Raw genomic sequence first — 57,671 nt, forward strand, 5'->3', positions numbered from 1 at the left:
GGGATCCAGTAGTGAACTGCTCTTCACGATGTTGCGAAATACTCCCTCAACCCGTCGGACATGCGCCCAGTCCTGAAGCCGTCGCCCGCGAGTGGGTCGTTTCCGAATATCACGTCGCCGATTTGTTCTGCGTTGACGAGCACAGCTCCCCGTCGATAGTTTCCATCCGTGTCGGCAAGCTGTCCAATGACTGCGCTGTCTATTTTTTGGTTCATGCAGACAGTTCACACTCGACATGAGAATCAAAACAATGCGATTCGCATGGCATGAGAAAATCGTGTTTCTCAGACCACTTTCACGTCACCCCATCCATCAATAACTAGTCATCGATGAACACGCATTCGAAGTCAGCATTTCCTCAGTACTTCACCGTGCCGATTCGCTGTGACCGTACCGTCGAATACCGCAAACTCGCCCCCGATGAGTACTGTCGAAACTCCGCTTGCAAGTTGCCAAGGATCGTCATACGTCGAGTTTTCACGGACTGTGTCAGGATCGAATATTGCCAGGTCAGCAATGTTTCCCTGCGCGACTAGACCGCGATCGACCAACCTCATCCGTTCGGCTGGTTGACTGGTCATCTTGCGGACAGCCTCTTCCAGGGTGATCAGGCCCTCGTCGCGCACATACTTGCCCAGTACCCTGGCGAATGTTCCGAACGAACGGGGGTGCGGCATACCTTCCCCTTCGGGCTTCAGTGTCCAACCGTCGCTCGCGACCGAGACGAGCGGATGAGAAAGCACCTTCGAGACATCGGCAGGATCCATCGCGTGGTTGACAATCCCGACAGAGGCCCCGTGAGCTGCGAGGACACGCATTGCAGCTTCTTCTGCGTTGCAACCCTCTGCTCTACCGATCTGCGCGATGGAGCTCCCGATCGCCCATGTGTTGTCGTCATCACTGTCCCCGTTTCCGAGAGCAGAGATAACGACTCCCTCAGGATCGATGTCTCTTCCAAATCGAGCTGCCATATCGCTTGCAATCCTCGACCGCGTCATCGGATCAGCGAGTCGTTCCAACAGTGCCTCTTGCCCACCGTCCATCGCGTATCCGGGCAGTCTCGAGGTGAGTCTTGTACTTGAGGCTGTGTATGGATAGACATCGGCTTTGACATCGAGTCCGTCCTCTCGTGCTCGTTCAATCCGTTTCAACGCGAGAGCCGGCGAGCCGTAGTTCTCCGGCCCCATCGCTTTGAGATGGGAGATCTCCAACCTGGCTCCGGCCGCAGTGGCCGCTTCGATGGCTTCGTCGACCGCGGAGAGAAGACTGTGGGACTCGTTCCTCATATGCGTCGAGTAGAGCAGGTCGGCCCCTGCAGCTTCCGCTACAAGTGCAGCTACTTCGTTCGGCTGAGAATACATTCCTGGAGCGTAGATGAGTCCGCTAGAGAACCCATATACTCCCGCTGAGGCCGCCTCCGCGACCTGTGCCTTCATCTCTGCCAATTGGGCCGTGTCCGGAACGGCGTCGATCGGTCCCATCACGTACGAGCGGATACTCGACAATCCGACTTGCAGGGCAATGTTGATGCCTGGTCCGATTGTTTGCACTGCCTCTGCGAATCCCTCAGCTCCAGTCCATTCGGCGGTGAATTCTGCGTCGAGGTGGGCATTGTCGCGCTGGATCTGAGCAACTGACCGTGCTGGGAATGGCGAGGACCCGCAGTTTCCGACAAGTGCGGTGGTCACTCCTTGAAGAAGCTGTGTCTCCGCTGCCGGATCTGCCATGACTGAGAAGTCAGAGTGCGAGTGCAGATCGATGAAGCCAGGGGCAAGCACTTGGTTGTGAGCATTGATTGTTCGACGCGCCCGTGACTCGTCCAGCGAATCGATATGGCTTTGCGGCCTTTCGCACTCCGCCTCGCCAGAAGCAGCCTCGAAGGTGTCGGCGACATGGACGATTCTTCCGTCGCGGATTCCGACTTCCCCATGGAATCCCGGACGTCCGCTGCCATCGATGATGTGTGCGTTGGTAATGAGAAGATCAAACATTGTTTACCTCGTTTCGACGAAGAGGATGAGGAAGTACATGATGCAAGCGGGGACAAGGAGCATCCATCCTGTGAACAGCATGTTGCGGAGGTTCGTTGACCGGGCGAGTCCCATGACTCCCACCATGTTTCCGTTGGGGAATGGCCCGTAAGTGTCAGCTTTCGATGCGAAGAGAAGCACAATGACCCACGAGCCGGCGCTCACGCCGAGCGTAGTTCCGAGGTCGCCGAATACCTTGTCGAGCAGAACCACCTGCGCCGCAGTAGCTCCAGGTACGCCGACCCAGCCCAGTAGAGCGATGATGATCGTGAAGACGAACGGGGACGCAGATTCGAGCTGTGCGCCGAATAGGTCCATGACGACGTCGAACGGAGCCAACTTGTCGATAATGATGAAGAGGGCCGCTAGCAACCAGAAAAGGATGAAGATGCTGATGACCTGCGAGCATCCTCGATAGATGGTGGAGACGATGTCCGCTACTCTCATCCGACTTGCGATGGCAGTGGCGACACCGAGGATAGGCAAAGCGAGAAGGGGGAAAGTGGTTCCGGCCGACGTGACAGCGGCGAAGACAACAGATACTGCTAAGAGTGCGAGAAAGACGAACGTCGGCAACCGCGATCCGGGGGTCTCACCAGATTTCGCTTCTCCTACTTCCTCGGCCGAATAGAAGTCATTCTCTTTGGCCGTCCAACGCTGCATCAGCGCTACCACTGGCACTCCGACTACCAGGGAGAGCAGGGCAATCGGTCCGCCACCGTAAAGGACGTACTGTCCGTAGTTCACCTCGGCCGCTTCCATGATCGCGACATTCGAGCCTGCGAACGGCGCGAGGGCAAGCCCTGCACAACCGCCGATGAAAAGCATCGACGCCGTAGCCGACTTTGTGTACCCAAGCCGAGCAGTAATCGGGAGGAGAATCGGTGCGGCGATCGCAATGGCACCGGCCAGCGTACCGAGAGCCGCCACCAGGATCAGGCAGGAGGCCATGACGCCGAAGACCATCATGTTTTTGCCGCTTCGTCCGAACACGTGCATCACGGTCGAGACGATGCTTTGAGCAACACCGGTAACTTTGAGAACCTCGCCGACACCTGCACCGAGCATGATGATGAGGCCGATGATCGTGATCTGGTCTGCCAACGATTCACCGAGCATCTCTCCGATCTCGATGGCTCCCATCTTGGAGATGATGATGCCTGCGACCACCGCGACGACAGTCGCCACGACGATGTCCATCCCAAGGATCGCCAATACAGCGTAGAGGACAATTGGGAGAAGCCCCCACAGCGTCGGACCATCGGATATGAAGGCTGCGACAACGGCGAGGACAACGCCAATCGAAGATATGACCCAGATCAACCTCGATCTGCCCGGCGTTAGCGCCGTCTCATATGCGTTGGATGACGTCTTCGAAGTTGGTGTATCGGGAAGAGCTTCGTTGCTCACTTAGTTCTCCTAAATCAAGGGTTATGACGTATCAATCAGTGTCCGTTAGATGGAGGCCTCAGCAAGAACCTCCTCAGTGGTCTGTCCTCGCCTGAGAAGTACGTATTGTTGGTCCCGATCGCCGTTGTAGCCGTAAATTGGGATCCGAGGCAATAGGTTGTACGAGAAGTGGTTGCTGAAGTAGTACGCCCCAGTTTCTGGCACAGCCACAATGTCTCCAGACTCAAGAGCCGGCAACATTGTGTCTCGTGCTAGAAGGTCACCAGCGAAACAGGCGGGTCCTGCAATATCGTGAGCGACCAGTTCTCCCTGTTCTTTCGGCGAACCGTCGGCATCAAAGGGCAGAATTCGCAATGGCCAATCTTTCGGCGCATAGGCAGTTCGAGTCGCCACCTGAACGCCCGCATGAGCAACTGCGATTTTGCGATCACCAGCCGACTTCACGTACTCAACGCGTGTCACCATCGTTCCGGTTTTGGCGAGGAGAGCTCGCCCGAACTCTGTCACGAGGTCGAAGCCGAACAGTTCAGGAACAGCGTCTACGAGGGCCTTACGATAGTCTGCGAAAGTAGGAGTAATTTCTTCGCCGGCGAAGTTGACTGCAAGTCCTCCCCCAATGTCAATGCGCTTGATCTGCTTCTCACTGCCGCCACGGCGCGCAGATCGATCGTTGATTTCTTGAGCGAGTGCGACGACTTGCGAAATCCCTTGCGCAGCGTGTTGGAGGCTGACCCCTTGAGAACCCGAATGTATGTGGATCTGTGTCAACCAAGGACGGTTCAAATAGGTCCGAATGACTTCAGCTCGGGTACCTGGATCAGATAGTCCAAATCCGAACTTCGAAGTTGTCGAGGCCGTGCTCAGTGCTTCGATTTCTCCAGAGCCCGTCTGAGGATTGATTCTCAGACCGATCGGTGGCATAGCCTCACGGGCCGACAAATGATCCAGATCAGACAGTATTTGATCTACCCGGCAAAGTTCTTCGAAGTTGTCGATGTTCATCGATACTCCGAGCTCAAGCGCTTGCCTCAGCTCAGTCCAGGTCTTTGCAGGTGAGTCGAAGACGATCTTGTCCGGAGCGAACCCAGATGCCAAGGCCAGTGCAAGTTCGCCCTTGCTCGCAACCTCACAGCCAGCCCCCTTGTCAGCGTATCTCTGAAGTAGCTCCTTGACCGGTACAGCTTTACAAGCAACCGCGTGGAGAGCTGTACCCGGAATATTAAAAGCTGCGTCAAGTTCTTGGAAGAGGACGTCCAGAAGGTCTAGATCGATCAAGCCCACTAGTGGAGTTACGTCGTCTAGATGCGGGAGGCCGGAGCCCGGGAACTGTTGCGCCAGCGAGAATATCGCCTGCATCCGCCTTGAAACGTGGTTGGGATCGATAGGTCGGCACGGCGTTGTGCTAAAGCTTGTTGGCATGATCCCAATCATAAGCACCTGTTGAATGATAGAAGCGACAATGAATGCACACTTTTGGATAGATCTCATTGTGCGTAAGTCACAACCAAAGCACCAAAGTCGCTATCTTGGCCGATGCGGCAAACTGGCCGAATACCAGATGTACTCGCATTCGAGGCGGAAGGAGTATTCAACTCTCTTCGGCGGCTGGAAGCGTGGACAACCATTCTCCATAAAGACGGTCTGACCTCTTCACAGCTAGCGCTACAGTGCAACTTGCGGGACTGAGCCAGTCGGCGTCATGAGATGCGGGAAAGAGCCAAGACAAACTATTCGATCTGTATGCCTCAAAGAGCCACAGGAGCACATCGAGTTTCTCTTGGGCGAGGCCCACGAGGCGCAATGCCTCAGCGGCCCGGCCGCTCAAGCCCACACACAGGATCAGCGTGAGCAGTTGAAACTTGTCGTTGGGGCCCATAATCGTCCTGCGCTGCCTCGACAGAACCACTTTCGAATGTCGTACCTGCTGAGAGAACTACAGGATTGACGTCACGTCGATCCTGTCTTCGTGCGCGCCGGCATCCTAACACCCGTCAGACCAGAGCATCGATGACCGTCATGCCACCAAACTGCCATGGGAGCCCCTAGAAACATTTTCGAATACGTGTTCTAATAAAGGAATGGACCTCCACTTCTGGAACACTGATCGACTGTCCGCCTATGACGCGAAGGCACGTCGCCGCTTCGTTCGCGTCATGGTCTTCGGCGCATCGGGATACCCGGATGCCATCGGACTCAGCGAGGTGTCGAATACTGCGCTAAAGCATCTGGACCGCTTTGCCGACGACCACGGCTATCGGTTGATCCGTCGCAGTCGCGATGATTTCAGATTCCACGTCGTACTGATGATCTCCAACGAAGATCGGATCATCTCGCGGAACGTCTACACGTCGGTCGACGCGGTTGACGGCGCTGTAGACAGCGAGGCTGCCATTGCGACGGTCGAGGACGACACCGGATCGATCTTCAGCATCGCGGCCGTCTACAACTACTCCCCTTGGCCTAACGTTCTGACCGATGTCCAGGCATTCGCCGATCGGAATTCTGAAGGTCGTCTAATCGTTGGGGGCGACTTCAACATGGCCAGGATGCTCGATGACGATAAGGAGCTGCGGCACTTGGGCACCATCGCTTTCGAACGCATTAATCGCGACTTGGGGTGGACTGAAGTCCTGCCAGGCTCGTCCGGCGATGAAGTTCCCACGTGGCCAGTCGGCCCCTCGGCCGGAAATCGGCCGCGCCAGCTCGATCACGTCTTCGTCAAGGGGCTGTATGACTTCTCCGCGGAATGTTCAGTGACCATCCCACCAGAGGAGGACGTCCGCCTCTCTGATCACGCGCTTCTTCAGGCCCGTCTCCGCCCTGCTCAGGCGGAGTTCACCCGAGATATTTCGCGATCGGTCCTTGCGGCACGCTGATCCACACATTATCCCCGGCCGCAATCGAGCGAGCTCTACGATCGAAATCCCCTGGCGAGAATTGAACATTGAAATAGAGTTCCTACCGGACGTGGCCACTGCAATCTAATCTGGGCCACTCTCTATCAGTACCACCCTCAACGCTTAATAGAGCAAAACAGGCACACTGGAAGTATCGATCGACATCTTGCCCCGGATCTCCGGCCCGGGCGGAGATCGAGCCAGCAGCGAAAGTCGCCGGCTCGATCTCCCCGCTTGTGGTCAGGCCACCGCAGTGGCATCAACCTCTTGGTCAGAGGTCATCCGACGAGGCGTGAATGCTCCGACGATCAGCATGGCTGCGGCAGAGACGACAAGACCCACCATCGCATAGGGAACCACCGAGCCGACTGCCTGAGCAATTGCAGCTCCCGCGACTCCGCCTAGAACTCCAGCAATGGCACTACCCGGCCCGAGCAAGCTAGTACGTCGAAGCATGAAGCCGAGGAAAATGGGACAGAATAGTCCAGCTGCAGAATATGCGTAAGAGGCAACGATCCAATCGAGCGCACCGGGAAATGCTAATGAGAGTACAAGCGAGAGAGCAAGGACAACCACACTGAACACTCGTGAAAGCGACAGTTCTCGGCCAGGTGAAACCTCCGTCTTTGAGTATGACTTCACGAGGTCTTGGGTCACGTTGACGACAACCGACTGAACAGCACTGGTCACGGTCGACAACAGTGTCGCACAGATAAAGGTCGAATAGAGGACGGCGAGGATCAGCGGCATTTGAGAGATGACGGTGCCGGCGGCGTCTTCGGGGTTGGCGAGATCCGGATTCATTGAGTATGCCGACATGCCAAGTATGGCTGCATAGAACTTGGTGCCAAGGAGCAGAATGCCAGTGCCGATGAGCGACCATATTACGGCTTTGAGCGTGCTTGCAGCGTAGATTCGCTGGAAGTACATCTGGTTTGTCATCGTCCCTGGCAACACGGACATGAACCACAGCGCGATGGTGAGCAGGCCAGGTGCAATGAAGCCGTACCAGCTGGAGCGTTCCGGGGTGGCCGTTGCCATAACCTCTGTCCATCCGCCGGAACTGTTCAGGGCGAAAAACACCGTCGTGACACCCATGATCACCATGAGCCCTCCGAACAGGGCATCTGTCCAAGCCACCGAGGTCATGCCTCCTGGCAGCACGAAGATAAGTCCGACGATCGCAAATCCGATGGCGAGGAGAGTCGGACTGATGCCAGTGAAAGTACTGAAGAGATTTGCGAAAGCAACGAGCTGCGTGCACAGCCAGCCGAAAGGGACGACCATGGTCATCAGTGTGATGATCGTGGTCAAGAACTTGTGATTTCCATAGAGCTTCTTGATGATGTCTGGCAGGCTGACGAACTCGTGAGCGCGAAGCCATTTTGCTAAGAAGATAAGCCCCATTACCCCGCCGGCAGAGAAGAGCCCGTACGTGATTACTCCCCACCCGAACTGATAGCCCAGGCCCACTTGAGCGACGAGCATTCCTCCGCCCGAGGCGGTCGCAAACTGAGTCAAGAGAACTACGATGAACGGGAGACTGCGCCCACCGACGGACCACCCCTCGGCGCTTCGTGACTTCCGACTTATCCAAATTGCAAAAAGTACTGTCGCGACGAGGACCAGGGCGTTGGTCGCTAAATAGAGTACGGGTTCAGACATGGGGGCTCCCTAATACAGACTGGTTTGTTCGTAGATCGATGCCTACCAGTCAGCACTGTGGAGCGAACTAGGTGCGGCGGTTCCACCGCCGCCACCCGAATATCAGGTTCTCACTGTTCGGGTAGCAGTCAGCGGCCGCCTCCCTCCGAGCGGAATATCGCTCGGCTCGTGTCTCCACGGAAGAGGCTTTGACTGTAGACCACCGGCCACCCATCGCTCGTTGAACCCAAACGTGTAATCAGCAGGGCTGCTGTCGGCGAAGTCGGGCAGGAGAGCAGATGCTCTTCGTCCTCAGTGAGGATCACCGGTTCGATCGCGGTGCTGTCGTAGTTGATCTGAGTATCAAAATCGTTCTGCAGGATGTCCCACAGAGGCAGAGACATATTTGAATTCAACAAGTTGGGGAAACGACGGGTAACAAGCCAGGAAGTCTCCAACGCGGCGGGCTCACCGTCGATATAGCGAACACGCTGCAACAGCGTGAGGGCCTCGTCAGCCGCCACCGACAGACGGCGTGCCATGGTCGGATTGACCTGGTCCGCAGCGACTTTCAGGAGCTGATGGTCCGTGTCGGAAGGAATCGAGAACTTCAGGTCCAGGACCGAAAGGTCTCGCTTCTCCGGGTTCACGAATGTACCTCTTCCGCGTTTTCGAGAGAGATATCCTTCGTTGACCAACGCCAGCACAGCTTGGCGAATGGTTGAGCGACTCACTTTGTACTTTTCGCTCAATTCCAGTTCTGCGGTGATTCGTTCCCCGGATTCCCAGCTGCCAGTGCGAATCTTCTCGATGAAGATCTTCCGCAACTGCGCATGTAGAGGTTCCGCGCTCGTTTCATCCAATCGTTGCTCTGTCACTTCGCTGTCTACCTTCCGTTGGTATCAGCTTACGGTGCTTTATCATGGCTTGCCCCTCCTTCCTCTGTTTGATCAGTCGAGCTACCGAAGCCCGATCTCGAGCAAGTACGTCCTTTTCGACACGTCGTTGACGTTCGGTCTCTTTAGTCGCAGGTCCACCGCGAGTCACACGAGCTTGCGCGTTCTGGTCCGGGTCGAGGGCTTTGACGACCATGTCCTCGGAGACCTGGAGGCGGTAGCCGACGACGTCTTCAGATGCAGCGGCAATGTCTTCGGCGGTGATGGATTCGGAATTCCTTCCCGCTGCCAGCGTGTCCTTCACCAGCGTCCCAATGATGTGATGGGCCGTTCGGAAGGACAGATCGTGCTCTCGGACGATGCCGTTCGCAAGTTCGGTCACGCAGCTGAAGTTCATCGATGCACGACGTCGCATGAGTTCGGTATCGAAAGACATGTGCTCGAGAGTGTGAGTGAAGAGTTCGATCGAAGCCTTCGCCTCGGCAATGCCATTCCAGACCCAGCTGAGTGATTCGACACTGGATTCGCGAGAATGAGAGTAAGGAGCGGATTTGAGTGCCGTGAGGCTCGAAATCCAAGCAGCCTCGACATGCGCGGCTTTCGACTTGATGTGCTCGAGCGTCACAGGGTTCTTCTTCTGCGGCATGATGCTACTCGTCACGGCGATGTCGGCATCGACCTCAAGGTAACCGAACTCAGCGGTCGCCCAAACTTGCAGTTCAGCCCCGAAGCGACTGAGATTGTTCGTGAGGATCGCCAATGCGCCAAGCGCCTCGACCGCGTAATCGCGTGAAGCGACCCCGTCGAGTGAATTATCCATCGGCCCGTCGAACCCAAGCGCCTCTGCCGTAAACTCTCTGTCGAGGGGAAACGTCGTCGACGCCATGGCCCCACTGCCCAGAGGGCACTGGTTGGCTCTCTCTGCAGTCGCAAGGATCCTTTGATGATCCCGCTGAATGGCCTCGAACAGTGCAGCAAAATAGTGAGCCAGCGTAATCGGCTCAGCTGCTTGGAGATGGGTATACCCGCTGACCACATCTCGCTCGTGCCGGTCAGCGAGACACAGCGCGGTGTCTCGAAGTCGGTTAACGAGTTCGAGAACCTCAATCAGTTCTTCTCGCATCCGCATTCGAGCAATAGTCGCGAGAATGTCGTTGCGGCTTCGACCGGTATGCATTGAGCCACCGATCTCTGGACCCACCTTGGCAATGACTGCCGCTTCGATGGTGAAGTAGAGGTCTTCGTGCCTCGGGTCAAAGGGCAACGCCTGCGCGCCCTCGCCGAGAATGGCGTCGTTTGCAGTGTTCAAGGCCGATGCTGTCCGCGCATCGAGCTCGCCAACCAGTTGCAACATGGCGATGTGGACTTTGTTGACTTCGATGAAGTATTCGAAGCTCGCGGCCAGATCGCGCTTCATGGCGGGATCAATCAGAAGGCGATGCACCACACCATCGGGAGTGCGGTCGAGTCTACTCACAGATAAAGTCCTAACATCCGAATGTCCGTACAACGTGATACACACTACACTATTGCGCGAACTCCGCAATGGCTCAGCTTGGGTGCTTTCAAATGACCGCCGATTCGCTATTTGCATATAAGCCGATCAGACACTTAGAGAATTGCCTCACAGCCCGAGACCAGGCACGGCTCGACCAAGCGGCACGATGGAACCGCCCCCTTCCAAGAAGCTGCAGAGACGCCGCAACATTTCGCAGTCCCATTCGCATGAGCGGGAAGCCTGGGCACTTCCCCACCCCTCGATCGCACAGCATCGAGTCCCGCCGCCGACGAACATCCAAGACCAACTGCGCGCGGCCGGCCGGCAGGAAAAAGTAATTACTTATAATCTATTGCCATTACGTTTGAACGTGTCTAGCATCACAGTATGGCGACAGCGAAGCACCTAGAGATCCGCGAGAGCATCGAAGCAGACATCCACAGAGGGCTCTTCGACGTGGGACAGAAACTCCCCACGGAGAAGGAACTCATGGAGCGATTCGGCGTCAGTCGCAACCCCGTGCAGAAGGCAATGAACGCATTGGTCGAAGCAGGCCTCGTCTCTCGCAAACGCGGATCCGGAACGGTAGTCGCCTCCACGGGGCTGCGCACCAATCTGCTCCGGATGATGGACCCTTCACTGACCAGCCCTGAAGTCGACGGCGACCACAAAGTAGTCAGCGTCGAAGTCTCCTCAGCCGAATCATTTCCACTCAGCCGAAACGTATTCCCAACAGGGCAACCGACAGCTGCGCTGGCAAGGATGAAATACAGCGCCGATGGTCGACCACTGGCTCTCGAACGGTGCTGCATCAATCTCAGCCGTACACCAGAAGTCCTCTCGCAGAACCTGGAACAGTTGACCACCATCGCGTACTACAACTCTCTCGGCCTTGGGATCAGACGGGCAAACACCGTCCTCAGGGCAGCTCTCCTGGAGACGTTCGACGCCAGCCACCTCGAGATTTCTCCCTCGGAACCAGTCGTCTGCCAACAGCGCACCACCCATCTCGTCGACGACACCATCATCGAGGTCGCCGAGTTCTACATCCACCCCCGAAATATGACTCTGGAGGTCAGTCAGATTGATAACAGCTAACCGCGAGAAGATCGCCGTCATAGGTGCTGGCATCATCGGAACAATGACCGCGTGGCAATTGGCCACACGCGGATACGACGTCACTGTTTTCGATCAGTGGAACTCTCCCAACGACCGGGGCGCATCGGCTGGCGAATCCCGTATTTTTCGAACCATCTACAAAGAAGGTCCGGAATACGTGCCCATCCTGAGGAAGTCCTTCGACAAATGGCAAGAGCTGCAGACGAACCAGAACACCTCCGTGCTCACCATGTGCGGAGGACTCATGATCGGCCATCCCGACATTGAAGACGTTGCCGCCGTGATCGACTGTGCTCAGGCCGCGGACCTCGACCATGAAGTGCTCTCACAATCAGAGATGGCGAAGCGGTACCCTCAGTTCGGGCTCGACAGCGACGAAGTCGGCGTCTTCGACCCGGTTGCCGGAGTGTTCCGGCCAGAAGCAGCTGTCCTCGCCGCCCGCAAGGAAGCCGAGCGGCTCGGGGCAAACTTCAAGACCTATTCTCGAGTGCTCAATATCCGTTCCCTGAGCCACTCAGTCATGGTCGACACCGCCGATGGAGCTCATGCGTTCGACAAGATCGTCGTCTCCACCGGCCCATGGGTGAACGAACTGACCGAGTTCGACTCCAGCACCGTCGAGGCATTGCGCTTGGTCGCCATGTGGTTCCCGGCCAAAGACGTCCCAATGCACACGCCAGAACACATGCCGATCTCCATCCGTCGGCATCCAGAAGGCGGTTTCTCCTGCTTCCCTGCTCTCGACGAACTCGGAATCAAGATTCTGCCCCACCATCTCGCGTGGAAGACACTTGACTCAGTGGATGACCTTCCTCGTTTCATCGAAAACGAGGTCGTGCAGTCGACCGAGCACGCAGTTGCCCGCCTCATGCCCGGGATCGACCCCATTCCTTACCGCGTGTCCACGTGGACTGAAGGCTTCACTGTCGACGGTGCCCCGATCGTCGGACCCTCAAGCGCCGACTCACGCATCGTGTTGGCCGTGGGCATGTCCGGTCAAGGTTTCAAATTCTCACCGATGATGGGCTCGATCGTCAGCGACTTCGTCGAAACGGGCACCTCATCAGATGCGATCGCCATCATGGACTCTCAGCGTTTTGATCGGAGCTCGTCATGAACATCGGCACCACAGTACTCATCTCAGTCACTGCTGCCATCGTTATCGGGATCGGCGCACTGATCTCGTTCTATGTTGGCAAACGAGCCAAGTCCAATGACTCCTGGGTCGTCGGCGGACGTAACCTCCCTCTCTACGTCATCGCCTTCACCCAATACGCCACCGCAGTCGGCGGCGGCGTGCTCGTCGCCCACGTCGGCATCGCCTACGCCTGGGGCCTATCGGTGTTCTGGTACGAAATCTTCGTCATCGTCGGCCTCCTCGTCATTGCGATCTTCGCAGGATGGCTGCGCCGCCGAACCTTCTCCACCATTCCCGAAGTCTTCACGAAGCTCTACGGCGAACATCGTCTGATGCTCTCGATGGTCGCGCTGGCCGTCATCGTCGTCCCGTTCGGCTGGTTGGCCACCCAGTTCATCGCCTTCGCCAACCTCTTCAACGCAGTGACCGGCATCGGGATCACACCCCTGATCATCATCATGGCTGTTGTCTCCATCGCCTTCGTCCTTCCCGGCGGGCTGACATCAGTCGCGTGGTCGGACTTCTTCTTCGGCGTATTCATGGTCATCGCATCCATCGTCGTCGGCGCATACGCGATCATCAACGCAGGCGGACCGTCGACGATCGTGAAGAACCTCCCCACCGAATTGACCACGATGCCCACCGGGCTCACGGCCGCTGGCGGACTGACGATCCTGCTGTGGCTGTTCTCCATCCTCCCAGGAACGCTGACCAACCAGCTCTACTACCAGCGAATCTTCGCCGCCAGCAACGTCAAACAAGCCCGCCAGGGCCTCTATCTCAGTAGCATCCTCATTGGAATCTCCGGAATCTATGCACTCATCGTCGGAGTCTCGGTGCGCAGCATGACCGACCAGTTCGGCGTCGACGGACGTGAACAGGCAGCAGGATGGTTCCTCGCCCAGCTACCCGTTTGGCTCATCGCGATCTACGGTGCGTTCCTCATGGCCACGATCGTCTCGACGACCGGGTCGGCACTGCACTCGGTCGTGGTCAACCTGGTCAATGACCTCAGGCCAGCATTCGTCAAGAACAAGGACACGTCGTCAGACCTCGTCGCGATGTCTCGCTGGTGCACCGTCGCAGTCTCCGCGATCGCTGCAGTCCTTGCCATTGTCTTCCCGACCGCGCTCAACTGGCTCGTCGCAACGTACGCATACTCCGCCTCAATGCTGGCGGTACCGTTCCTCCTCGGCATGATCCTGACCAACAAATGGATACTCGACGTTTCAATCGGATACGTCTCGATGGCTGCCGGCCTCGTCGTGTGCGCAATCGCCCACATCTCAGGAACCACCATTCCCTACGCAGTCTTCGGCATCATCGCGAGCCTCGTCGCCTACCTGATCATGCTGGCCGTGAAGAAACCACAATCCCGAACACTCTCCGAAGAAGAAGGAGCCCTTTCATGAAGATACTCGTCGTCGGTGCCGGAGTCCTTGGACTCACCACCGCATTCAACCTCGTCGAAGACGGTCATGACGTCACGATCGTCGACAAGACAGGACCCTACGCACAAGCAAGCAGTCGCTCATTCGCCTGGATCAACGCCAACCACAAACTCCCCACCGAATACCACCGGCTCAACCGTGCCGGTATCGCAGCTCACGAGGAGTTCCAGAAACGATTCGCCAGCCACGGAACCTGGTTCCACCAGCACGGCTGCATCATGTTCGACAGCGCACCCGATAAGACGACTGGATTGGACGAGCGATTCACTGAATCGGCGGAGCTTGACTACCCGGTCGAACGAATCGACTCTGGCCGCCTTGGCGAGCTCGAACCCACCGTTAACTGGCCGACAGATTCAGGGCTGTTCTTCCCCCTAGAAGCTCACCTGGACAACGAAACCTTCGGCAATCTCGTCAAAGACTTCCTCGAAAACGCCAACGTCGCACCGGAAGTTGCAGAAGTTGCCCGCGTGGAAACCAACGCTGACGGGGCGACAGTGGAATTCGCAGACGGAGGCACCCGGAGCTTCGACCAAGTGATCATCGCAGCCGGCGCAGACTCCGGAGCAGTCGCAGACCGTTCCGGCCTCCTGCTACCTGTGGCAGATCTATCGCAGCCCGGACCACGGACGCACAGTCTGCTGGGTGTCACTGCTCCCACAGACGTGAGTCTCAACCGAATCATCATTTCCGACAAGATCAACGTACGACCCCGTCGAGACGGCAGCATGTTCGTCCAGATTCCTTCAGTGGAAGCTCGAACCGAAGAAGGAGAGAGCCCGGAGCTGCTCGACGAGGTCCGGGTCGTTATGGAAGCCGAGCTTCAGACACTCTTCGGAAAGCGTATTCCGGTGGGTCGCGTCATCTTCAGCGGAAGAAGCTTCCCCGAAGATGGGCTGAGCATCGTCGGATACCTCGACGAACACCACCGGGCTTATTCGTTAGTCACCCACAGCGGGATGACAATGGCTCCTCTGCTGGGACGGCTCGTCGCTGATGAAGTTCGAGGCGACAGTTCGCACCTCCTCAGTACGTTTCGTCCGTCACGCTTCACAAAGGGAATCACCCAGGAGTCGCCGACGAACTTTATTGGCCGACAGTAGTAGCCGCTGGTGTGGAGTGGCCGAACAAGTTCTTCTCCCCAGGCACCGCTAAATTCAAACATCAGCCGTATCTCAAAGCAGTAGAATCAGATGCGATTTTAGCTCGTAGGAGAAGGTGCTGAGCTGGCCTGGACGCGGTTCGACCACGCCCGGTCTCATATCAGTGCATTGTCTGGAGAGTAAAGACACCTCAAACCTGTTGGCCACACACTCAGCATATTGGGCGTCGAATACTTGCGCGTACTAGTCGAAATCGTGAGTATTGACCCATTTGGCGACCGACTCCGACCGTCGTCTGCTGCTGGAATGCTCACGCCCTCTCAAGTTACTGACCGGCAGCGACCGTCCTTCACCTTTCGCTGCACAGCGCACCGCTGCAACGAGGCGATTTGCCACGAACGGTGACGGATTCCTTGGCAGCAGTGTGTTTTGCCACGAACGGTGACGGAAGCCGAACTGCGTGGAGGACGTGACGCGAACGGCGAGGGATGCTCGATCAACGGCACCGTCACACGCGCCCGGGCACGACGAAGGCCGGTGGGAACAAATCCCACCGGCCTTCGATCAGCTCCGGCTCAGCGCCTCAGCGCGAACCGACTGCCGCGAGTCGCAGACTCACAGCGCAGCCTGGTGCGGCGAAGTCGCCGCTCAGGCCTCGTCTTCTGCGATCAGGCTTCTGCGAGCTGACGCAGAACGTACTGCAGGATGCCGCCGTTGCGGTAGTAGTCGGCTTCACCCGGGGTGTCGATGCGGACGACGGCGTCGAATTCGACCTTTGTGCCGTCTTCCTTTTCGGCGGTGACCTTGACGGTCGCCGGGGTCTTGCCCTCGTTGAGCTCCGTGACGCCTTCGATGGAGAAGGTCTCGGTGCCGTCGAGTCCGAGCGAATCAGCGGATTCGCCGGCGGGGAACTGCAGCGGCAGAACGCCCATGCCGATGAGGTTCGAGCGGTGGATGCGCTCGAAGCTTTCGGTGATGACGGCCTCGACGCCGAGCAGCTTCGTGCCCTTGGCTGCCCAGTCACGCGAGGATCCCGAGCCGTACTCCTTGCCACCGAGGACGACCAGCGGGGTGCCGGCGGCCTGGTAGTTCACGGAGGCGTCGTAGATCGTGGTCTGCGGTCCGCCCTCCTGCGAGAAGTCTCGGGTGAAGCCACCCTGGACTCCGTCGAGGAGCTGGTTCTGCAGACGGATGTTCGCGAATGTTCCGCGGATCATGACTTCGTGGTTGCCGCGACGCGAGCCGTAGGAGTTGAAGTCCTTGCGCTCGACGCCGTGCTCGACGAGGTACTTGCCGGCCGGGGTGTCGGCCTTGAAGGAACCTGCGGGCGAGATGTGGTCGGTGGTCACCGAGTCGCCGAGCTTCGCGAGCACGCGGGCGCCCTTGATGTCCTTGACGGCTTCGGGCTTGAGTCCCATGCCGTCGAAGAAGGTGGGCTTGCGCACGTAGGTCGACTCGTCGTCCCACTCGAAGACCTTGCCTTCGGGGGTGTCGAGCTGCTGCCAGCGCTCGTCACCGTCGAAGATGCGACCGTATTCGTTGTCGAACATATCGGTCGAGATCGAATCGGCGATGACCGACTCAACCTCTTCAGGCGAAGGCCACAGGTCGGCCAGGTAGACGTCGACGCCGTCGGAGTCCTTGCCCAGGGGCTGGTTCTCGAAGTCGAAGTCCATGGTGCCGGCCAGTGCGTAGGCGATGACCAGCGGAGGCGAAGCGAGGTAGTTCATCTTCACGTCCGGGCTGATGCGGCCCTCGAAGTTGCGGTTGCCCGACAGGACTGCGGTGACCGAGAGGTCGTTGTCCTGGATGCTGTTCGAGATCTCCGAGTCCAGCGGACCGGAGTTGCCGATGCAGGTGGTGCAGCCGTAGCCGACGATGTAGAAGTTCAGGGCCTCGAGGTCCTCGATGAGGCCGGCCTTGTTGTAGTACTCGGTGACGACCTTCGAGCCCGGTGCGATCGAGGTCTTGACCCACGGCTTCGAGTTGAGTCCGCGCTTGCGGGCATTGCGTGCCAGCAGGCCGGCGGCCATCATCACCGAGGGGTTCGAGGTGTTGGTGCACGACGTGATCGAGGCGATCGCCACGGCACCGTTGGCCAGCTCGAAGTTGCGTCCGTCGGCGGTGCTGACGTCCACGGACTTCGATTCCTCGCCGGGAGCGGCGTAGTTGTGGATGTCCTTGGCGAACTGGCTCTTGGCATCGGAGAGTTCGATGCGGTCCTGCGGGCGCTTCGGCCCGGAGATCGAGGGCACCACGGTGGACAGGTCGAGTTCGAGGTACTCGGAGTACTCGACTTCGTTCTCCGGATCGTGCCAGAGGCCCTGCGTCTTGGCGTAGTCCTCGACGAGCTGGATCTGCTCTTCCGAGCGGCCGGTGAGCTTGAGGTAGTCGATGGTGACTTCGTCGATCGGGAAGATCGCGGCGGTCGAACCGAACTCGGGGCTCATGTTTCCGATGGTGGCGCGGTTGGCCAGCGGCACCTCGGCGACGCCCTTGCCGTAGAACTCGACGAACTTGCCGACGGCGCCGTGCTGGCGGAGCATATCGGTGATCGTGAGCACAACGTCCGTGGCCGTGACGCCGGAGGGGATCTCACCGGTGAGCTTGAAGCCGACGACGCGCGGGATGAGCATCGACACGGGCTGGCCGAGCATGGCGGCCTCTGCCTCGATGCCGCCGACGCCCCATCCGAGCACACCGAGGCCGTTGACCATCGTGGTGTGAGAGTCGGTGCCGACCAGTGTATCCGGGTAGGCACGGAGGACTCCGTCGACCTCGCGCGGCATGACCACGCGAGCCAGGTGCTCGATGTTGACCTGGTGGACGATGCCCATGCCCGGAGGAACGACCTTGAAGTCTTCGAATGCGGTCTGGCCCCAGCGCAGGAACTGGTAGCGCTCACCGTTGCGCTGGTATTCGATGTCCATGTTGAGTTCGACGGCGTCGGCGGTGCCGAAGCGGTCGATCTGCACCGAGTGGTCGATGACCAGCTCGGCCGGAGCCAGCGGGTTGACCTGGTCCGGGCTGCCGCCGAGTTCGACGACCTTCTCGCGCATGGTGGCGAGGTCGACGATGCAGGGCACGCCGGTGAAGTCCTGCATCACCACGCGGGCGGGGGTGAACTGGATCTCCGTATCGGGTTCGGCATTGGGGTCCCAGCTGCCGAGGGCTTCAATATGTTCCGAAGTGATGTTTGCGCCGTCTTCAGTGCGCAGCAGGTTCTCCAACAGCACCTTGAGGCTGAAGGGAAGCTTCTCCGACCCTTTGACCTGGTCCAGGCGATAGATCTCATAATCCTTATCGCCTACGGTCAGGGTGCTCTTCGATTTGAACGTATCGACGTTGCTCATCGTGATTCTCCTGTTTCATCCGACACTCATCCACGAAACCGGGCCCGTCCGACTCGGCGGTCGGACCCTTGCATCACGCACCGATTTACGCGACACATATGTTTCCAAAAGTATCTTGACGTCAAGATAAATTCTATCGCATTTGAGGGGCTTTGACCACCATGGCACACGGAGGTGCGAAACCCTGCGATCGGGTTTTCCGCAGGCCCTTGTGCGGTCATCACCAGGGCCGCGGCCGGGTCTCGCGGCCTAGGGTGGACAGCACACTCAAAGCAGCAGCGCACTCGCCTGCCACCCCCGAGGAGATCCCATGGACCCGTTCACACTAGGCGCCGGATTCGGCTTCGGCGCACTGCTCGTCGGCATCATCTTCGCCGTCGTCTGCAGCTCATTCGCGAAGGAGAAGGGCCGGTCGGGCGGCTGGTGGGGACTGTGGGGCTTCCTCACGACGTTCATCGCCCTCATCGCGCTCGTCCTCCTCCCCCGCCGCTCGGTCACCGCCTGAGTACTGTGACGGTCTCCAGGTGCGAGGTCAGCGGGAAGAGGTCGAAGCCGGTGAGGCTCTCGATCGCGAATCCTCCGCCTGTGAGAGCCGTGAGGTCCCGGGCCAGCGTGGCCGGGTCGCAGGATACGTAGACCAGGGTGCGTGCCGTTGATTCTATGATCGCCGAGGTGGCTTTCCTCCCGGCGCCCGCCCGTGGCGGGTCGAGGATGATGACGTCCGATTCGGGCAGTCGGGCTCGATCCACGCTGAGAGCGAGGAATCGGGACTCGAGATCGGCGGCATTGTCTCGAGCATGAGCAATGGCTGTCTCCACCCCTTCGACCCCGAACAGGGGCGCTCCGGTGGCCCGGGCGGCAGTGATGCCGAGGAGTCCGACCCCGCAGTAGAGGTCGGTGATCGCCCCGACGTCGGCAGGCAGGGCTCTGACGACCTCCGAGCTGAGCAGTGCGGCCGCATCCCAGTGGACCTGCCAGAAGCCGTCGGCGCCGACGGTGAAGTCACGACCGTCGACCGTTTCGGTCAGGGTGCGGTCTCCACGGATCACGCGCAGGGCGGGAGCGGGCGCATGGGAACGGCCGCGACCGCGGGGACGACCCCCGCGACCACGACCATGCCTCTGCTCCGGTCCGGTCGCCTCGGCGAGGAGGGAGAACGACGTCGGCAGCCAGGACTCGATCTCGTCGAGGACCTGCGCAGTGGGCCGACCACGAACGATGAGCGCACCGTGGTCGCCGGCCCACGCGATTTCGAGTCGGCGGACTCCCGGCACATGCAGCGTCGTCATGTCGAAGTCGTGCACGGGCCCGGCGGCCAGAGGGGGCGTGGTCACGGGGATGACCTCGTGTGATCTGGGGGCGAGCATTCCGGCGCGGCCCTCTTCGTCGACGGCCAGCTGCACGCGGGTGCGCCAGTCCGTGCCGTCCGTCTCGCCCGGCGCGGGAAGCACCTCCGCGGCGCGGTCGATATGTCCGATGCGCTGAAGCTGGTCGTTCAGCACCTCGGCCTTGAGCCGACGGGAGTGGTCGAGGTCGACGTGGGCGAATTCCATTCCGCCGAACCCGGCCGAATCCGGCACGGCCCCAGCACCGGGGCCCGCAGCGAACCCCGCATCGGAACCGTCGGTCGAACCACCGGGGACATAGTCGAGGCGACGATCGGGGACGCGGTGAGCCGAGGCCTCGATCACCTCGGTGACGCCGGCGCGGAGGAACCGGGCGGGCGGTCCTGCCTCGGTGCGGACTCGGACCTTCTCACCGGGCAGGGCCCCGGAGACGAAGACGACCTGACCGTCGTGTCGGGCGATGGAGGTGCCGCCGGCCGCCGGTGCCTCGATGTCGAGGGTGAGTTCCTGGGCGGGAACCGAAGTGTCGCTCATGCGTGTTCTAGGCCTGTCTGTACAGCGAGGTGTCGGAATCGGGTCCGTCTCCGCCGTACTGTCGAGAGAAGGATTTCAGTCGCCAGGGTACGGAGACCACGACGACGTTGGGCACCAGCAGCAGTCGGGTGCGCAGTTTGAGAGCCACCTGGTTGTGCAGGATGTGCTCCCACCAGCGACCGACGACGAACTGCGGGATGTAGACGATGACGAGGTCCCTGGGCGACCTGCGGCGGATGGCGAGGATATGGGCGAGCATCGGGCGGACGAGTTCGCGGTACGGCGAGCCGAGCACGGTCAGCGGCACCGGCAGCTCCATCTCGTTCCATCGTTTCTGCAGACCGGCCGCGGCCTCTTCGTCCACGGCCACGGTGACGGCTTCGAGCTGACTCGACCGGGTCACTCGGGCGTAGGAGAGGGCCCGCATCGTCGGTTTGTCGATTTCGCTGACGACGACGATGGCGTGGGTGTTCGACGGGATGGTCCGTGAGTTCACGTCCGCGTCGGGGGCGAGCTCGCGGGCCACCCGCGAATAGTGTCGGTGGATGGCGCCCATGACGAGGTAGAGTCCGGCCATGGCGGCGACCGCCAGCCAGGCGCCGGCGAGGAACTTCGAGACGATGACGACGATGAGGACGCCGGCGGCGAGCACGCAGCCGACGGCGTTGACGACCTGGTTGAAGTGCATCCGCATTCGGGCCTTCGAATCGATGACCAGGCGCAGCCGTTTGCGCCAGTGCAGGACCATTCCCGCTTGGCCGAGGACGAAGCTGGCGAAGACCCCGACGAGGTAGAGCTGAATGAGCACCGTCGCCGAGGCGGACGTGGCGACGACGAGGACGATCGCCGCTGCGGCCAGCAGCAGGATGCCGTTGGAGAAGGTGAGTCGGTCGCCCTTCGTCGCCAGCTGCCTTGGCAGGAATTCGTCGCGGGCCAGCCGAGAGGCCAGTCCGGGGAACCCCTCGACCGCAGTGTTCGCAGCGGCGATGAGCACGAGCGCGGTGATGAGGACGACGATGAAGAACATCGCCGGCGCATTGTCGAAGATCGCGTGCGCCAGCTGCGCGAGGACGGGCTCCTGTTCGTATTCGGCGCTGACCGGGCTGCCGTCGCCGCGGACGAGATAGAGATGCGGGTCGTCGACGTATTTGATTCCGGTGACCGACGCCAGATAGGTCAGCCCCGTGAGCATGAGGGCGGCGAGCAGTCCCGACAGCAGCAGGGTGTTGCCGGCGTTCTTGCCGCGCGGCTTCTTGAACGCCGGAACCGCCGTGGCCACGGTCTGCACACCGGCCAGTGCGACGGCTCCGGACGAGAACGCGCGCAGGACGATGAGGACGGTGGCCAGGCCGAGCGTCGCCTGATCGCCGATGTTGCTGTGCACGACCGTGTAGTCGGCGGTCTGGGCGTGCGGGGTGTCACCGAGCCCGACGCGGATGAGACCGACCGACATTGTCAGGAACACGGCACCGAGGAACAGGTAGGTCGGCACGGCCAGCAGCATCGGAGTGGCCCGGGAACCGCGCAGACCGGCGAAGCAGATGAGCAGGATGCCGACGATGGCCACGGGCACACGGTAGGGCGCGAGCATCGGGAATGCCGTGGTGATGTAGGCGGCGAAGACCGTCATCGACACGGCCAGGGTGAGCACATAGTCGACGAGGAGGGCCGCGGCGACGATGAGCCCGGCACCGGAGCCGAGGTTCTTCGAGGCCACCTCGTAGTCACCGCCGCCGGAGGGGTACGCCTTGACGTTGATGCGGTAGCAGGCGACGATCACGAGGATGACGATGCCGACGGCCACACCGATCCAGGGGGCGACGGTCAGGGCCACAAGTGAGGTCAGCGACAGTGCCAGCAGGATCTCATCGGGGGCGTAGGCCACCGAGGAGAGCATGTCGGAGGCGAAGACGGGCATCGCGATGCGCTTCTTCAGCGCAGGCGCACGCCTGTCCTCACTGCGGAAGGGCCGTCCAACGAGTAGTCTTTTGACGGCATCAGAAAAACTGCTGGCCACGGCAACCAATGGTAGATCACTGCGGGAAGGATTACCCATGCACTTCGTGATTATGGGCTGCGGTCGAGTCGGGGCCTCCCTGGCCAAAGCCCTTGATGCGAATGGGCACTCCGTCGCAGTCGTCGACCGGGACCCCGACGCGTTCCTCAAGCTCGGTCGGGATTTCAGCGGTTCGACGATCACCGGCGTCGGTTTCGACCGCGAGACTCTGTCCCAGGCGAAGACCGCCGAGGCCTTCGCCTTCGCCGCCGTCTCCAGTGGTGACAATTCGAATATCCTCGCCGCGCGTGTCGCTCGTGAGACCTTCGGGGTGAGCAATGTCGCCGCCCGCATCTACGATCCCGACCGTGCGCAGGTCTTCGAACGTCTCGGCATCCCCACGGTGCCCACCGTGCGGTGGACGGCCGAGCAGGTGATGCGCAAGCTCGTCCCGCAGGGGTCGATCACCGAATACCGTGAGCCCTCCGGCAACCTCGTCCTGGCGGAGGTGCATCTGGATCCTGGCTGGGTGGCCCGTCCGATCAAGGAGATCGAAACGCGGACCAAGGCTCGGGTCTCCTATGTCACCCGCCTGTCCGAGGGCATCGTCGCCCACGATGATCTGCTGCTCCAGGACGGCGACCTCGTCCATCTCATGGCTCCGGTCGACCGCCTCGGCGAGATCGAACGGATCCTCGATCAGCCCGTGCGAACCGTGGAGGAAGAAGAATGAGGGTCATCATCGCCGGAGCCGGCTCCGTCGGACGTTCGGTGGCCAGGGAGCTGCTGGACAAGGACCATTCGGTCCTGCTCATCGACCAGAGCAAGGAGGCGCTGGGCCATGAGCGCATTCCGGGCGCCGAATGGCTGCTCTCCGATGCCTGTGAGCTCGCCGGTCTCGCCGAGGCGGGGCTGGAGGAGGCCGATGTCGTCGTGGCCGCGACCGGAGATGACAAGACCAATCTGGTGCTCTCCCTGTTGGCTAAGACCGAGTTCGGGGTGCCCAGGACGGTCTCGCGCGTGAACAATCCGAAGAACGAATGGCTCTTCGACGACAACTGGGGCGTCGATGTCGCCGTCTCCACTCCGCGCCTGATGACCGCGCTCGTCGAGGAGGCCGTGGAGGTCGGCGGCCTGGTCCACCTCATGAGCTTCGAACGCGGGCAGGCGGGCCTGCTCGAGTTCACCGTGCACGAGAACGCCGAGCTCGTGGCCGAGCGCGTCGGTGGGATCAGCTTCCCGCTGGATACGGTGCTGGTGGCGATCATCCGCAATTCGCGGGCGTTCGCTCCGAGTGCCGATGATGTCATCGAGTCCGGAGACGAACTGTTCTTCCTCTCCTCCCCCGATCAGGAGCCCGCGCTGCTTGCGCTGCTGCAGGAGACCGCGAAAGCCGACGAGAACGCCGAGGGGTGACGGCTGGTCGTCTGCGGCCGAGATCGTCAGTTCCGAGGCCGACGGCTGCCCGGCCCTCGGGACGGTCAGTCGTCGGAGTCGTCGCGGGTCTGCAGGAGTTCGTAGACGGGATTGTGCGCGGTGAGCACTCCGTCCTTGCCGCAGAACCGTCCTTCTAAGACGATGAGGGACCCGGGACGGATGCCGCTGATCTCCCGGCGTCCGAGGAATTGGGCGCGGGCTTCGCCGGTGCCGTCGGCGACGGTGATGTCGAGCCTGGGGCTGTCGGCGCTGCACGACTGAGTGGTCGCTGAGACGACTCCGGCGATGCGTGAGGTCTTTCGCGCCTCCAGCTCTTCGACCGGAATGACCCCGGGGATCTGACTGACCAGTCGCAGATCGGCCCGGGCCTCGGCCTCACGGGATCCGAAGTCGCGCACGAGGCGAGGGATGAGGTTCCGCATCAGCGCTCAGCGGACCTCTGTGATCTCGGGGCCGCGTTCGAAGGGGTTGAGCTCGTCCTCGTCCTTCTTCTCCTCCGCCTCGTCCTGGTCGACCTGCGGGGCGGTCAGTGCGATGAGCTCGCGGGGAGCCATCGCTTCCTCACCACGATCGACGACGACACCGCGGAAGAGCGCGGAGAGTTCGGCACGCACCTCGTCATCGGTCACGGCCTTGCCGGAGAACACGGCGCGGACGAACCAGCGTGGTCCGTCGATGCCCGCGAAGCGCATGGCGCGTTTGCCGGGACGACCGGATTCCGTCTTCGCCGGAACTTCGATGGCCAGTTCCTTGCCGAGAGAGGTGTGCAGCTCGGTCGATTCCCCACCTTGCTTGGTCACGGATTCGGCGAGCTGACCGCGCACCGTGTTCCACAGGCCTTCGGAGCGTGGTGTCGCGAACGCCTGCAGCTGGATGCCTCCACCGTCGTGGATGAGGGTGACGGCCAGCACGCGCTGAGAATCGTCGTCCGTGTCCAGGCGCACCTGCATGCCGTCGACGACGGGCACCTTGAGTGCGCCGAGGTCGAGGCGGTCATGCTCCGGGTACTCCTCGGAGATGTCGAAGGGGCCCTTCTCGGATCGGTCGAAGGGTGCGGACTTCTCCAGCAGCGCTTCTTCCTCGTCGATATCGTCGTCGGACTCGGCAACCTCGTCGTCGGACTCGGTCTCGTCGTCATCGGCGTCGTCGTCGGCACGATCGGCCGCCTCGGTGTCGGTGTCCTGAGCGTCGAGCTCATCGTCGTCGGTGAGTTCGTCGTCGGCGCGAACGTCGTCATCGGTCGGTGTGGATTTCTTGAACCGGGAGAACAGTCCCATGAGTCCTCACTTCTCCTTTTCGCTGAGGCCGGCGACGATTCCGCCGGTGGATCCGAAGCCCCCGGCGCCGCGGGCGCTGTCTTCGAGGGATTCGACGATGTCGAAGTCGGCGTGAGCGATCTTCTGGATCACGAGTTGGGCGATGCGGTCGCCGCGCACGACGCGCAGCGGGGTCTTCGCGTCGAGGTTGATCAGCGGCACCTTGATCTCGCCGCGGTAGCCGGCGTCGATGGTGCCCGGCGCGTTGACGACGGTGACTCCGTGCTTGCTCGACAGGCCCGAACGCGGATGCACGAAGGCCGCGTAGCCCTCGGGCAGGGCGATCGCGATTCCGGTCGGAACGACGCGGCGCTCGAACGGTTCGAGCACGAAGTCGATCGCCGAATGCAGGTCTGCACCGGCGTCGCTCGCATGCGCGTAGCCGGGCGCGCTCATGCCCGCGTCGAGGAGCTGGAGGTTGATCTTCACGGTTTCCGTCACAAAGATGCACTCTAACGCTCCAGCCTGAGCGTGGCCAAACTTCTCGCTATGGGACAATGGCCGCATGGCAACAACTCAATCCGGAACCCATGTGGTCTATCAGGAGAAGGTCCGCCCCTCGGTCGGCATGTGGGTCCTCGTCGTGGTGGCCGCCCTGTCGACGGCGCTCATGGTCATGCCCGTCTGGCAGCTCGGCACCATCATCCTTCCCGTCGTCAGCTTCGTCCTCTTCGCCTGGTGGCTGAATTCGCTGACGCTGACGATCATCGTCACCGAACGGCAGCTGTTCGTCGGCGAAGCTCATATCGACCGCACGTTCGTTCCGAGTGCGGTCGCCTTCGACGGCGAGGAGGCCCGGCAGGCCCGCGGAGTCGATCTCGACGCCCGCGCCTTCCTCAAGATCCGCCCGTGGGCGAAATCCGTCGTCCGCATCGATCTCGACGATGAGACGGATCCGACCCCCTACTGGCTGGTCTCGAGCCGCAACCCCCACAAACTAGCCGCCGCCCTCACCCCCTGATTGCTACCTGACGGCGGCCCAGCAACCTCGCGCGAGGTTGCTGGGCCGCCGTCAGGTAGCAATTAGGGGAGAAAACGGACCGCGACCCTTTCGAGGGTGCGGTCCGTTTTCGGGTTTTGGCGAAGAGAAGCGATTCAGCCTGCACAGTCTGTGCAGATGGGGACACCGCCTTCTTCGGTCGCAAGCTGAGAGCGATGGCGGACCAAGAAGCACTCCATGCAGGTGAACTCATCGTTCTGCTTCGGCAGGACCCGAACGGAGAGCTCTTCGTTCGACAGGTCCGCACCGGGAAGTTCGAAGCCTTCGGCTACTGCAGTCTCGTCTTCGTCGATCTTGCTCGCCTGAGCCTGGGAACGCTGGGCCTTAAGCTGCTCGATCGAATCGCTTTTGATCTCATCGTCTTGCTTGCGAGGTGCGTCGTAGTCTGTTGCCATATGGCCTCATCGCTCTCTGTCCGGAGGGGGGTGCCGAAGAGGAGCATCTTCTCCTCTTCCGAGATGTGTCCCCAGCATTGTGCACTGTATGCTTGCCGTTGGCAAGATGGAATGAGCACCTGATGCGGTGATTCTCGTCACCAGCTTGTCCGCATGGACAGAGCACACATAGAGTTCACGAAATGCTCTGCAAGAATGCTTGTGATGGACAGCACCGACAGCACGCTCTGTCGGTCGAATACCGGGTTCGTCCCCTGTGGAGGCGGCCCGAGGAAGGACGGATCCACAATGAGTGAATTCGCTGATCAGCTCGACACCCGAATCGATGATGTCCGTCATCGCATTCACGAGGCCCGTTCGGCCGGTGACGACTTCCTCGTCGAAAATCTCATCGACGACCTGCAGAACCTGATGGAATTGGCCGGACGCAACGATGTCGACACCGGTCCCATCGCCGAGGTGATCCAGGCCGAGACGGGGGCCCTGCCGGTCATCCCGAGCCCCGAGGACTACTGAAAGAACACACAGAGAAGAACCCTCCCTCACCGATTCGGTGAGGGAGGGTTCATTCGTCTTCAGGACTCAGTTCGCCATGGCCCAGTTCGGGTAGGTTGCACGTTCGATGCGGCCGCGGCAGCAGTCGATGCTGCAGGCTCCGCTGCCGGGCACCAGAGCCTTCGTCCCGGGCAGAGCCGGAACGTCGACGTCTTCCCCGCGCAGCTGAGCCACGCGCTCCTCGACGAGGTCGACGAGTCCCCTGACGAAGGCGTCATGGGTGCCGACGGTGTCGACCCGGGTGAAGTCGAGACCGAGTTCTTCAGCAGTCTCCTTCGCTTCGGTGTCGAGGTCGAATGCGACCTCCATATGGTCGGAGATGAAACCGATGGGCACGAGCACGACACCGGTCACCCCCTCCTCGGCGAGTTCGGTCATCCGGTCGTTGACATCGGGTTCGAGCCAGGGCACCTCTTGTGAGCCGGAACGTGAGCAGTAGACGAGTTCGGACGGAACACGATCGGCCTCATCGATGCGCCCCATGAGGTGGTCGATGAGTTCTTCGTGCTGGGCCCGGTATCCGTTGGTGGTCACCTCTGAGGCGTCCTGCATGACGTTCGGGATCGAGTGGGTGACGAAGAGGATCCGGTGCTTGGCCGAATCGATCTGGCCGACCTTCGACCGGAAATCGGCGAGGCCGTCGCCCAGGCAGTCGGTGCAAGCGTCGGCGTAGCCGGGATGGTTGTAGAACTGACGGATCTTGTCGATCGAGACCGTGAGACCCTCGTCCTTGAGGGTGTCGATCGTCTTCGCGAAGTCCTCACGGTACTGCCGGCACGACGAGTAGGAGGAATACGCGGAGGTGTCGATCGAGAGGAACTGCGTGGCACCGTCCTGTGCCAGCTTGCGCACCTCGTCGGTGAGATAGGGATCCCAGTTGCGGTTGCCCCAGATCAGCGGGGTCTCGATTCCGCGGCGATCGAGTTCGTCGCGCAGCGCGGCCAGCAGTGCCTTGTTCTGATCATTGATCGGAGACTTGCCTCCGAAACCGAAATAGTGCTCCCCCACCTCCTCGAGCCGTTCCTCGGGAATCCCGCGGCCGGCGGTGACGTTGCGCAGGAATGGAACCACTTCTTCTGGGGCCTCCGGTCCTCCGAATGACATGAGGATCAGGGCGTCGATGGGTGCAGTCGTATTCACCTTCCCGATTTTACAGACTGTAGAGCCGCTCGGCCCGCTGTCCGCACAGTGAGCCGCGCCCACTCACGGAGCAGACGCCGACCGGAGGGCCTGTCGCCCGCCCTCGCCGGTGTCGTGGCGACGCCGGCGGCGTGGTGGCGACGCTGTCGGAGCCGACGCACGGGTTCCCCTCCCGCACATTTCTCGCACGTGCGTGGCCGGTCTCACAGAAACACCCCGCCGGCTCCCGATCCGCCCCGTGATTTCGCGACTCGCGCGGAAATCTGCCCGGCACGACGCGCCGAACGTGACACGATGCTTCTGAGACGCGACAAAGGAGCTTAAGGCAATGCGTGAACTGATCTTGAACGGAGTCAACGCAGACGGCACACATCTGCTGTTGAACGACGAGAACGGGCTTCAGTACCGAGTCGTCCTCGATGAGGCTCTCTTCGCCGCGGTCCGCAGGGACCGCTCCCACCCCAAGTCCGAGACTCCCGTGCGCCCGAAAGAGATCCAGGCCATGATCCGCGGCGGCATGGACGCCGAGGAGGTCGTGGCCGCCACCGGTGCCGACATCGAATACGTGCGCACCTACGAAGGTCCGGCGATGGCCGAACGCGAACGCACCGCCTACCTCGCCAGCCGCCATCCCATCTATTCCGATCATGATCCCAACGGCGAACCGACTCCGCTCATCGAGCTGTGTCAGGAACGCCTGGCGATGCGCGACGTCGATATCGAGACGATGGAGTGGGACTCCTGGAAGCAGCAGGACGGCAACTGGTACATCCAGCTCAGCTTCACCGCCGCTGATCGTGTCCGCACCGCCAGCTGGCATTACTACCGCCGTTCGCTGACACCGATCGACGATGAGGCGAAGTGGCTCGCCGATTCCGGTCCCACCGACACCGGACCGATCCCGAACTACGGCAGCGGTGCCGAACGACAGAGGAACACCGAGGAGGTCGATGTCCTCCCGGCGACCGATCAGTCGTCCGCGTCGATCGCCGCAGACGGACCGGTGCGCCCCACCGCCGGTTCGGCGCCGTCGCAGCAAGCCCGCGATCATCAGGCCGAGACCGGCCGGATTCTGGAGAACCTGCGCAAGCGCCGCCACGCCGAGGAGGAGCCGCGGACCCGTCTGCGCGCGGTCACCGAGGACCCCGAGACTCACCCGCAGGGAGCGCACACCGCTCCGGGCCAGCCCGAAGCCGCCACCGATGACGAAGTCTTCGCCTTCGAAGATGCGGCTGCCTCGACTGAGGAACCGCAGGAACCGACCGAGAAGGTCGGCGTCTTCGACGACGAGAATCAGCTCTCCCTGCTCAATGAGCCCGGAGTGAGCGATCACGACGACCAGTTCAAGGACTCCGCCTCGGCGAAGGATCCGAAACCGAAGTCGAAGAAGAACTCTCGTGCCTCGATCCCGAGCTGGGACGAGATCATGTTCGGGTCGAAACGGGACTGACCTCAGACTCTCGAGTGTTCGCCCTCGGGATCGCGTGAGCCGAGGTCCGCTGCACCCGGTTCGACTGTGCCGAGGTCGACGACCTCATCGCCGTCCGAGATCAGTCTCCTGTCATGGGTGACCATGACGACCGTGCGGTCCCCCAGGCTCCCACGGAGATCGTCGATGAGCAGCCGAGCCGTCTCATCGTCCAAGTGCGCTGTCGGTTCGTCGAGGACGATCACATCGGCTCCGGTCAGCAGGGTTCTGGCCACTGCCAATCGCTGTCGCTGACCGCCGGAGATCTCCGCTCCGTGGTCGCCGACCCACCGGTCGAGCCCCTGGGCGTCGGCCCAGTCGCTCAGTCCTGCCGCTCTCAGCACGGAGATCATCTCGTCGTCCCGGGGAACCGACCGTCCGGCGAGTGCGAGATTGCCGCGCACGGTGGAGCGGAAGACGTGTGCCTCCTGAGGGCACCAGGCGATTCGTCCGACGAGGTCCTCGGGTGAGCAAGTGAGCATATCGTGGTCGGTCCCGCTCCGGTCACGGGCACGGTAGCTGCCGGACCAGGGGTCGAGGAACCGCAGGAGCACGCTCAGGCTCGTCGTCTTACCGGTTCCGCTGTCACCGCACAGCACGGTCCAACTGCCGCGTTGAGCTCTCAGATCCAGTCCTGCGACGACAGCTTGATCGTCCCATCCGACGGTGATCTCATCGAATTCGAGGGCGTCGACGCCGACGAGCTCGACCGGGCTATAGCGGCGCGACGAGTCGTCGCTCTCGCCGGCCGTCGTTCCGGCAGCAGGAGCCTGCACTTCGACGTCGCGACCCGAGTCCTCGGCTTCGCGGTCCGCCGCGCTGTCTGCATCGGGCAGACAGTCCAGTGCCGATCCCAGGGCGGGCAGCTGGCGGAACGCTTCGAGTGCCGAAGCGAACACTTCGCCCAGGCCCAAGGCCATGAGGGAGAGCACCGCGACGATCTCGGTCGGAGCATCAGTGGACACCGCCAGGATCACTGCGGTGGTGAACGTGCTCAGCTGCAGCCACAGTTGGGCGAGCCCGAAGTTGCGGGCAGAGGCCTTCTGCTTCTTCTCGAGGTCGGCCTCCAAGTCGGCCAACAGGCCGAGGACCGCAGAGTCGACCCGGTTCGTGCGCAGGTCGTCCTTGGCGTGCAGAGCGCGAGTGAGCACGGACAGGATCCGGTTGCGGTCCTCCCTGATTCCGTACGCCAACCGGCTCTCTGCCCGGATGACGAGCATCGGGACGATGACGAGGTTGACGGCGCCCACCAAGACGAACCAGACCAGTGACCTCACGTCGAGAAGTGCTGCGGTGATGCTCACGCCGATGACGACCATGGTGGAGACGAAAGGTGGGAACAGAGTCCGGGGCACCAGGTCGCGGACGTCGTCGGCGTCGGCGACCATGGCGCGCAGCGCCGAATCCGAGGTCAGCAGACGCCGATCACTCATGCCGACGCGCTCGAAGTGCTCCCACAGCCGTGTGCGCAGTCTCGTCAGCGCGGCGAAGATCGCCGAGTGGAGTCTCAGCCGGCTGGCGTAGAGCAGCACGGAGCGACTGAGCCCGAAGAAGCGCACACCGACGATGGCGACCATGAGCAGCATGATCGGCGGCTGGTACGAAGCTTCGACGATGAGCCATGCGGAGACGGCAGTCAGGGCGATGGCCGCGAGGCTGGACGCGCAGGCGGTGAGCGCGGCCACCAGCATGGTCGGGGTGAACAGCGGCAGGCTCGAGCCCAGAATCGACCAGCGACGTCGCAGTGCAGCTGTCCAGGACTCGCCTCCGGAGTGCTGCGTCGAGACATCCGGGTGCCGCTCGACGCCGGACCGATGCCCGGGCTCGCTGCCCGAACCCGTCCGTTCCGCCGGAGCGGGAGCTTCAGTCCGCGCCTGTGTTGCAGGAGCCTCGGCGGCGTCGGTTCGGGCCTGATCCGCGATCGCGGTCGCCTTCGAGCCCTCAGGTACACCGTTCTCTGCCGCTTCGACGTGTGTCTTCTCCGGGTGGATCTCTGTGTCGGCCAGCGCGCGAACCTGTTCGTCATGGCTGGCGAGGATCACGCGGTGGGTGGCGGCCGCCTCGGCGATCATGTCGATGACGATGGCGGCGTTGTCGGCGTCGAGGTGGGCGGTGGGTTCGTCGAGGACGAGCAGTTCCGCCCCGTCACCGAGGCGGTGCCGCACTCGCACGAGAGCCAACCGACGCTGTTGGCCGGGGCTGAGAGCCGCCGTCTGCACACGGAGATCGGTGGGCAGTCCGGCGGCGGACAGGGCCGTCCGAGCTTGGACGTCGTCGAGACCGAAGAGTGCCAGTTCGGCGCCGATGGTCTCGGCGAACATGCGTGGCGCCTGCGGCACATAGGCCGCGCTCACCGGATCGGCGGTGGTGTGCGCATCGGCAGGCAGACTGCCGACCAGCGCACCGAGCACGGTCGACTTGCCGGTTCCGGACCTGCCGCTGATCGTCGTCACTCCCGGCCGGGTGTCGATGTCGCCCGACCACGTGATGAGTGTGCCGTCGGCATAGCGAACCCACTGGTCCCCCGGACGGCCGGAGATATCGAGTGCGCGTGACCTCGCAGCCGCCGGCGGCGTATCCGCATCCGCCGACCGTGTCTCCGACAGCAGCGCCCGGGCCCTCTCACGAGCTTCGCGTCCGTTCTCGCTCGCATGATAGCCGGCCCCGAGCTCCCGCAGAGGAATGAAGCATTCGGGTGCGATCAGCAGCACCAACAGGCCATCGCTCAGCTCCATCGACCCGTTGACCAGGCGCAGACCGATGACCACGGCCACGAGCGCCACCGAGATCGTGGCAATGAGTTCGAGGGCCAGACTGGAGAGGAACGCGATGCGCAGCGTCGTGAGGTTCGCCTGATGGTAGCGCTCCCCCAGTTCCCGCAGCCGGCGGGCGTGATCGCGGGAACGGCCGAGGCCGATGAGGACGGGCAGCCCCTCGGCGAGTTCGGCCAGGTGATCCGACAGCCGCTCCAGAGCCGCCATGGTCTCCGAGGTCGACTCGGCCGTATAGCGGCCGATGAGCACCATGAACATCGGCACCAACGGCAGGCACACCGCGATGATGACCGCGGAGAGGACGTCGCTGAAGACGATGCGCACCAGCAGCACGATGGGCACCACTGCGGCCGCGGTCAGGGCCGGCACCACCGTGGTGAAGTAGTCGTCGAGATCGTCGATTCCGCGGGTGACCGTGACCGCCGCATTCGTCCGCGGGCGTCCCCGGCCGCGCAGCAGACCGGAAAGGATCGAGCGCCGCAATCCCTGTTTCGAAACGGCTGCCAGGCTGGTGCCCAGACTGCGGTCGAGCCAGAGCCCGCCGCCGCGCAGCAGCGCGCCGAGGGCTCCGAGGACCACCCACAGTCCGGGCCCGCTGTGGCCGATGATGGCTCTCACCAGGGCTTCGGCGATGAGGACGATTCCCACCGACCGGCACAGGGCGGAGAGCACGGACAGTGCCAACCCCCGCCGACCGGTCGGCAGCTCGAGCAGGATCGACAGGGGCGAGCTCACGATCGGATCGCCACCGGCAGCTTGTGCGCTTCGGGGATGTGGGTCTCGGCGATGCGGCCGAGGAACATCCGGTAGCTGAAGATCTGGTAGGCGATGATGATCGGCAGGATCACGATCGTCACGATGAGCATGACGTTCAAGGTGTAGTCCGACGAGGATGCCGCAGCGATCGTCAGCGAGTTCGCCGGGTCGATCGTCGAGGGCAGGACGTTCGGGAAGACACCGGCGAAGACCGCGGTCAGACCGGCGATGAGGTAGATCCCGTGCAGGATGAATGCGCGCTTCTCGGCACCGGCGCGGACCGCGACGAACGCGAAGATGAGAGCGACGATCGCAACGAGCACCGGAACGACGAGCCAGGTCCGCTGGGTGATCGAGGAGGCGAACCAGATGAGGAACGGAATCGCGGCCGGCAGCATGATCCGACCCGCCCAGCGCCGCGATCGCGCCCGGACCTCGCCCTGAGTCTTGAGACCGAGGAAGATGAGCCCGTGGGCCAGGGAGAAGCCGAGCCCGCCGAGTCCGCCGACGAGCGCCGGCCACGACATCCAGGCGAAGGCACCGCCGATCATGTCTCCATGCTCATTGAGCGGCAGCCCGATGGTCGTCAGCGCGAGCATCGCACCGATGCAGAAGGCTGTTCCGGCCGATCCCACGGCCAGGGCCCAGGTCCAGAAGGATTTCCACCTCGCCGAGTGCCCTTTGCCGCGGTATTCGATGGCCACGGCGCGGAAGATCAGTGCGAGCAGGCAGATGGTCAGTGGAATGTAGAGCGCGGAGAACAGTGAGGCGTACCAGTGCGGGAAGGCGGCGAACATCGCTCCGGCCGCGGTGATCAGCCAGACCTCGTTGCCTTCCCAGACCGGACCGATCGAGTTGAGCAGAACGCGCTTGCTGCGTTCGCTGCGGCTGAGGAAGGGCATCATCATGCCCACGCCGAGGTCGAAGCCGTCGAGGAACAGGTACCCCATCCAGAGCACGACGATGAGGACGAACCAGATTGTGGCGAGGATTTCCATCGTGACCTTCCCTCAGTACGCGAACGACAGGACGTCGTCGCCGTTGTCGGTGATCGTGGGTTTCGTATTCGTCTGGTCGAGTTCGGGCATCGCCGAGGCGACTCCCCCCTTGACGTACTTCGTGATCAGCCGCAGTTCGACGACCATCAGAATGCCGTAGACAGAGGTGAGGCTGATCAGTGAGAACAGCAGCATCGCCGGTGTCACCTCGGGTGACAGCGCCGCCTGGGTGTACATGTACACTCCGTCGAGCTGAGCCGGGTTCGGTGCGACGACGAAGGGCTGGCGTCCCATTTCGGTGAAGATCCATCCTGCCGAATTCGCGAGGAACGGTGCCGTGATGGCCAGGACGAATCCGCGGCTGAGCCATTTCGACTCGGGCACTGTGCCCTTGCGGGCCAGCCACAGTCCGATGACGCAGACGCCGGCGGCCAGGGCGCCGAAGCCGATCATCATGCGGAAGCCCCAGTAGGTGACGATCATGATCGGCTGGTAGTCGATGGGTTCGCCGGCATGGTCGCCGTACCGCGGGTCGTCGGGGATATGCGTGCCGTAGCGCTCCTGATACTCGGGCAGCAGCGTCGTCACACCGTGGACCGGGGTGTCGAAGTCGCCGTTGGCCAGGAAGGACAGCAGACCGGGGATCTCGAAGATGTTCTGCACTCCGTCGCAGTCGTTCGAGGACGGATCGGCGATCGTGAGGACGGAGAATTGGGTGCCGTCGTGGCAGGCCGCCTCGGCGGAGGCCATCTTCATGGGCTGCTGATCGAACATCAGCTTGGCTTGGACGTCGCCGGTGATCGAGACGCCGGCGAAGGCGAGGACACCGACGATCGCGCCGATGCGCAGGGATTTGATCCACACCGCATGATCCGTCTTGTCCCGTCCGGGAAGCTCCTTCGAAGAGCCCACGATGACCTTGCCGTCGGCACCGACGCTGTCGATTCCGGCCTTGCGCCGGTGGTAGAGGTGGTACCAGGAGATGCCGAGGAGGAAGGATCCGCCCACTGCCAGGGCGCCGAAGATCGTATGCGTGAAGGCGGCGATTGCGGTGTTGTTGCCGAGCACCGCCCACACGTCGGTCATCACGGGCCGGCCGTCGACCATCTCGACGCCGACGGGATGCTGCATCCAGGAGTTCGCGACGATGATGAAATAGGCCGAGATCCATGTGCCGATGACGGCAAGCCACAGCGAGCCGAGATGGACCGCCCGCGGCAGTCGGCCCCAACCGAAGATCCACAGGCCGAGGAACGTCGATTCGAGGAAGAAGGCCAGCAGGGCCTCCAACGCCAGGGGCGCGCCGAAGACGTCGCCGACGAAGCGGGAGTATTCGCTCCACGCCATGCCGAACTGGAATTCCTGGACCAGGCCGGTGGCCACGCCCATGATGAAGTTGATGAGGAAGAGCTTGCCGAAGAACTTCGTGCTCCGCAGGTACACCTCGTTGCCGGTGCGATGGTAGATGGTCTGCAGGACCGCCACGAGCATGCCGAGTCCCAGGGTCAACGGCACCATCCAGAAGTGGTAGACCGTTGTGATTCCGAATTGCCACCGTCCGATGAGGACCGGGTCCAGCTCCATGGGTGCTCCATTCAGGTTTCACGCGAGCAATGTTTCTACGTCACGTAGAATTCTACAGTTCGTAGAAACCCCGCCCGAGTGATTTCATCATTCAAGACTCCCGGTTCCAAGTATGCTCTCGGGCAAGCTCCGCTGGCCAGGGCCGCCCCTCTGCCGATGCTCATGCGTCTGTGTGGAATTCGACAGACTGTAGAGATATACTGGAGCGATCAGACCGACAAAGAAATTGAGGGCGAAAGAACTGTGGGAACACTGGGTGAACTCGAACGCAGCGTCATGGACGCCATCTGGGTCCACGACGACGGGTTGAGTGCCGCCGAACTCCGCGAAGTCCTCTCGGATCGCGAGCTCGCGCTGACAACGGTCCATACTGTCCTGTCTCGACTCGAGAAGAAGGGCTTCGTCACTCGCGATCGCAGCATCCGTCCGCATCGCTATGTAGCGGTATCGACACGTGAGGATCACGTAGCGGAACTGATGACCGAGATGCTGTCTCAGGCACCGGATCGGCAGGCTGTCCTCGCTCGCTTCCTCGGCACCGTCTCGGAGGCCGACACCAAGGCGCTGCGCAATCTGCTCGGACGCAATCACTCGACGCAGTCCTGACTCAGGCCGGTCACCTCAATGACCATCGTGGGAATCGTTCTGGCCGTGCTGGCTTTTCTGCTGGCATGGCCTATTCCTGCGGCCCTCGCGCGTTTCCGCGGTGACCCGATCTCCGAGGTCGTCCTCTGGCAGGCTGTGGGACTCTCCGGAGGACTCTCCCTCATCGGCGCCGCGCTCGCCTTCGCGGTCGCCCCGGGAACGACAAGTCTCCCCCAGGGACTCTTCGACCTCATCCGGGGCAAGGACCACACTCAGCTGTCACTCTTGGCCTGGATCTTCCTCATCATCGCCGTGCTCCTCATCGGTCGGCTGCTCGGCTGCCTGATCCTGACCCTCTATTCGGCGCGGCAGACTCGCCTGCGCCACGATGAGATCCTGCATCTGCTCAGCGAACCGTCGATCGCTTATCCCGACACGCGCATCATCACCACCGATGAGGCCGTCGCCTACTGCCTGCCCAAGGGGCCGCGGAAGGGCACTGCCGTTCTGTCGACCGGTCTGCTCGAGGCCCTCGACGAGGATGAACGCACCGCCGTCATCGCCCATGAGCGGGCGCATCTGGATTTCCGGCACGATGTGCTCGTCATCCCCTTCGCCGCCTGGCATCGGGCCCTGCCGTACTTCTCGGCCACGGCGATCGGGTTGAACTCGGTGAATCGGCTCATCGAACTCATGGCCGATGATCAGGCCCGCGACCATGTCGATCCGCAGATCCTGGCTCAGGCAGTGAGATCGGCCGCCGCGATCAGCCCCGATCACCGCAGTGATCTGTCCGCTCAGCGCATCCAGCGCCTGTCGCATCCCCTGGATCCGGCGCGGATCCCCGTGCGGCTGATGTCGATCGGACTGGCCGTTCTGCTGCTGCTCCTGCCGACCCTGCTCATCGTCACACCGTCCGCATTCGGCATCTGAGCCCGGACCGATTCTCGGCCCGGGCTCAGATCTGTCGGTGCTGACTCGGCTTTGGTGCTGACTCAGCAGTCGAGGTCAGCTGTCGATGCGTTCGGCATCGAGGACGGCAGCGCCGGAGACGATGAATTCCTTGCGCGGCCCGACCGATGATCCCATGAGGAGCTCGAAGGTGTTCTCCGCCATCTCGGCATCCGCCATCGTCACCCGACGCAGGGTGCGCATGCTCGGGTCCATGGTCGTCTCCGCCAGCTGATCGGCATCCATCTCGCCGAGGCCCTTGTAGCGCTGGATCGGTTCCTTGTAGGTCTTCTTCTGCTTCTCGAGCTTCTTCAGCAGAGCGTGGAGCTCGGCTTCGGTGTAGGTGTAGACGATGTCGTTGGGCGTTCCGCGCTTCGTCACGACCTCGACTCGGTGCAGCGGAGGCACGGCCGCGAAGACGCGACCGGCCTCGACCAGCGGCTTCATGTACCGGAAGAACAGGGTCAGCAGGAGAGTGCGGATATGCGCTCCGTCGACATCGGCGTCGGTCATGATGATGACTCGGCCGTATCGGGCGGCGTCGATATCGAAGCTGCGTCCGGAGCCGGCGCCGATGACCTGGATGAGCGCTGAGCATTCGACGTTGGCGAGCATGTCGGCCAAGGTCGCCTTCTGCACGTTGAGGATCTTGCCGCGGATGGGGAACAGCGCCTGGTGGTCGGAATTGCGGGCGGCCTTCGCCGTCCCCATCGCCGAGTCTCCCTCGACGATGAACAGCTCAGTGTTCTCCACCCCGTTGTCACGGCAGTCGTAGAGCTTCGCCGGCAGGGAGGAGGCTTCCAGCGCGGTCTTGCGTCGCTGGTTCTCCTTGTGGGTGCGGGCGGAGATGCGCGACTTCATCTCGGCCACGACTTTCTCCATGAGCACAGCGGCCTGCTGCTTCTCAGCACGCTTGGTCGAGGCAAGCACCTCGCCGAGCTGAGACTCAACGGTCTTCGCCACGATCTGTCGCACTGCCGCGGTGCCGAGGACCTCCTTGGTCTGCCCCTCGAACTGGGGCTCGGCCAGCTGCACGGTGACGACGGCGGTGATGCCGGCGAGCACATCGTCTTTCTCGAGCTTGTCCTTGCCGACCTTGAGCTTGCGTGCGTTGGCGTCGACGGCCTTGCGCATCGCCTTCAGGCAGGCCTGTTCGAACCCGGCGAGGTGTGTGCCGCCCTGTGGGGTGGCGACGACGTTGACGAAGGACTTCAGCTTCGTGTCGTAGCCGGTCCCCCAGCGCAGAGCGATGTCGACGCCGACCTCGCGTTCGACTTCCTTGGACTCGAGGTGACCCGAGGAATTGAGGACCGGGACGGTCTCCTTGAAGGTGCCGGTGTTCTGCAGTCGCCAGGTGTCGGTGATCGGCGGGTCGATGGAGAGGTGATCGACGAATTCGGTGATTCCGCCGTCGAATTTGAAGACCTCTTCGCGCTCTTCGATGACGGCACCGGTCTCGTCACGGGCGACACCGCGACGGTCGACGATGCGCAGCTCGAGACCGGGCACGAGGAAAGCGGTCTGACGGGCGCGTTCGACCAGATGCGGGTAGTCGAACTGGGCCTTGGACAGGAAGATCTGCGGATCGGCCCAGTACTGGACTCGGGTGCCGGTGGCGCCGCGCTTGGCCTTGCCGACGATGTCGAGGCCGGTCGGCTCCTGGAAGGCCTCGAAGGGATTGTCGGGGCTCGCTGTGCCGGAGGAGTCGTCGAAGCGTCCGGGAACGCCTCGGCGGAAGGACATCTTGTGCACCTTCGATCCGCGAGTGACCTCGACGTCGAGGCGAGCGGACAGTGCGTTGACGACCGAGGCGCCGACTCCGTGCAGTCCGCCCGAAGCAGCGTAGGAGGAGCCGCCGAACTTTCCGCCGGCATGGAGCTTGGTCATGACGACTTCGACGCCGGTCAGCCCGGTCTTCGGTTCGATGTCGACGGGGATGCCGCGGCCCTTGTCGGTGACGGCGACCGATCCGTCGGCGGCGAGTTCGATGAGGATCTCGGAACCGTGTCCGCCGAGCGCCTCGTCGACGGAGTTGTCGATGACCTCCCACAGACAGTGCATGAGTCCACGGGAATCGGTCGTGCCGATGTACATGCCGGGTCGCTTGCGAACCGCCTCAAGACCGGACAGGACGGACAGGTGCCTGGCGCCGTAGCTTTCGTCTTCCACACAATTCCTCTCGTTCGATTAAATTCTAATCGCTGCGCGCTCAGGACCCTATTCCCTCGGGCCCGTGTCGGGAATACATCCGGTCGACCCCGACCATGGGCACTCCTGAGCTGAAACAATGGAGTCATGCCGCATCGCCTCCTCGTCCCAAGTCTCCTTCTCACCGCCGCTCTCAGCCTGCCCGGCCTGGCGGCCTGCTCCCAGGACGCAGGTGCCCCCGGACGAACGAATCAGGCGGCCGAGACGACCGGCGAGTCCCCGACTGCCGGCAACGGTGCGGACGGAGGCGACGACGCGAAGTCAGGCACCGCCTCGGCGAAGGAGGAAGAGGCGGATCTCAAAGGGAAGGTCATTGCGATCGATCCGGGACACAATGGCGGAAATGCGGACCATCCGGAGAAGATCAACCGGCAGGTTCCGGACGGACGCGGCGGAACGAAGGCCTGCAACACCACGGGCACCTCGACGAATTCCGACTATCCGGAAGCCGATTTCACCTGGGCCGTGGCGAAGAAGCTGCAGAAGTCGCTGACCGACGCCGGAGCCGAGGTCGTGCTCAGCCGCAAGGACAACACAGGAGTCGGACCGTGCGTGGACGAGCGCGGAAAATTCGCCGACGACGCGGACGTGCTGGTGAGCATCCATGCCAACGGCAGCGAGTCGAGTTCGGTGAAGGGTTTCCACATCATCGTCGCCGATCCCGGTGAGGACGAGAAGACCGAGAAGGCCTCCGGGGACCTGGCGAAGTCCGTGGGGAGTTCGATGGGCGAGGAATTCACCCCGAACAAGGCCTATGGAAAGGACGCGATCAGCCGTCGCCCGGATCTGGCCGGGTTGAACAACGCATCGGTTCCCGCCGTCATCGTCGAATGCGGAGAGATGCGCAACCCGTCGGAGGCAAAGCTCATGGAGTCGAAATCCGGGCAGAGGAAATACGCCGACGCCCTGTTCGACGGCATCGTCGACTGGTTCTGACCCGTGAATGGCGAACGCCCCTGGGACGATCCCAGGGGCGTTCGCATCCGACCGATCCGATTCATGGCCCGGCCGAGGTGAGACTCAGTCGAGGTAGTCGCGCAGCACCTGCGAACGGGACGGGTGACGCAGCTTGGCCATCGTCTTCGACTCGATCTGGCGGATGCGCTCACGGGTGACGCCGTAGACCTTGCCGATCTCGTCGAGGGTCTTCGGCTGACCGTCGTTGAGTCCGAAGCGCATGGACACCACTCCCGCTTCACGTTCCGAGAGCGTGTCGAGCACGGAGTGCAGCTGCTCCTGCAGGAGGGTGAAGCTCACCGAGTCCGAGGGCACAACTGCCTCGGAGTCCTCGATGAGGTCGCCGAACTCCGAATCGCCGTCTTCACCCAGCGGGGTGTGCAGCGAGATGGGCTCGCGGCCGTACTTCTGGACCTCGACGACACGCTCGGGTGTCATGTCGAGTTCCTTCGCGAGCTCTTCCGGGGTCGGTTCGCGACCGAGGTCCTGCAGCATCTGGCGCTGCACGCGGGCGAGCTTGTTGATGACCTCGACCATGTGCACCGGGATGCGGATCGTCCGAGCCTGGTCGGCCATCGCGCGGGTGATGGCCTGGCGGATCCACCACGTGGCGTAGGTCGAGAACTTGAAGCCCTTCGTGTAGTCGAACTTCTCGACGGCGCGGATGAGGCCGAGGTTGCCTTCCTGGATGAGGTCGAGGAACAGCATTCCGCGGCCGGTGTAGCGCTTGGCCAGGGACACGACGAGTCGGAGGTTGGCCTCCAACAGGTGGTTCTTCGCGATGCGACCGTCGTGGATGATCCACTTGTAGTCCATTGTTTCGCGCGGGTCGGTCACCTCTCCGCCGTCGAGCAGGTGCTCGGCGTACATTCCGGCTTCGATGCGCTTGGCGAGATCGACCTCTTCGGCGGCGTTGAGCAGGGCCACCTTGCCGATCTGCTTGAGGTAGTCCTTGACAGGGTCCGCGGTCGCACCGGCGGAGACGACCTGCTGAGCAGGCGCGTCCTCTTCGTCGGCATCGGAGACGATGAAGCCACCGGCCTCGGCCACGGCGGCGTTCTTCTCCTTCTCTTCCGAGTTCTTCGTCTCGGTCGCCTCGGCGGGGCTCTCCTCTGTGGCCAGAGCGTCCGCGGCCGGTTCGACCTCCTCGGTGGTGTCGATATCCTCGTCGGTCTTCTTCGCCTTGGTCGCTTTCTTGGCTTCCTTGGCGGCGGTGGCCTTCGTCGTGGTCGTCTTCGGAGCAGCCGTCGACTTCGCGGCGGCTGTCTTCTTCGCAGCAGTCGTCTTCTTCGACGCAGCCGTCTCGGTCTTTGCGGCAGCCGACTTCGCAGTCGTCGACTTCGCGGTCGCTGTCTTCTTGGCTCCGGCAGCGGTCGTCTTCTTCGCAGTGGACTTCGACGCCGCAGTGGTCTTGGATCCACCGGTCGAGGTCGTGCCGGCCGTTCCCTCCGACTTCTCCGTCACCGTTGTGGATTCCTTGTCGACTCTGGGCACGTGTTCACCTTTCGCGAGCGTTGAAACTTCCCCATGCATTCGGACAGTACTAAGACCCAAGTCAAGTGGTCCGCGTGCGGTCCGGGGCGAACGCAGAGTCCGCCCATCATGCAATGACTGGGTCAACGCTTAATTTTCTCACGTTATTCCCCGCTTTGCGAATCGGCCGTCGAAGACTCCGGGACGATCCGACCGGTCTGTCCCCGACAACAACCTGACCTGCGAATCTGTTCCCCTCACCTCCCCCTCGCGACGATCTCGCCGAGGCGGCCGACCGCCCACATCGGGGAGGCCGACCGTCCGCGCCGTACACTGCGGCCCGATCAGATGGTCGAACGCTGGGTCTCCGTCAGCCAGCGGGGCACGCACCCCATATCGACCGCGCTGACGATGAGTTCGGCCAGCCCGTGTTCGGCTTCGAGTCCGAGGGCGGCACGGGCATAGTTCAGCGCCATCGTCGATCCGCCCAGAGACCATTCGAACCAGGCGATGACGGCATAGGTGTTGGCTCTGGCCCGAGGGTGGCCGGCCTGCAGGTAGTCCTTGAGGAAGGCGATGGTGAGCATGATGTCGCGCGGCCTGGGCGCACGCGCTGAGAGTCCGACGAGCTGCTGAGCCGCCCGTGCTTGGGAGACCACACGGCGGCTCATCGCGATGAGTTCGTCACCGTCGAGTCCCTTGACCAGTGAGGGTGGGAAGTCCGGGTGGTCGAAGCTGAGGATCATCTCGAGTGCATCGCGCGACCACTTCTCGACGAGCAGGGTATCGAGTGCCATCACGGTGGGCAGGTCCATGAGGTCGTGGATGCGCGCCTCGTCGATCGTTTCCTCCTCGCACCGCATGGCGTCCAGGCGCGGGTAGACCTCGGCGAGGATCGCGAAGGCCTCGTCCGTGCCCATCCGCTCCTCGGCATGTCCGCGACGACTGTCGGCGAAGGCTTCGGCGGGCATCGGGGCGATGACGAGGTCCTCCGGATCGTTGACTGGGTTGGATCCGCCGGCGACGAGTTCCGTGGCACACGCCGAGGTGGTTGCCTCGATCAGCGGTGTGCAGTCATAGCCGTCCTCGTCGATGCGACCGAAGTGCTCTTGGTTGACCCACCATGCGCTGAGGGTGTCGACGCTTCTGGCGGCGAAGGTGATGGCCAGTTCGTCGATCGCCGCTCGGATGAGACCACGGTGGACCTCTGCGTATTCGGCGTCTGCACCGGCGCCGAAAGCGCTGACCGGCTGATAGTCATCATCGTAGAGAACGAGGAAGACCCCGGTGACCGTACCGGCGCGCATGACGAGGTCGGCGTACCAGCCGCCGCCTTCGGACAGCGTCTGCGCCGCGCTCTCCCGGTCGAAGTCGATGCGCATCGTGGTCGAACTGGTCTGGGACCCATTGTGCTCGGTGCCCACGATGACAGCGACGAGGCTGCGACGCGGGGTGTACCCGAGAGTGTGGGGGATGATCCCGATGATGTCCTCGGGTGTGCGGGCCGGTGTCTTCACTGCGTCCTCCTTGATCAGTGTGGAACCGGCTGGTGCGGAGCGGTTCCTGTGCCTGAGGCGAGGCCCATGCCTGGGATGGGCCGCCAGTCTGGGTACCCACTTCAACCGATCACGGTGCCACTCCTCCAGGTTCCGGTCTGCGCCTGTGGATGGACCGCACGGGTCCACAGCGCTCTGGTGGACGAGTCGCATTCGTCATCCCCACGAGAATCCGGGCCGAATTGCCTCAAGCGCCGCGCTGACATACAAGTGAGGGGTGGCGAAGAGACGGATATACACAGCTCCTGGTTCTCAAGTGGTCGACATCTCGACGGGTGAAGCCCGGCTGGAGAAGCTCGACGGTGAGGCCGATTCCTATGTGCTCCACGTCAATGGGGTCCCTTCTTCGTCGATCACGCTCAGCGATCCGCAGCGACTGGACTTCGAGTACCTGGACTGGATGCGACGCATCATCGACGTTCAACTCCCTGACCGAACGCTGCGGGCCGCACACATCGGTGCTGCCGGCTGTGCGCTGGCCCGGGCGCTGAACTCGGCACGACCGGGGTCCAAGCAGACGGCGATCGACATCGATGCCAAGCTGCTCGACTACGCTCGCGACTGGTTCGACCTGCCCCGCTCCCCCGCCCTGGCGCTGCGCGCCGGCGACGGAGCGGTGGAGATCGGCAAGTTCCGGCCCGATGCCCTCGACGTCCTCGTCCGCGACGCCTTCGACCACGACTCGGTTCCTGCGTCTCTGCAGACTTCGGAGTTCTTCGCCGCCTGCGCCGAGGCGGTCAAGGGCTCCGGCATCTATGTCGCCAATGTTCCTGACTCAGGTGACCACCGCGTCCTCCGGTCCGAACTCCGCAGCCTCGGCGACCACTTCGCCCATCTTGCCGCTGCCACGGAACCGGCGATCTTCAAAGGACGTCGACGCGGAAACGTCGTCGTCCTCGCTTCCGACACTCCCCTCGATACGGGCGAGCTCGACCGCAGTCTGCGCACCGCCGCCTCCTCAGCGACCTTCCTGGCGGGAGCGGATCTGCGCTCCCGGCTGGGCCTCTGATCTTCACGAGCTCGGGGCTCTGACCTTCGCGCCGGCCCGGGCTGCCTCTGAAGCCCCAGGCTCCTGCACTTTCCGACCCAGCTGGCTCTTCTCCCCTCGCCCTGCTGACCCGGCTGGCTCTGCCTACCCCCGGCAGACAGGGAATGTGAGGTACGCCCCGGTCCGAAATGACGATGCGACTACAGACACCGGGGAAAGTTCGGCATAATTGAATGCCGACCCAAGAAGGTGAGATGACCGAAACTTCAGAAATTCGTGTCGAGCAGACCAAGCTCGACGAGCTCTATGCCCGCCTCGATGAGCTTCGGGAGGAGACGACGGCCCGCCTGGGCACGGTGAGGGTCTCCGAGGTCGGAGGCAACCACCAGCACCGCACCGAACGCGATGCCTTCGCGACGATGTACGAAGATCAGCTCATCCGTCTCGACGGCGCCGAGGAGGGGCTGTGCTTCGGTCGCCTCGACATCATCGACGAAGACGACCCCACCTACATCGGTCGCATCGGACTCACCGACGAACAGCGTCAGCAGATCCTCATCGACTGGAGGGCACCGGCTGCCGAGCGCTTCTATCAGTCGACGGCCGCCAACCCCGACGGGATCGCCCGCCGACGTCACCTCGTCACCGCGAACCGGAAGGTCACCGGCATCGAAGACGATGTGCTCGACATCGACGCACTCGATGACGCTCAGCGATCGAATCTCCAGGGCGAAGGCGCACTCCTCGCCGCCCTCACCACTCATCGCACCGGACGGATGGGCGATATCGTCGCAACCATCCAGGCCGAGCAGGATGCGATCATCCGCCGTCCGCTCTCCGGCGTGCTCGTCGTCCAGGGAGGGCCGGGAACCGGCAAGACCGCCGTCGCGCTCCACCGTGCCGCTTTCCTGCTCTACCGTCACCGGGAGCGCATCGCGAAGTCCGGTGTCCTCCTCGTCGGCCCGTCCACGGTGTTCCTCAAGTACATCGAGAAGGTTCTGCCCAGCCTCGGCGAAACCGGGGCCGTTCTGCTCACTCCCGGTCAGCTGTACCCGGGACTCGATACGGATGCCGCAGATGCACCGGCTGTCGCCGAGATCAAGGGCCGCTCCGTCATGGCTCGGGTGCTGAAGAACCATGTTGCGAACTACCAGCGCATTCCCGACCACGATGTCGAGATGCGGGTGCGTTCGCACACGATCGTGCTGCGTCGTAAGGACGTTCAGTCCGCGCGCGATCGGGCTCGTCGCAGCGGGGACCCGCACAATGCCGCCCGCACCGGTTTCGTCACCGGTCTGCTGAAGATCCTCGCCGAGGATCTCGCCCGTGAGATGGGGATGGATGCGGCCGGCGAACGGCTGCCCGAGCTGCTCGAAGACCTGCGCTCCTCCGTCGACGTCCGACGCGCCCTCAACCTCGCATGGTTCCCCATCGGCCCGGCCGCCGCGCTGCGTTCTCTGCTGGGCAGGCCGCACAAGCTGCAGGCCGCTGCCCGCAAGCTCCTCACTCCTGCCGAGCAGTCGATTCTGCTCGAGCAGCGTCGGGATGAGTTCACGGTCGACGATGTGCCGCTGCTCGACGAGTTGGCCGAGCTGCTCGGTTCCGCCCCGCAGCAGACGCAGGCGGCAGATGACTCGGCACGCGAATACGCCGAAGCCGTCGTCGACATGACCGAGACCGGCGGGATGGTCTCCGCCGAGACCCTCGCGGCCCGCTGGAAGGAACAGGGACCGACGATGACGCTGGCCGAACGCGCTCTCGAGGACCGCGAGTGGACGTACGGCCACCTCGTCGTCGATGAGGCGCAGGAGCTCTCTCCCATGCAGTGGCGTGTGCTCTTCCGTCGCGTGCCGTCGAAGTCGGCCACCGTCGTCGGTGACCTCGCCCAGTCCTCGCAGGTCGACAACGCCCGCACCTGGTCATCGATCCTGAGCGAATTCGTCGGCGATCGCTTCGCCCTCCAGGTGCTCACGGTCTCCTACCGCACCCCGCAGTCGGTGATGGATCTGGCCAACCGCTACCTGCACCGGCATTTCCCGCAACTCGAGCTCGTCGAATCGGTGCGCCAGGGAGGATCGGATCCGCGCCTGGATACCTTCGCCGACGAATCGGAGATGCTGGGCGCCCTCCCCGAGGCGGTCGCGGCCGAGGTGTCCGCCGCCGAAGGTGGGAAGATCGCCGTCATCGCTGATGAGGAACTCATCGAGCCCATCGCCGAGGCGATCGCGGCCTTCGATTTCGGGCGGTCGGTCACGGGCTTGGATCACCAGATCGCCCTCATCACCCCGCAGCAGGCCAAAGGCCTCGAGTTCGATGCGGTGATCATCGTCGAACCCGGCCGCATCGCTCCGCTCGGCGGCGAGGAAGGCGTCGGCGGTCTCTATGTGGCGCTGACCCGCACGACGGAACGTCTGCGTGTCCTGGCATCGGCATCGACGGAACTCACCGAGCTATTCTCCGCCGAAACGATCCGCCAAGCCGGCTGACCCCAAACCCCTTATTACTACCTGACGGCGGCCCAGCAACCTCGCGCGAGGTTGCTGGGCCGCCGTCAGGTAGTAATAAGGGGTGAATGTGAAAGGCCGCTTGGGTTCGGCTTCCCCTCCGAACCGCAAGCGGCCGCGCGCCGTAGCGCGCACGTTCAATACTACACAACTATTTCTGTACCGCGGTACTCGAAACGAAGATTTCTGACAGAAATCTCAGCAGTCTCAGGATCCGGTCGGCCGGGCCCCGAGCAGCTCAGTCGGCGAAGTCGTCCGGGGTCGGTTCCCGAGTCTGACCGGACTGCAGAAGCGCATCGGCGCGCAGCGAATCGATCGCCGCCTCGAAGTCCTCGAGCGAGTCGAACCCCTGGTAGACGCTGGCGAATCGCAGGTAGGCGACCTGGTCGAGTTCGCGCAGCGGTTCGAGGATCGACAGTCCCACCTCGTCGGCGTCGATCTCGGCGATTCCGCGCGACCGGATGTTCTCCTCCACCCGCTGAGCGAGCTTCGCGAGATCATCGTCGCTGACCGGACGTCCCTGGCAGGCCTTGCGCACACCCGACATGATCTTCTGACGGGAGAACTCCTCGGTGACTCCGGAGCGTTTGATCACCGACAGGCTCGTGGCCTCCATCGTGGTGAAGCGGCGACCGCAATGACGGCACTGCCGGCGCCGGCGGATCGCAGCACCGTCTTCGCTGGTCCTCGAATCGACGACCCGCGAATCGGACTCACGGCAGAACGGACAGCGCATCTCTACTCCTCGAACCTGATGTCGACAGCCCGGCCGTGGGCCGGCAGCTGTTCGCCGGCGGCGAGAACGCCGATGTGTTCTGCCACCTCGTGCAGGGCCGCCCGGTCATAGTCGATGACCTGGCTGACCTTGATGAATGAGTGCACACCCAGACCCGAGCCGTGAGCGGCGGTGCCCATCGTGGGCAGCACGTGGTTCGACCCGGCACAGTAGTCACCGAGTGACACCGGGGCCCAATCGCCGAGGAAGACCGCTCCCCCGTTCGTGATCCGTGCCCCGACCGCTTCCGCATCGGCCGTGTGGACCTCGACGTGCTCACCGGCATAGCCGTTGACGACGGTGATCCCGGCGTCGAGGTCGTCGACGAGGACGATCGCCGACTGTCGTCCGGCCAGTGCCGTCCCGATCCGTTCGGTGTGCATCGCCTCCGGCACCTGCACGTCCAACTCCATCTGCACCGCTTCGGCGAGATCGACGGAGTCGGTGACCAGCACCGAGGCGGCCAGTTCGTCGTGTTCTGCCTGACTGATGAGGTCGGCGGCGACGAAGCGCGGATCCGCCTGTTCGTCGGCGAGGATGATGATCTCTGTGGGGCCGGCGACCGCGTCGATGCCGACCCGGGAGCGGACGAGCGACTTCGCCGCAGCCACATAGGCGTTTCCGGGACCGGTGATGAGGTCGACCGGCTCGAGGTCCTCACCGTCGTCGAAGCCATAGGCCAGTGCGCCGATCGCCTGTGCCCCGCCCATCGCCCAGACCTCGTCGATGCCGAGGATGTGGGCGGTGGCGAGCACGATCGGGTGCGGCAGACCATCGCTCTGCGGTGGGCTGGCGATCGCCAGCGAGCGTGCACCGGCCGTCTGTGCTGGCACGACGTTCATGATCACCGTCGACGGGTAGACGGCCAGTCCGCCGGGCACATAGAGTCCGACGCGTTCGACCGGCAGGTGACGGGTGGTGACGAAGGCGCCGGAGGCCAGTTCGGTGCGGACGTCGACGGGACGCTGATCGGCGGCGACCTTCCGGGCGCGGGCGATCGATTCGTCGAGCGCGGCCCTGACTGCGGGATCGAGTTCTGCCGCTGCTTCGGCCAGCGCGGATTCCGGTACCCGCAGCGTTTCGGGGCGCACCCCGTCGAAGCGTTCGGTGAAGTCCTTCACCGCGGCCGCTCCCCCACCGGCGACGGTGTCGAGGAGTTCAGCCACCCGTCGTTCGATATCGGCATGGGTCTCGGCGGCCCGAGGCAGCTTCTGCGCCAGGAATCGCTTGTTGAGGGTCTCACCACGGAAGTCCAGAATGTTCACCCGCACCATTCTAGTCTCCGCAGCAGCACCGCTCTCCTCCGGCCCGAAGTGCGGACGGCTGCCGGCCCGGCGTTCGCGCCTCAGACGCTCAGGCAGCGGGATCCCAGCAGCGCCTTGAGGTCTCCGTAGAGGCTCGGGTTCGGATCGACTCGGATCGACCGGTCGAGGCGCATCACCGTCTGCCGTCCCGGCTGGGACAAGGTGATGTGGACATCGGTCTGGCCCTTGTTGGATTCGAGGATCTGCTTGAGTTTCGTCGCCATCTCCTCGGTCGCCTTCTCCATCGGCATGATGAGGTTGAGCGGGCGATCGTTGGGGTCGGTGACATCGGGAATCGTCATCGACATCGCCATCAGCGACGTCGGACGGTCGTCGGAGGTGCGGATGCGCCCGGTCAGTGAGATCACGAGATCGGTCGCCAGGAGGCTCGCCACCGGTTCGTAGGTGTCGCCGAAGAACATCACTTCGATCTCTGCTTCGAGGTCCTCCAAGGTCACGATCGCATAGGGACGCCCGGAGTTCTTCGACACCTTGCGGGTGACCTGCGTGATCATTCCGCAGACCTTGATCTGGGATCCGTCATGGCGGTGCGACTCCGGATCGACCACCTCGGCGATGGAGGCATCGGATTCGGCGGCCAGCACGCCTTCGAGCCCGTTGAGCGGGTGATCGGAGACGTAGAGGCCGATCATGTCGCGCTCGAAGGACAGCTTCTCCTTCTTCTCCCACTCCGGACGATCGGGGATGGTCACGGAGAAGCCCGGTGAGTCGTCTCCCCCGCCGAGCCCGGCGAAGAGATCGAACTGACCGTTGGCTTCCTGCCTCTTGACGCCGATGACCGAGTCGACGGCCTCCTCGTGGACTTCGACGAGTGAGCGGCGGCTGTGGCCGAGCGAGTCGAAGCCGCCGGCCTTGATGAGCGATTCGATCGTGCGCTTGTTGCACACATGGCTGGGCACCTTGTCGAGGAAGTCCGTGAACGAGGTGTAGGAGCCCTTCTCTCCACGGGCCTCGACGATGCCCTCGACGACGTGGGCGCCGACGTTGCGCACCGCTCCCATGCCGAAGCGGATGTCCGTACCGACAGGGGTGAAGTGGAGGGCGGATTCGTTGACGTCCGGAGGCAGCACGGTGATTCCGAGGCGGCGGCACTCGTTGAGGTAGATCGCGAGCTTGTCCTTGTTGTCACCGACCGAGGTGAGCAGGGCCGCCATGTACTCGGCCGTGTAATGCGCCTTGAGGTAGGCAGTCCAGTAGGACACGACGCCGTAGGCGGCCGAGTGCGCCTTGTTGAACGCGTAGTCGGAGAACGGCAGCAGGATGTCCCACAGGGCCTGGGCGGCGGCTTCGGAGAAGCCGCGTTCCTTCATTCCGCCGAAGAAGCCGACCTGCTGCTTGTCGAGCTCGGACTTCTTCTTCTTGCCCATCGCGCGGCGGAGGATATCGGCCTGGCCCAGCGAGTAGCCGGCGACCTTCTGCGCGATCGCCATCACCTGCTCCTGGTAGATGATGAGACCGTAGGTGGTGTCGAGGATCTCCTTGAGCGGCTCCTCGAGCTCCGGGTGGATCGGGGTGACCTCCTGCAGACCGTTCTTGCGCAGGGCATAGTTCGTATGCGAGTCCGCACCCATCGGACCGGGGCGGTAGAGCGCCAGGGTCGCGGAGATATCCTCGAAGTTATCCGGCTTCATCATCCGCAGCAGGGCACGCAGGCCGCCGCCGTCGAGCTGGAACACGCCGAGGGTGTCACCGCGGGTCAGCAGCTCGTACGCCGCCGGGTCGTCGAGGGCAAGGTGCTCGAGGTCGAGATCGAAGTCCCGGTTGGCTTTGATGTTCTCCACCGCGTCGGAGATGATCGTGAGGTTCCGCAGCCCCAGGAAGTCCATCTTGATGAGCCCGAGGCCCTCGGATGTCGGGTAGTCGAACTGGGTGATGACCTGACCGTCCTGGAACCGACGCATGATCGGGATGACGTCGATGATCGGGTCCGAGGACATGATGACGCCGGCGGCATGGACGCCCCACTGACGCTTCAGCCCTTCCAGGCCCTTCGCGGTCTCGAAGGTCTCTCGGGCCTCCGGATCGGTGTCGACGAGTTCGCGGAACTCGCCGGCTTCCTTGTATCGCTTGGACTCCGGGTCCTCGATGTCCTTGAGCGGAATGTCCTTGGCCATCTCCGCAGGCGGCAGCGCCTTCGTCAGGCGCTCACCCATCGAGAAGGGTTTGCCGAGCACACGCGCGGAGTCCTTCAGCGCCATCTTCGTCTTGATCGTGCCGTAGGTGACGATCATCGCCACACGCTCGTCGCCGTACTTCTCGGTCACATAGTCGATGACCTCGCTGCGGCGACGATCATCGAAGTCGACGTCGAAGTCGGGCATGGACACACGGTCGGGGTTGAGGAAGCGCTCGAAGAACAGCCCGTGCTGCAGCGGATCGAGGTCGGTGATGCGCATGGCGTAGGCGACCATGGAGCCGGCTCCCGAACCACGGCCGGGCCCGACGCGAATCCCGTTGTCCTTCGACCAGTTGATGAAGTCGGCGACGACGAGGAAGTAGCCGGGGAAGCCCATCGAGATGATGATGTCGAGCTCGTAGTCGGCCTGCCGGCGGACGTCGTCGGGAACGCCGTTCGGATACCGGTAGTCGAGTCCCTTCGCGACTTCCTTGATCAGCCACGAGGTCTCGTCCTCGCCGGGAGGGCACGGGAACTTCGGCATGTAGTTCGCCGAGGTGTCGAAGGAGACTTCGCACTTCTCGGCGATCTCGAGGGTGTTGTCGCAGGCTTCGGGGAACTCCTTGAACAGGGTCCGCATCTCTGCGGGGGTCTTCAGGTAGTAGCCGGAGCCGGAGAAGGCGAATCGCGAGCCGCCCTGATCGTAGGTGGGTTCGATGAGCTTGGAGCCGGACTGGATGGCCAGCAGCGCTTCATGCGCCTTCGCATCCGATTCGTGCGTGTAGTGGAGGTCGTTGGTGGCGACCAGCGGAATGTCGAGTTCCTTCGACAGCCGGATGAGGTCCTTCGTCACCCGCTTCTCGATGGACAGACCGTGGTCCATGAGTTCGACGTAGTAGTTGTCCTTGCCGAAGATCTCACGGTATTTCCCGGCGGCCGCCTTGGCCTCTTCGTACTGTCCCAGGCGCAGCCGCACCTGCACCTCTCCCGACGGGCAGCCGGTGGTGGCGAGGAGTCCGTCGGAGTAGTTCTCGAGCAGATCCTGGTCCAGTCGAGGCCATTTCGCCGTCACCGAGTCCAGGGAGGCATACGACGATGCCTTGAACAGGTTGCGCATGCCCGTGTTGTTCCGAGACAGCAGGGTCATGTGCGTGTAGAGACCACCGCCGGAGAGGTCGTCGCTCTTCTGCGATTCGTCGGTGCGCCACTTCACGCGGGTCTTGTCCCGACGGTCCGTGCCGGGAGTGACATAGGCTTCGACGCCGATGATGGGTTTGATTCCGGCGGCTGTCGCCTGCGACCAGAAGTCGAAGGCGCCGAACAGGTATCCGTGGTCGGTCGTGGCGATCGCGGACATTCCCGATGCCTTCGTCGCCGCCATCAGATCGGCGAGGCGGGCCGCACCGTCCAACATGGAGTATTCGGTATGGACGTGGAGGTGGACGAAGTCCTCGTTCGGCACTGGGCGCCGCCTTCCTGAAGTTGCCGGTGTTGCCGTTCCAGCTTAGTCCATCGGCACCCGCGGGGAGGGCTCCCGCGACTGTTGTCCCGGGCACTTCACGACGAGGCGCCGGTTTGCGCAGGTCCCGTCGGCGCGTCGCTCAGCAGTCATTCTCCGACACCGTCGGGCAGCGGCAGCGCGTGGGCGCTGCGTCAGTTCGGCCGGATGCGGTCGAGCGCGGTCTGCAGGTCCTCGGGATAGCCGCTTTCGAATTCGACCCACTTCTGCGTGTCGGGGTGGTGGAAGCCGAGTTTGACGGCATGCAGCCATTGGCGTTCCAGACCGAGTTCCTTCGCCAGCACCGGATCGGCACCGTAGGGCAGGTCGCCGACGCACGGGTGTTTGGTGGCGGAGAAGTGGACGCGGATCTGGTGGGTGCGTCCGGTCTCCAGGTGGACCTCGACGAGCGCGGCACGGCGGTGGGCTTCGATCACCTCGTAGTGGGTGATCGCGTTCTTGCCTTCCGTGCGCACTGCGTAGAGTCCGTCGTGCTTGGGATGTCGGGCGATCGGGGCATCGATGGTCCCGAGCACTGGATCGGGCAGACCCTGCACGACCGCATGGTAGGTCTTCTCCACCGTGCGTTCCTTGAAGGCACGTTTGAGCACGCTGTAGGCGTATTCGCTCTTCGCCACGACCATGAGCCCCGAGGTTCCGACGTCGAGTCGCTGCACGATGCCCTGACGTTCGGGTGCGCCGGAAGTCGCGATGCGGAATCCCGCGGCGGCGAGCCCGCCGACGACGGTGCGTCCGGTCCAGCCGAGAGCCGGGTGTGCTGCCACACCGACGGGCTTGTCGACGACGACGAATGCGTCCTCGTCGTGGACGATGCGCATTCCCGGCACTGGATCGGGAACGACCTCGAGGGGCTTCTTCGGTTCGGGCATCATGATGTCGAGCCGTTCGCCGGCGATGACGCGATCGGACTTGATGACCGGACGCCCGGACATCTCCACTCCCCCGTCGGCGCAGATATCGGCGGCGGCAGTCCGGGAGAGGCCGAGCAGCTTCGACATCGCAGCGTCCACGCGCTGACCGTCGAGTCCCTCGGGGACGAGGATGGAGCGTTCAGTCATGAGAGTCCTCTTTCACGCGGGTGGAGTCCGATCCGTCGATGTCGATGCCTCTGAGACTGACGATGACCAAGGTCACCGCGGCAGCGGAGATCGCGATGTCCGCGACGTTGCAGATGAACAGCGACAGATCGATGAAGTCGACGACGGCTCCGTGCAGGAATGCGGGTTCACGGAAGAGCCTGTCGACGAGGTTGCCGAAGAGTCCGCCCAAGAGCAGACCGAGACCGATCGCCCAGGCTTTCGAGCCGAGCTTGCGCGAGATCACGAGGATCGCTGCGAAGACGCCGATGGCGATGATCGGGAAGATCCACGTCACGCTCGAGCCGAGGCCGAGGGCGGCTCCGGGATTGCGGTAGAAGGTGAATCCGGCCAGCGATCCGATCACAGGCACCGGAGGCTGGTCTTCGAGGAGACTGACGGCGAGGAATTTGGTGAACTGATCGATCACGAGCACGACTGCCGCGATTGTGAACAGCAGGGCCATCATGGCGGCGCGAGGTCGTTTCACCCGTGAGGCAGGATCGTTCATTCGGTTCATTCTAGACCACCGCCGAGGCTGCAGGATTCACCCGCACGACGGTGCAGTGTGCGAACACGACGGAGGCCCGGGCACTCCGCGGAGTTCCCGGACCTCGGTCGGTGATGCGCTGAGATCAGAGCTTATGGTTCGAGGAACCGCCCAGTGGGCCGTTTCCGTCGAGAGTCTCCGGAGCCAGGCTCGTGGAGTTCTCGAGGTCACGCAGCTGATCGTTGAGGTAGCTCTTGAGTCGAGTGCGGTACTGGCGCTCGAAGTTCGAGAGCTGGTCGATTGAGCGCTCGAGGGTCGACTTCTGCGATTCGAGGGTCGACAGCGTTTCGTCGCGCTTGGATTCGGCCTTGCCGACGATGTCGGCGGCTTCCTTCTCGGCGCCCTTGATGAGCTCGTCGCGCTTGCGCTCACCTTCGGCAACATGCTCGTCGTGGACGCGCTGAGCCAGAGCGATGAGACCATGAGCGTCTCCGTCGCCGCCGACCGCGGCAGCACCGAGTCCGGCGCCCGCAGCTCCACCGGCAGCACCGGCGGCCATCGCTGGTGCAGCGGAGTTGTCCTGCGGAGCGGGAGCGGCTTCCTTGACGACCGGGGCCGGGGTCTCTTCGACCGGTGCCGGAGCGGCAGGCGCCTCGGCCGGAGCCGGAGCCTCTTCCTTCTCTTCGGGAGCAGGAACAGCGGCGGGCATCGCCTGAGTGGCGTCGATGTCGTGTGCCGGTGCGGCGGATGCGCCGCCGGCTTCGAGTTCCTTCACACGCTGTTCGGCGGTGGAGAGCTTCTGACGCAGTTCGTCGTTCTCCTGGTAGAGACGGCGAATCTCAACGACGACCTCATCAAGGAAATCGTCGACTTCGTCCTGGTCGTACCCGTCGCGGAACTTCACATGCTGGAACCGCTTGTTTACTACGTCTTCAGGCGTGAGCGCCATGAGGTCACCTTCGGTCGATCTACATTCATTACGCTGCCGCCCAGAAGGACGGCTTCAACGTCACATTAGCGTAACACCTGCAGTTTTGTCCCGCAGTAATGGCGTGTCTCGCTTCAATGACGAAGTTTTCCGCATTCGAGGCTAACAACTCGAGCACACGGACAGCCAATTCTGGTGAGCATATTCACCATTTATCCGGTATTCGATCAATCGAATACCCATAATCGACCGGCACATTCTTCACGCGGTCCCCCATATCCATTCACAGTGGTTCTTCAGCGAAGAACACTGTGATGGCGGGCATCAGGCGGAGGTGTGCGAAAGGTTGAAGAACACCGACGCGATGATCTGGATGCCGATGAGCAGGACGATGAATCCCAGGTCGAGCGAGACCTGTCCCAGCCGCAGCGGCGGAATGATCTTGCGCAGCAGCTTCAACGGCGGATCGGTGAGTGTGTACACGATCTCGGCGAGGACGAGGAGGAAGCCGGTGGGCCTCCAATCGCGGGAGAACACCTGGACCAGATCGAGCACGACTCGCGCCAGGAGCACGTAGACGTAGAGGCTCAGTGCAGTACCGAGGATGTAGAAGATGATGGCCACGTGGGTCCCCCGCGCCTTTCGTTGTTGCTTGAGTTCTGAGGCTTCAGCCTATCGGCTCCAGCTGAGGACGAGTTGAGAAATTCTCCAGCGCACTCAGCTCTGGTTGAAGAAGCTGGCCTGAGTATCCGAATCGGCTTCGCTCTCGCCGGCGACTTCGATGTTCTCGGGGGTGAGCAGGAAGACCTTGTTCGTCACGCGTTCGATCGACCCGTGGAGGCCGAAGATGAGACCGGCGGAGAAGTCGACGAGGCGCTTGGAGTTGTTCTCGTCCATCTCCGAGAGGTTCATGATCACAGGGGTGCCCTCACGGAAGGCGGCACCGATGACCATGGCGTCGTTGTAGCTGCGGGGGTGGATGGTCCTGATGCGGTTCATTGAGGTTCCTGGCGCCGGGGTGTCTACGGGACGGATCGGTGACGGGTGGATCGGTGTCACCGGAGCCGGAGTCCGTTCCTCGGCAGCGGCCGGTTCGTCGTACTGGTCGTCCTCGTCGAAGGTCTCGACGACCTCGCGGTCCCGGCGGGCGGGTTCACGACGGTCGGTGTGCTGGGTGGTCTCGTCCTCTTCTTCGACGAAACCCAGGTATTCCAGCGTCTTCTTGATTGCTGACATGTCTAAAGCTCCTCGGACTTCGGCACTTGCTCACCTGTCGCCCAAACTATCGCACGCGAGCATCTGGGCCGGTGAGTCCTATGGGTGTGTCGCGGTGTTTTCTTCCTGCAGCCAGATGATCCCTGCGAATCGGCCCGTGCGCTTCTGCCTGCGGTAGGAGAAGAGGTCCTCGGATTCCTTCGTGCAGGTGCGCGAGAAATGATCGATGGTCACATCGTTCCGGCGCAGCTGTTCGGCCACGGCTCCGGCGACGTCGAGTGCCGGTGTTCCGGTCACCGACACCGAGGCGGCCGTCGGCTCGATCGCCGCGACCTCGCTCCTCAGCTCGGCTGGGACTTCGTAGCAGCGCGGACACACCGAGGGACCGATGACCGCGTGGATGTCCCGTGCACCGGCGTCGTGCATCGCGGCCACTGTTCTGCCGACGATTCCTGCGGCCATTCCCGGCCGGCCCGCGTGGACGGCAGCGATGACACCGGCGTCGGCATCGGCGAGCATGACAGGGGTGCAGTCGGCGACCATGATCGCCAGTCCGAGTCCCGGAACGGTCGTCAGCTGGGCGTCGGCCTCCACCGGAGTCTGCCGCAGCTGCGCTTCGTCGCCGATGATGTGCACGTCGGTGCCGTGGACTTGCGAGACGAACGAGAGCCGCTCACCGCTCAGGCCGATGACCTGAGCGAGAGCGGCTCGGTTGGCTGCGACGAGTTCGTCATCGTCTCCGACGTGGCGAGCGAGGTTGAACGAGGAGAAGTCCCCGCTCGAGTATCCGCCGTGCCGGTCGGTGAAGGCGACGTGGGCGGTGCGCCCGCCCGGGATGACGAACCTCGAGCGCAGCATGTTACTTGAGGAAGTCCGGGATATCGAGGTCGGAGTCGAAGTTCGAGCTGCTGCGTTCGCCCGGCAGCGATGCGGGAATCTGGTGTTCCCCGCTGCGGCGCGGGGCAGGCGCAGGCTCCTCGGCTTCGGGGGCCTCGGGCTCGGACTCGGCGATGACGGGCGACTCGGGCTCGGTCTCCGCCGACGCGGCGGCCGGGATCGGCGCTGGGATCTGATCGGATCCGGCGACCTCCGCGTTCGGGGAGGTGTTGTCGAATCCGGCGGCGATGACAGTCACTCGGCATTCGTCGCCGATGTTGTCGTCGATGA

46 protein-coding genes (1 of these 46 cut by a window edge) are annotated in these 57,671 nt (G+C 62.8%); 16 read left to right on the forward strand and 30 right to left on the reverse strand.

All coding sequences use genetic code 11. The features are described 5' to 3' along the window. Positions 1–347: 347 nt before the first annotated feature. From AC3CD9_RS07150 to AC3CD9_RS07160, 3 genes are read right to left on the reverse strand one after another with little or no spacing between them, the layout of a single operon-like run. Complete coding sequence (locus AC3CD9_RS07150) at positions 348–1,991, reverse strand: N-acyl-D-amino-acid deacylase family protein (RefSeq protein WP_488366987.1); 1,644 nt, start codon at positions 1,989–1,991, stop codon at positions 348–350. Between the two features lie 3 nt (positions 1,992–1,994). Further along, positions 1,995–3,440, reverse strand: a complete 1,446-nt coding sequence (locus tag AC3CD9_RS07155) for a Na+/H+ antiporter NhaC family protein (protein WP_487488829.1) — start codon at positions 3,438–3,440, stop codon at positions 1,995–1,997. A 45-nt stretch (positions 3,441–3,485) separates the two neighbouring features. Continuing rightward, complete coding sequence (locus tag AC3CD9_RS07160) at positions 3,486–4,721, reverse strand: type III PLP-dependent enzyme domain-containing protein (protein WP_488367514.1); 1,236 nt, start codon at positions 4,719–4,721, stop codon at positions 3,486–3,488. 797 nt (positions 4,722–5,518) lie between these two features. Here AC3CD9_RS07160 and AC3CD9_RS07165 point away from each other — a divergent pair. Next, positions 5,519–6,316, forward strand: a complete 798-nt coding sequence (locus tag AC3CD9_RS07165; protein ID WP_488366988.1) for an endonuclease/exonuclease/phosphatase family protein — start codon at positions 5,519–5,521, stop codon at positions 6,314–6,316. A 261-nt stretch (positions 6,317–6,577) separates the two neighbouring features. Here AC3CD9_RS07165 and AC3CD9_RS07170 read toward each other — a convergent pair whose 3' ends face one another. The 3 genes from AC3CD9_RS07170 to argH all read right to left on the reverse strand — a co-directional run bounded on the left by AC3CD9_RS07170 (position 6,578) and on the right by argH (position 10,354). Further along, positions 6,578–8,002: a sodium:solute symporter family protein gene (locus AC3CD9_RS07170; protein WP_488366989.1), complete on the reverse strand. Its 1,425-nt coding sequence runs from the start codon at positions 8,000–8,002 to the stop codon at positions 6,578–6,580. Positions 8,003–8,130: 128 nt separating this feature from the next. Beyond that, on the reverse strand, positions 8,131–8,859 hold the full coding sequence (locus AC3CD9_RS07175; protein WP_488366991.1) for a GntR family transcriptional regulator: 729 nt from the start codon (positions 8,857–8,859) through the stop codon (positions 8,131–8,133). After that, positions 8,837–10,354, reverse strand: a complete 1,518-nt coding sequence (gene argH / locus AC3CD9_RS07180) for an argininosuccinate lyase (protein ID WP_488366992.1) — start codon at positions 10,352–10,354, stop codon at positions 8,837–8,839. The genes AC3CD9_RS07175 and argH overlap by 23 nt, the downstream gene beginning before the upstream one ends. A 408-nt stretch (positions 10,355–10,762) precedes the next feature. Between argH and AC3CD9_RS07185 the strand changes: the two genes are divergently transcribed. The 4 genes from AC3CD9_RS07185 to AC3CD9_RS07200 are packed head-to-tail and all read left to right on the forward strand — an operon-like array spanning position 10,763 to position 15,186. Next, the gene (locus AC3CD9_RS07185) at positions 10,763–11,473 is read left to right on the forward strand and encodes a GntR family transcriptional regulator (protein ID WP_488366994.1); all 711 of its coding nucleotides are present in this window, start codon (positions 10,763–10,765) and stop codon (positions 11,471–11,473) included. Next, positions 11,460–12,611, forward strand: a complete 1,152-nt coding sequence (gene solA / locus AC3CD9_RS07190; RefSeq protein ID WP_488366995.1) for an N-methyl-L-tryptophan oxidase — start codon at positions 11,460–11,462, stop codon at positions 12,609–12,611. Before AC3CD9_RS07185 ends, solA begins: the two co-directional genes overlap by 14 nt. Beyond that, a complete protein-coding gene (locus AC3CD9_RS07195; RefSeq protein WP_488366996.1) occupies positions 12,608–14,044 on the forward strand; it encodes a sodium:solute symporter family protein in 1,437 nt (478 codons plus the stop codon). The genes solA and AC3CD9_RS07195 overlap by 4 nt, the downstream gene beginning before the upstream one ends. Beyond that, positions 14,041–15,186, forward strand: a complete 1,146-nt coding sequence (locus tag AC3CD9_RS07200) for an NAD(P)/FAD-dependent oxidoreductase (protein ID WP_139908223.1) — start codon at positions 14,041–14,043, stop codon at positions 15,184–15,186. The genes AC3CD9_RS07195 and AC3CD9_RS07200 overlap by 4 nt, the downstream gene beginning before the upstream one ends. 668 nt (positions 15,187–15,854) lie before the next feature. On the opposite strand, the gene acnA is transcribed toward AC3CD9_RS07200, so the two are convergent. Continuing rightward, positions 15,855–18,539, reverse strand: coding sequence for an aconitate hydratase AcnA (gene acnA, locus AC3CD9_RS07205; protein WP_219922351.1), 2,685 nt, complete (start codon positions 18,537–18,539; stop codon positions 15,855–15,857). A gap of 310 nt (positions 18,540–18,849) precedes the next feature. Between acnA and AC3CD9_RS07210 the strand changes: the two genes are divergently transcribed. Then, complete coding sequence (locus AC3CD9_RS07210) at positions 18,850–19,044, forward strand: hypothetical protein (protein WP_101546980.1); 195 nt, start codon at positions 18,850–18,852, stop codon at positions 19,042–19,044. Here the strand turns inward: AC3CD9_RS07210 and AC3CD9_RS07215 are convergent. Together AC3CD9_RS07215 and AC3CD9_RS07220 are read right to left on the reverse strand one after the other, a co-directional pair. Beyond that, the gene (locus AC3CD9_RS07215) at positions 19,034–20,419 is read right to left on the reverse strand and encodes a class I SAM-dependent RNA methyltransferase (protein WP_488366997.1); all 1,386 of its coding nucleotides are present in this window, start codon (positions 20,417–20,419) and stop codon (positions 19,034–19,036) included. The genes AC3CD9_RS07210 and AC3CD9_RS07215 overlap by 11 nt on opposite strands. A gap of 7 nt (positions 20,420–20,426) precedes the next feature. Beyond that, entirely contained in the window at positions 20,427–22,337 is a 1,911-nt protein-coding gene (locus AC3CD9_RS07220; RefSeq protein WP_488367516.1) for an APC family permease, read from the reverse strand. 136 nt (positions 22,338–22,473) lie between these two features. Between AC3CD9_RS07220 and AC3CD9_RS07225 the strand changes: the two genes are divergently transcribed. Both AC3CD9_RS07225 and AC3CD9_RS07230 read left to right on the forward strand, forming a co-directional pair. Further along, on the forward strand, positions 22,474–23,148 hold the full coding sequence (locus AC3CD9_RS07225; protein WP_181271702.1) for a potassium channel family protein: 675 nt from the start codon (positions 22,474–22,476) through the stop codon (positions 23,146–23,148). Continuing rightward, positions 23,145–23,831: a potassium channel family protein gene (locus tag AC3CD9_RS07230; RefSeq protein WP_488366999.1), complete on the forward strand. Its 687-nt coding sequence runs from the start codon at positions 23,145–23,147 to the stop codon at positions 23,829–23,831. Before AC3CD9_RS07225 ends, AC3CD9_RS07230 begins: the two co-directional genes overlap by 4 nt. Positions 23,832–23,896: 65 nt before the next feature. Here AC3CD9_RS07230 and AC3CD9_RS07235 read toward each other — a convergent pair whose 3' ends face one another. Genes AC3CD9_RS07235 through dut form a run of 3 tightly spaced genes read right to left on the reverse strand, consistent with a single transcriptional unit; the run spans position 23,897 to position 25,609 of the window. Next, a complete protein-coding gene (locus AC3CD9_RS07235; RefSeq protein WP_139469793.1) occupies positions 23,897–24,274 on the reverse strand; it encodes an OB-fold nucleic acid binding domain-containing protein in 378 nt (125 codons plus the stop codon). Positions 24,275–24,280: 6 nt separating this feature from the next. Then, positions 24,281–25,129 (reverse strand): DUF3710 domain-containing protein, encoded by an 849-nt coding sequence (locus tag AC3CD9_RS07240; protein WP_488367000.1) that lies wholly within the window; start codon positions 25,127–25,129, stop codon positions 24,281–24,283. 6 nt (positions 25,130–25,135) lie between these two features. Beyond that, positions 25,136–25,609, reverse strand: a complete 474-nt coding sequence (gene dut / locus AC3CD9_RS07245) for a dUTP diphosphatase (protein WP_488367001.1) — start codon at positions 25,607–25,609, stop codon at positions 25,136–25,138. 64 nt (positions 25,610–25,673) lie between these two features. On the opposite strand from dut, the gene AC3CD9_RS07250 reads away from it, so the two are divergent. Beyond that, positions 25,674–26,129, forward strand: coding sequence for a DUF3093 domain-containing protein (locus tag AC3CD9_RS07250; RefSeq protein WP_488367002.1), 456 nt, complete (start codon positions 25,674–25,676; stop codon positions 26,127–26,129). A 134-nt stretch (positions 26,130–26,263) separates the two neighbouring features. On the opposite strand, the gene AC3CD9_RS07255 is transcribed toward AC3CD9_RS07250, so the two are convergent. Then, positions 26,264–26,563: a DUF4193 domain-containing protein gene (locus tag AC3CD9_RS07255; RefSeq protein WP_135541258.1), complete on the reverse strand. Its 300-nt coding sequence runs from the start codon at positions 26,561–26,563 to the stop codon at positions 26,264–26,266. Between the two features lie 288 nt (positions 26,564–26,851). Between AC3CD9_RS07255 and AC3CD9_RS07260 the strand changes: the two genes are divergently transcribed. Next, a complete protein-coding gene (locus tag AC3CD9_RS07260; RefSeq protein WP_167196853.1) occupies positions 26,852–27,079 on the forward strand; it encodes a hypothetical protein in 228 nt (75 codons plus the stop codon). A gap of 66 nt (positions 27,080–27,145) precedes the next feature. Here the strand turns inward: AC3CD9_RS07260 and AC3CD9_RS07265 are convergent, their stop codons facing one another. Continuing rightward, positions 27,146–28,258 (reverse strand): ferrochelatase, encoded by a 1,113-nt coding sequence (locus tag AC3CD9_RS07265; RefSeq protein WP_488367004.1) that lies wholly within the window; start codon positions 28,256–28,258, stop codon positions 27,146–27,148. 328 nt (positions 28,259–28,586) lie between these two features. Between AC3CD9_RS07265 and sepH the strand changes: the two genes are divergently transcribed. Next, positions 28,587–29,708 carry a septation protein SepH gene (gene sepH, locus AC3CD9_RS07270; RefSeq protein ID WP_488367005.1) on the forward strand — a complete coding sequence of 374 codons (1,122 nt, stop codon included), beginning with the start codon at positions 28,587–28,589 and terminating at the stop codon, positions 29,706–29,708. Positions 29,709–29,710: 2 nt separating this feature from the next. Here the strand turns inward: sepH and cydC are convergent, their stop codons facing one another. Genes cydC through AC3CD9_RS07285 form a run of 3 tightly spaced genes read right to left on the reverse strand, consistent with a single transcriptional unit; the run spans position 29,711 to position 35,838 of the window. After that, a complete protein-coding gene (gene cydC / locus AC3CD9_RS07275; protein WP_488367006.1) occupies positions 29,711–33,235 on the reverse strand; it encodes a thiol reductant ABC exporter subunit CydC in 3,525 nt (1,174 codons plus the stop codon). Beyond that, the gene (cydB, locus tag AC3CD9_RS07280; protein WP_488367007.1) at positions 33,232–34,254 is read right to left on the reverse strand and encodes a cytochrome d ubiquinol oxidase subunit II; all 1,023 of its coding nucleotides are present in this window, start codon (positions 34,252–34,254) and stop codon (positions 33,232–33,234) included. The genes cydC and cydB overlap by 4 nt, the downstream gene beginning before the upstream one ends. Positions 34,255–34,266: 12 nt before the next feature. Beyond that, entirely contained in the window at positions 34,267–35,838 is a 1,572-nt protein-coding gene (locus AC3CD9_RS07285; protein ID WP_488367009.1) for a cytochrome ubiquinol oxidase subunit I, read from the reverse strand. Positions 35,839–36,081: 243 nt separating this feature from the next. Between AC3CD9_RS07285 and AC3CD9_RS07290 the strand changes: the two genes are divergently transcribed. After that, the gene (locus AC3CD9_RS07290; RefSeq protein ID WP_092013109.1) at positions 36,082–36,444 is read left to right on the forward strand and encodes a BlaI/MecI/CopY family transcriptional regulator; all 363 of its coding nucleotides are present in this window, start codon (positions 36,082–36,084) and stop codon (positions 36,442–36,444) included. 18 nt (positions 36,445–36,462) lie between these two features. Next, a complete protein-coding gene (locus AC3CD9_RS07295; protein WP_262774845.1) occupies positions 36,463–37,356 on the forward strand; it encodes a M56 family metallopeptidase in 894 nt (297 codons plus the stop codon). Positions 37,357–37,431: 75 nt separating this feature from the next. On the opposite strand, the gene AC3CD9_RS07300 is transcribed toward AC3CD9_RS07295, so the two are convergent. Then, the gene (locus AC3CD9_RS07300; RefSeq protein ID WP_139908234.1) at positions 37,432–39,543 is read right to left on the reverse strand and encodes a DNA gyrase/topoisomerase IV subunit B; all 2,112 of its coding nucleotides are present in this window, start codon (positions 39,541–39,543) and stop codon (positions 37,432–37,434) included. A gap of 126 nt (positions 39,544–39,669) precedes the next feature. Between AC3CD9_RS07300 and AC3CD9_RS07305 the strand changes: the two genes are divergently transcribed. Then, on the forward strand, positions 39,670–40,518 hold the full coding sequence (locus tag AC3CD9_RS07305) for an N-acetylmuramoyl-L-alanine amidase (RefSeq protein WP_488367011.1): 849 nt from the start codon (positions 39,670–39,672) through the stop codon (positions 40,516–40,518). An 84-nt stretch (positions 40,519–40,602) separates the two neighbouring features. On the opposite strand, the gene AC3CD9_RS07310 is transcribed toward AC3CD9_RS07305, so the two are convergent. Together AC3CD9_RS07310 and AC3CD9_RS07315 are read right to left on the reverse strand one after the other, a co-directional pair. Next, a complete protein-coding gene (locus tag AC3CD9_RS07310) occupies positions 40,603–42,033 on the reverse strand; it encodes an RNA polymerase sigma factor (RefSeq protein WP_488367013.1) in 1,431 nt (476 codons plus the stop codon). Between the two features lie 323 nt (positions 42,034–42,356). Next, complete coding sequence (locus tag AC3CD9_RS07315; protein ID WP_488367014.1) at positions 42,357–43,529, reverse strand: DUF4192 family protein; 1,173 nt, start codon at positions 43,527–43,529, stop codon at positions 42,357–42,359. Between the two features lie 295 nt (positions 43,530–43,824). Between AC3CD9_RS07315 and AC3CD9_RS07320 the strand changes: the two genes are divergently transcribed. Together AC3CD9_RS07320 and AC3CD9_RS07325 are read left to right on the forward strand one after the other, a co-directional pair. Further along, on the forward strand, positions 43,825–44,577 hold the full coding sequence (locus AC3CD9_RS07320) for a spermidine synthase (protein ID WP_488367015.1): 753 nt from the start codon (positions 43,825–43,827) through the stop codon (positions 44,575–44,577). A 233-nt stretch (positions 44,578–44,810) separates the two neighbouring features. Further along, positions 44,811–47,042 (forward strand): HelD family protein, encoded by a 2,232-nt coding sequence (locus AC3CD9_RS07325; RefSeq protein ID WP_488367016.1) that lies wholly within the window; start codon positions 44,811–44,813, stop codon positions 47,040–47,042. Between the two features lie 256 nt (positions 47,043–47,298). Here AC3CD9_RS07325 and nrdR read toward each other — a convergent pair whose 3' ends face one another. From nrdR to ftsZ, 10 genes are all read right to left on the reverse strand, one after another. After that, entirely contained in the window at positions 47,299–47,796 is a 498-nt protein-coding gene (gene nrdR, locus AC3CD9_RS07330) for a transcriptional regulator NrdR (protein WP_025777954.1), read from the reverse strand. Positions 47,797–47,798: 2 nt separating this feature from the next. Then, entirely contained in the window at positions 47,799–49,109 is a 1,311-nt protein-coding gene (gene hisD, locus AC3CD9_RS07335) for a histidinol dehydrogenase (protein WP_488367018.1), read from the reverse strand. Positions 49,110–49,180: 71 nt separating this feature from the next. Further along, positions 49,181–52,690, reverse strand: coding sequence for a DNA polymerase III subunit alpha (gene dnaE / locus AC3CD9_RS07340; protein WP_488367518.1), 3,510 nt, complete (start codon positions 52,688–52,690; stop codon positions 49,181–49,183). A gap of 239 nt (positions 52,691–52,929) precedes the next feature. Beyond that, the gene (locus AC3CD9_RS07345) at positions 52,930–53,853 is read right to left on the reverse strand and encodes an RluA family pseudouridine synthase (RefSeq protein WP_410711534.1); all 924 of its coding nucleotides are present in this window, start codon (positions 53,851–53,853) and stop codon (positions 52,930–52,932) included. Continuing rightward, the gene (locus AC3CD9_RS07350; protein ID WP_488367019.1) at positions 53,846–54,382 is read right to left on the reverse strand and encodes a signal peptidase II; all 537 of its coding nucleotides are present in this window, start codon (positions 54,380–54,382) and stop codon (positions 53,846–53,848) included. The genes AC3CD9_RS07345 and AC3CD9_RS07350 overlap by 8 nt, the downstream gene beginning before the upstream one ends. 124 nt (positions 54,383–54,506) lie before the next feature. After that, a complete protein-coding gene (locus AC3CD9_RS07355) occupies positions 54,507–55,310 on the reverse strand; it encodes a DivIVA domain-containing protein (protein WP_488367020.1) in 804 nt (267 codons plus the stop codon). Positions 55,311–55,613: 303 nt separating this feature from the next. After that, positions 55,614–55,913: a YggT family protein gene (locus AC3CD9_RS07360; RefSeq protein WP_101546294.1), complete on the reverse strand. Its 300-nt coding sequence runs from the start codon at positions 55,911–55,913 to the stop codon at positions 55,614–55,616. Between the two features lie 93 nt (positions 55,914–56,006). Beyond that, positions 56,007–56,525 carry a cell division protein SepF gene (locus tag AC3CD9_RS07365; protein WP_101546293.1) on the reverse strand — a complete coding sequence of 173 codons (519 nt, stop codon included), beginning with the start codon at positions 56,523–56,525 and terminating at the stop codon, positions 56,007–56,009. A gap of 78 nt (positions 56,526–56,603) precedes the next feature. Next, a complete protein-coding gene (pgeF, locus tag AC3CD9_RS07370; RefSeq protein ID WP_488367022.1) occupies positions 56,604–57,362 on the reverse strand; it encodes a peptidoglycan editing factor PgeF in 759 nt (252 codons plus the stop codon). Between the two features lies 1 nt (position 57,363). Further along, positions 57,364–57,671: the 3' portion of a cell division protein FtsZ gene (ftsZ, locus tag AC3CD9_RS07375; protein ID WP_488367023.1), read on the reverse strand. Its footprint extends 880 nt past the window's final position; only the last 308 of its 1,188 coding nucleotides appear in the window; its start codon lies beyond the right edge, outside the window; it ends in the stop codon at positions 57,364–57,366.

Source organism: Brevibacterium sp. MGP-B1 (genome assembly GCF_057766545.1).

Coding starts and splice junctions, on each gene's coding strand:
- AC3CD9_RS07150 (WP_488366987.1), bottom strand. CDS start 1,991: ATGTTTGATCTTCTCATTACCAACGCACACATCATCGATGGCAGCGGA.
- AC3CD9_RS07165 (WP_488366988.1), top strand. CDS start 5,519: ATGGACCTCCACTTCTGGAACACTGATCGACTGTCCGCCTATGACGCG.
- AC3CD9_RS07170 (WP_488366989.1), bottom strand. CDS start 8,002: ATGTCTGAACCCGTACTCTATTTAGCGACCAACGCCCTGGTCCTCGTC.
- AC3CD9_RS07185 (WP_488366994.1), top strand. CDS start 10,763: ATGGCGACAGCGAAGCACCTAGAGATCCGCGAGAGCATCGAAGCAGAC.
- AC3CD9_RS07195 (WP_488366996.1), top strand. CDS start 12,608: ATGAACATCGGCACCACAGTACTCATCTCAGTCACTGCTGCCATCGTT.
- AC3CD9_RS07200 (WP_139908223.1), top strand. CDS start 14,041: ATGAAGATACTCGTCGTCGGTGCCGGAGTCCTTGGACTCACCACCGCA.
- acnA (WP_219922351.1), bottom strand. CDS start 18,539: ATGAGCAACGTCGATACGTTCAAATCGAAGAGCACCCTGACCGTAGGC.
- AC3CD9_RS07210 (WP_101546980.1), top strand. CDS start 18,850: ATGGACCCGTTCACACTAGGCGCCGGATTCGGCTTCGGCGCACTGCTC.
- AC3CD9_RS07215 (WP_488366997.1), bottom strand. CDS start 20,419: ATGAGCGACACTTCGGTTCCCGCCCAGGAACTCACCCTCGACATCGAG.
- AC3CD9_RS07220 (WP_488367516.1), bottom strand. CDS start 22,337: ATGCCCGTCTTCGCCTCCGACATGCTCTCCTCGGTGGCCTACGCCCCC.
- AC3CD9_RS07225 (WP_181271702.1), top strand. CDS start 22,474: ATGCACTTCGTGATTATGGGCTGCGGTCGAGTCGGGGCCTCCCTGGCC.
- AC3CD9_RS07230 (WP_488366999.1), top strand. CDS start 23,145: ATGAGGGTCATCATCGCCGGAGCCGGCTCCGTCGGACGTTCGGTGGCC.
- AC3CD9_RS07235 (WP_139469793.1), bottom strand. CDS start 24,274: ATGCGGAACCTCATCCCTCGCCTCGTGCGCGACTTCGGATCCCGTGAG.
- AC3CD9_RS07240 (WP_488367000.1), bottom strand. CDS start 25,129: ATGGGACTGTTCTCCCGGTTCAAGAAATCCACACCGACCGATGACGAC.
- AC3CD9_RS07250 (WP_488367002.1), top strand. CDS start 25,674: ATGGCAACAACTCAATCCGGAACCCATGTGGTCTATCAGGAGAAGGTC.
- AC3CD9_RS07255 (WP_135541258.1), bottom strand. CDS start 26,563: ATGGCAACAGACTACGACGCACCTCGCAAGCAAGACGATGAGATCAAA.
- AC3CD9_RS07260 (WP_167196853.1), top strand. CDS start 26,852: ATGAGTGAATTCGCTGATCAGCTCGACACCCGAATCGATGATGTCCGT.
- sepH (WP_488367005.1), top strand. CDS start 28,587: ATGCGTGAACTGATCTTGAACGGAGTCAACGCAGACGGCACACATCTG.
- cydB (WP_488367007.1), bottom strand. CDS start 34,254: ATGGAAATCCTCGCCACAATCTGGTTCGTCCTCATCGTCGTGCTCTGG.
- AC3CD9_RS07285 (WP_488367009.1), bottom strand. CDS start 35,838: ATGGAGCTGGACCCGGTCCTCATCGGACGGTGGCAATTCGGAATCACA.
- AC3CD9_RS07295 (WP_262774845.1), top strand. CDS start 36,463: ATGACCATCGTGGGAATCGTTCTGGCCGTGCTGGCTTTTCTGCTGGCA.
- AC3CD9_RS07305 (WP_488367011.1), top strand. CDS start 39,670: ATGCCGCATCGCCTCCTCGTCCCAAGTCTCCTTCTCACCGCCGCTCTC.
- AC3CD9_RS07325 (WP_488367016.1), top strand. CDS start 44,811: ATGACCGAAACTTCAGAAATTCGTGTCGAGCAGACCAAGCTCGACGAG.
- nrdR (WP_025777954.1), bottom strand. CDS start 47,796: ATGCGCTGTCCGTTCTGCCGTGAGTCCGATTCGCGGGTCGTCGATTCG.
- hisD (WP_488367018.1), bottom strand. CDS start 49,109: ATGGTGCGGGTGAACATTCTGGACTTCCGTGGTGAGACCCTCAACAAG.
- dnaE (WP_488367518.1), bottom strand. CDS start 52,690: ATGTTGGACGGTGCGGCCCGCCTCGCCGATCTGATGGCGGCGACGAAG.
- AC3CD9_RS07345 (WP_410711534.1), bottom strand. CDS start 53,853: ATGACTGAACGCTCCATCCTCGTCCCCGAGGGACTCGACGGTCAGCGC.
- AC3CD9_RS07350 (WP_488367019.1), bottom strand. CDS start 54,382: ATGAACGATCCTGCCTCACGGGTGAAACGACCTCGCGCCGCCATGATG.
- AC3CD9_RS07355 (WP_488367020.1), bottom strand. CDS start 55,310: ATGGCGCTCACGCCTGAAGACGTAGTAAACAAGCGGTTCCAGCATGTG.
- AC3CD9_RS07365 (WP_101546293.1), bottom strand. CDS start 56,525: ATGTCAGCAATCAAGAAGACGCTGGAATACCTGGGTTTCGTCGAAGAA.
- pgeF (WP_488367022.1), bottom strand. CDS start 57,362: ATGCTGCGCTCGAGGTTCGTCATCCCGGGCGGGCGCACCGCCCACGTC.